General features: G+C 55.0%; 53 protein-coding genes, 1 tRNA gene and 1 riboswitch (1 of these 55 only partly in view). Of the genes, 14 read left to right on the top strand and 40 right to left on the bottom strand.

Annotated elements, in window-relative coordinates; all coding sequences use genetic code 11:
• From A3GO_RS0113160 to cobU, 4 genes are all read right to left on the bottom strand, one after another.
• Nucleotides 1-434, bottom strand: the 5' portion of a protein-coding gene (locus tag A3GO_RS0113160) for an adenosylcobinamide-GDP ribazoletransferase (protein WP_051302268.1). It extends 307 nt beyond the left edge of the window; the window shows 434 of its 741 coding nt (coding positions 1-434); the start codon lies at nucleotides 432-434; its stop codon lies beyond the left edge, outside the window.
• 65 nt (nucleotides 435-499) lie between these two features.
• Nucleotides 500-1,120: an alpha-ribazole phosphatase family protein gene (cobC, locus tag A3GO_RS0113155; protein WP_245621736.1), complete on the bottom strand. Its 621-nt coding sequence runs from the start codon at nucleotides 1,118-1,120 to the stop codon at nucleotides 500-502.
• 2 nt (nucleotides 1,121-1,122) lie between these two features.
• A complete protein-coding gene (gene cobT, locus A3GO_RS0113150; protein WP_029133784.1) occupies nucleotides 1,123-2,172 on the bottom strand; it encodes a nicotinate-nucleotide--dimethylbenzimidazole phosphoribosyltransferase in 1,050 nt (349 codons plus the stop codon).
• On the bottom strand, nucleotides 2,169-2,696 hold the full coding sequence (gene cobU / locus A3GO_RS0113145) for a bifunctional adenosylcobinamide kinase/adenosylcobinamide-phosphate guanylyltransferase (protein WP_029133783.1): 528 nt from the start codon (nucleotides 2,694-2,696) through the stop codon (nucleotides 2,169-2,171). Before cobU ends, cobT begins: the two co-directional genes overlap by 4 nt.
• Nucleotides 2,697-2,784: 88 nt before the next feature.
• A riboswitch (cobalamin riboswitch) is annotated at nucleotides 2,785-2,995 on the top strand.
• Nucleotides 2,996-3,041: 46 nt separating this feature from the next.
• Between cobU and bluB the strand changes: the two genes are divergently transcribed.
• From bluB to lexA, 4 genes are all read left to right on the top strand, one after another.
• The gene (gene bluB, locus A3GO_RS0113140) at nucleotides 3,042-3,776 is read left to right on the top strand and encodes a 5,6-dimethylbenzimidazole synthase (RefSeq protein ID WP_029133782.1); all 735 of its coding nucleotides are present in this window, start codon (nucleotides 3,042-3,044) and stop codon (nucleotides 3,774-3,776) included.
• Nucleotides 3,777-4,076: 300 nt separating this feature from the next.
• A complete protein-coding gene (locus A3GO_RS0113135) occupies nucleotides 4,077-6,083 on the top strand; it encodes a sodium-translocating pyrophosphatase (protein WP_029133781.1) in 2,007 nt (668 codons plus the stop codon).
• Between the two features lie 275 nt (nucleotides 6,084-6,358).
• Nucleotides 6,359-6,817 carry an RNA recognition motif domain-containing protein gene (locus A3GO_RS26170; RefSeq protein ID WP_157606813.1) on the top strand — a complete coding sequence of 153 codons (459 nt, stop codon included), beginning with the start codon at nucleotides 6,359-6,361 and terminating at the stop codon, nucleotides 6,815-6,817.
• 229 nt (nucleotides 6,818-7,046) lie between these two features.
• On the top strand, nucleotides 7,047-7,652 hold the full coding sequence (lexA, locus tag A3GO_RS0113125) for a transcriptional repressor LexA (protein WP_029133780.1): 606 nt from the start codon (nucleotides 7,047-7,049) through the stop codon (nucleotides 7,650-7,652).
• Between the two features lie 18 nt (nucleotides 7,653-7,670).
• Here the strand turns inward: lexA and A3GO_RS0113120 are convergent, their stop codons facing one another.
• From A3GO_RS0113120 to smc, 10 genes are all read right to left on the bottom strand, one after another.
• Nucleotides 7,671-8,027, bottom strand: coding sequence for an SET domain-containing protein (locus A3GO_RS0113120; protein ID WP_029133779.1), 357 nt, complete (start codon nucleotides 8,025-8,027; stop codon nucleotides 7,671-7,673).
• Nucleotides 8,028-8,083: 56 nt separating this feature from the next.
• The gene (locus A3GO_RS0113115) at nucleotides 8,084-8,926 is read right to left on the bottom strand and encodes a polysaccharide deacetylase family protein (protein WP_029133778.1); all 843 of its coding nucleotides are present in this window, start codon (nucleotides 8,924-8,926) and stop codon (nucleotides 8,084-8,086) included.
• A gap of 87 nt (nucleotides 8,927-9,013) precedes the next feature.
• On the bottom strand, nucleotides 9,014-11,335 hold the full coding sequence (locus A3GO_RS0113110) for a Tex family protein (protein ID WP_029133777.1): 2,322 nt from the start codon (nucleotides 11,333-11,335) through the stop codon (nucleotides 9,014-9,016).
• A 1,225-nt stretch (nucleotides 11,336-12,560) separates the two neighbouring features.
• Nucleotides 12,561-12,869: an integration host factor subunit beta gene (gene ihfB / locus A3GO_RS0113100; protein WP_029133775.1), complete on the bottom strand. Its 309-nt coding sequence runs from the start codon at nucleotides 12,867-12,869 to the stop codon at nucleotides 12,561-12,563.
• An 81-nt stretch (nucleotides 12,870-12,950) separates the two neighbouring features.
• Nucleotides 12,951-14,627 carry a 30S ribosomal protein S1 gene (gene rpsA, locus A3GO_RS0113095; RefSeq protein WP_029133774.1) on the bottom strand — a complete coding sequence of 559 codons (1,677 nt, stop codon included), beginning with the start codon at nucleotides 14,625-14,627 and terminating at the stop codon, nucleotides 12,951-12,953.
• Nucleotides 14,628-14,731: 104 nt separating this feature from the next.
• Nucleotides 14,732-15,397 (bottom strand): (d)CMP kinase, encoded by a 666-nt coding sequence (gene cmk / locus A3GO_RS0113090; protein ID WP_029133773.1) that lies wholly within the window; start codon nucleotides 15,395-15,397, stop codon nucleotides 14,732-14,734.
• A complete protein-coding gene (aroA, locus tag A3GO_RS0113085; RefSeq protein ID WP_029133772.1) occupies nucleotides 15,398-16,723 on the bottom strand; it encodes a 3-phosphoshikimate 1-carboxyvinyltransferase in 1,326 nt (441 codons plus the stop codon).
• A gap of 163 nt (nucleotides 16,724-16,886) precedes the next feature.
• Nucleotides 16,887-18,902 carry an NAD-dependent DNA ligase LigA gene (gene ligA, locus A3GO_RS0113080; RefSeq protein WP_029133771.1) on the bottom strand — a complete coding sequence of 672 codons (2,016 nt, stop codon included), beginning with the start codon at nucleotides 18,900-18,902 and terminating at the stop codon, nucleotides 16,887-16,889.
• A complete protein-coding gene (gene zipA / locus A3GO_RS0113075; RefSeq protein WP_051302265.1) occupies nucleotides 18,899-19,741 on the bottom strand; it encodes a cell division protein ZipA in 843 nt (280 codons plus the stop codon). Before zipA ends, ligA begins: the two co-directional genes overlap by 4 nt.
• Before the next feature lie 104 nt (nucleotides 19,742-19,845).
• The gene (smc, locus tag A3GO_RS0113070; protein ID WP_029133769.1) at nucleotides 19,846-23,352 is read right to left on the bottom strand and encodes a chromosome segregation protein SMC; all 3,507 of its coding nucleotides are present in this window, start codon (nucleotides 23,350-23,352) and stop codon (nucleotides 19,846-19,848) included.
• A gap of 211 nt (nucleotides 23,353-23,563) precedes the next feature.
• Here smc and queF point away from each other — a divergent pair, with 211 nt between their 5' ends.
• Complete coding sequence (gene queF / locus A3GO_RS0113065) at nucleotides 23,564-23,953, top strand: preQ(1) synthase (protein ID WP_029133768.1); 390 nt, start codon at nucleotides 23,564-23,566, stop codon at nucleotides 23,951-23,953.
• A gap of 111 nt (nucleotides 23,954-24,064) precedes the next feature.
• Here the strand turns inward: queF and rdgC are convergent, their stop codons facing one another.
• Nucleotides 24,065-24,976: a recombination-associated protein RdgC gene (rdgC, locus tag A3GO_RS0113060; RefSeq protein WP_029133767.1), complete on the bottom strand. Its 912-nt coding sequence runs from the start codon at nucleotides 24,974-24,976 to the stop codon at nucleotides 24,065-24,067.
• A 120-nt stretch (nucleotides 24,977-25,096) separates the two neighbouring features.
• Nucleotides 25,097-26,185 carry an AmmeMemoRadiSam system radical SAM enzyme gene (gene amrS / locus A3GO_RS0113055; RefSeq protein ID WP_029133766.1) on the bottom strand — a complete coding sequence of 363 codons (1,089 nt, stop codon included), beginning with the start codon at nucleotides 26,183-26,185 and terminating at the stop codon, nucleotides 25,097-25,099.
• A gap of 93 nt (nucleotides 26,186-26,278) precedes the next feature.
• Here amrS and amrB point away from each other — a divergent pair, with 93 nt between their 5' ends.
• Complete coding sequence (gene amrB, locus A3GO_RS0113050; RefSeq protein ID WP_029133765.1) at nucleotides 26,279-27,067, top strand: AmmeMemoRadiSam system protein B; 789 nt, start codon at nucleotides 26,279-26,281, stop codon at nucleotides 27,065-27,067.
• On the top strand, nucleotides 27,054-27,635 hold the full coding sequence (gene amrA / locus A3GO_RS0113045; protein WP_029133764.1) for an AmmeMemoRadiSam system protein A: 582 nt from the start codon (nucleotides 27,054-27,056) through the stop codon (nucleotides 27,633-27,635). The genes amrB and amrA overlap by 14 nt, the downstream gene beginning before the upstream one ends.
• A 15-nt stretch (nucleotides 27,636-27,650) precedes the next feature.
• Here the strand turns inward: amrA and A3GO_RS23825 are convergent, their stop codons facing one another.
• Complete coding sequence (locus tag A3GO_RS23825) at nucleotides 27,651-28,571, bottom strand: pentapeptide repeat-containing protein (protein ID WP_051302263.1); 921 nt, start codon at nucleotides 28,569-28,571, stop codon at nucleotides 27,651-27,653.
• A gap of 211 nt (nucleotides 28,572-28,782) precedes the next feature.
• Here A3GO_RS23825 and fliK point away from each other — a divergent pair, with 211 nt between their 5' ends.
• Nucleotides 28,783-30,000: a flagellar hook-length control protein FliK gene (gene fliK, locus A3GO_RS0113035; RefSeq protein WP_169720407.1), complete on the top strand. Its 1,218-nt coding sequence runs from the start codon at nucleotides 28,783-28,785 to the stop codon at nucleotides 29,998-30,000.
• The gene (locus tag A3GO_RS0113030; RefSeq protein ID WP_029133762.1) at nucleotides 29,997-30,287 is read left to right on the top strand and encodes an EscU/YscU/HrcU family type III secretion system export apparatus switch protein; all 291 of its coding nucleotides are present in this window, start codon (nucleotides 29,997-29,999) and stop codon (nucleotides 30,285-30,287) included. Before fliK ends, A3GO_RS0113030 begins: the two co-directional genes overlap by 4 nt.
• A gap of 18 nt (nucleotides 30,288-30,305) precedes the next feature.
• On the opposite strand, the gene fliJ is transcribed toward A3GO_RS0113030, so the two are convergent.
• The 10 genes from fliJ to A3GO_RS0112980 all read right to left on the bottom strand — a co-directional run bounded on the left by fliJ (nucleotide 30,306) and on the right by A3GO_RS0112980 (nucleotide 40,922).
• A complete protein-coding gene (fliJ, locus tag A3GO_RS0113025) occupies nucleotides 30,306-30,737 on the bottom strand; it encodes a flagellar export protein FliJ (RefSeq protein ID WP_029133761.1) in 432 nt (143 codons plus the stop codon).
• Nucleotides 30,738-30,806: 69 nt separating this feature from the next.
• Entirely contained in the window at nucleotides 30,807-32,153 is a 1,347-nt protein-coding gene (fliI, locus tag A3GO_RS0113020; RefSeq protein ID WP_029133760.1) for a flagellar protein export ATPase FliI, read from the bottom strand.
• Entirely contained in the window at nucleotides 32,150-32,848 is a 699-nt protein-coding gene (locus tag A3GO_RS0113015) for a flagellar assembly protein FliH (protein ID WP_157606812.1), read from the bottom strand. Before A3GO_RS0113015 ends, fliI begins: the two co-directional genes overlap by 4 nt.
• Complete coding sequence (fliG, locus tag A3GO_RS0113010) at nucleotides 32,829-33,839, bottom strand: flagellar motor switch protein FliG (RefSeq protein ID WP_029133758.1); 1,011 nt, start codon at nucleotides 33,837-33,839, stop codon at nucleotides 32,829-32,831. Before fliG ends, A3GO_RS0113015 begins: the two co-directional genes overlap by 20 nt.
• Nucleotides 33,826-35,475 carry a flagellar basal-body MS-ring/collar protein FliF gene (gene fliF, locus A3GO_RS23820; RefSeq protein ID WP_245621735.1) on the bottom strand — a complete coding sequence of 550 codons (1,650 nt, stop codon included), beginning with the start codon at nucleotides 35,473-35,475 and terminating at the stop codon, nucleotides 33,826-33,828. The genes fliG and fliF overlap by 14 nt, the downstream gene beginning before the upstream one ends.
• A gap of 73 nt (nucleotides 35,476-35,548) precedes the next feature.
• Nucleotides 35,549-35,866: a flagellar hook-basal body complex protein FliE gene (fliE, locus tag A3GO_RS0113000; protein ID WP_029133757.1), complete on the bottom strand. Its 318-nt coding sequence runs from the start codon at nucleotides 35,864-35,866 to the stop codon at nucleotides 35,549-35,551.
• A gap of 61 nt (nucleotides 35,867-35,927) precedes the next feature.
• A complete protein-coding gene (locus A3GO_RS0112995; RefSeq protein WP_029133756.1) occupies nucleotides 35,928-37,271 on the bottom strand; it encodes a sigma-54-dependent transcriptional regulator in 1,344 nt (447 codons plus the stop codon).
• The gene (locus A3GO_RS23815) at nucleotides 37,264-38,493 is read right to left on the bottom strand and encodes a sensor histidine kinase (protein WP_051302259.1); all 1,230 of its coding nucleotides are present in this window, start codon (nucleotides 38,491-38,493) and stop codon (nucleotides 37,264-37,266) included. The genes A3GO_RS0112995 and A3GO_RS23815 overlap by 8 nt, the downstream gene beginning before the upstream one ends.
• A 125-nt stretch (nucleotides 38,494-38,618) precedes the next feature.
• On the bottom strand, nucleotides 38,619-40,097 hold the full coding sequence (locus A3GO_RS0112985; RefSeq protein WP_051302257.1) for a sigma-54 interaction domain-containing protein: 1,479 nt from the start codon (nucleotides 40,095-40,097) through the stop codon (nucleotides 38,619-38,621).
• Nucleotides 40,098-40,337: 240 nt separating this feature from the next.
• Nucleotides 40,338-40,922, bottom strand: a complete 585-nt coding sequence (locus A3GO_RS0112980) for a PilZ domain-containing protein (RefSeq protein WP_169720406.1) — start codon at nucleotides 40,920-40,922, stop codon at nucleotides 40,338-40,340.
• 137 nt (nucleotides 40,923-41,059) lie between these two features.
• Between A3GO_RS0112980 and A3GO_RS0112975 the strand changes: the two genes are divergently transcribed.
• The 3 genes from A3GO_RS0112975 to A3GO_RS0112965 all read left to right on the top strand — a co-directional run bounded on the left by A3GO_RS0112975 (nucleotide 41,060) and on the right by A3GO_RS0112965 (nucleotide 43,673).
• Nucleotides 41,060-42,331 (top strand): HlyC/CorC family transporter, encoded by a 1,272-nt coding sequence (locus A3GO_RS0112975; protein WP_029133753.1) that lies wholly within the window; start codon nucleotides 41,060-41,062, stop codon nucleotides 42,329-42,331.
• Nucleotides 42,332-42,571: 240 nt separating this feature from the next.
• Nucleotides 42,572-43,258 (top strand): FHA domain-containing protein, encoded by a 687-nt coding sequence (locus A3GO_RS0112970; RefSeq protein ID WP_029133752.1) that lies wholly within the window; start codon nucleotides 42,572-42,574, stop codon nucleotides 43,256-43,258.
• Entirely contained in the window at nucleotides 43,227-43,673 is a 447-nt protein-coding gene (locus tag A3GO_RS0112965; RefSeq protein WP_084610068.1) for a PilZ domain-containing protein, read from the top strand. Before A3GO_RS0112970 ends, A3GO_RS0112965 begins: the two co-directional genes overlap by 32 nt.
• A 26-nt stretch (nucleotides 43,674-43,699) precedes the next feature.
• Here A3GO_RS0112965 and radA read toward each other — a convergent pair whose 3' ends face one another.
• The 9 genes from radA to rnr all read right to left on the bottom strand — a co-directional run bounded on the left by radA (nucleotide 43,700) and on the right by rnr (nucleotide 53,358).
• Nucleotides 43,700-45,082, bottom strand: a complete 1,383-nt coding sequence (gene radA / locus A3GO_RS0112960; protein ID WP_029133750.1) for a DNA repair protein RadA — start codon at nucleotides 45,080-45,082, stop codon at nucleotides 43,700-43,702.
• A gap of 9 nt (nucleotides 45,083-45,091) precedes the next feature.
• Complete coding sequence (gene alr, locus A3GO_RS0112955) at nucleotides 45,092-46,168, bottom strand: alanine racemase (RefSeq protein WP_029133749.1); 1,077 nt, start codon at nucleotides 46,166-46,168, stop codon at nucleotides 45,092-45,094.
• On the bottom strand, nucleotides 46,168-47,526 hold the full coding sequence (gene dnaB, locus A3GO_RS0112950) for a replicative DNA helicase (protein WP_335340044.1): 1,359 nt from the start codon (nucleotides 47,524-47,526) through the stop codon (nucleotides 46,168-46,170). Before dnaB ends, alr begins: the two co-directional genes overlap by 1 nt.
• 239 nt (nucleotides 47,527-47,765) lie before the next feature.
• Nucleotides 47,766-48,218: a 50S ribosomal protein L9 gene (rplI, locus tag A3GO_RS0112945; RefSeq protein ID WP_029133747.1), complete on the bottom strand. Its 453-nt coding sequence runs from the start codon at nucleotides 48,216-48,218 to the stop codon at nucleotides 47,766-47,768.
• A gap of 31 nt (nucleotides 48,219-48,249) precedes the next feature.
• Nucleotides 48,250-49,170, bottom strand: coding sequence for a YybS family protein (locus tag A3GO_RS0112940; protein WP_029133746.1), 921 nt, complete (start codon nucleotides 49,168-49,170; stop codon nucleotides 48,250-48,252).
• Nucleotides 49,171-49,244: 74 nt separating this feature from the next.
• Nucleotides 49,245-49,469 (bottom strand): 30S ribosomal protein S18, encoded by a 225-nt coding sequence (gene rpsR / locus A3GO_RS0112935; RefSeq protein WP_029133745.1) that lies wholly within the window; start codon nucleotides 49,467-49,469, stop codon nucleotides 49,245-49,247.
• Nucleotides 49,470-49,547: 78 nt separating this feature from the next.
• Complete coding sequence (gene rpsF / locus A3GO_RS0112930) at nucleotides 49,548-49,967, bottom strand: 30S ribosomal protein S6 (protein ID WP_029133744.1); 420 nt, start codon at nucleotides 49,965-49,967, stop codon at nucleotides 49,548-49,550.
• A gap of 142 nt (nucleotides 49,968-50,109) precedes the next feature.
• Complete coding sequence (gene rlmB, locus A3GO_RS0112925; RefSeq protein ID WP_029133743.1) at nucleotides 50,110-50,865, bottom strand: 23S rRNA (guanosine(2251)-2'-O)-methyltransferase RlmB; 756 nt, start codon at nucleotides 50,863-50,865, stop codon at nucleotides 50,110-50,112.
• 78 nt (nucleotides 50,866-50,943) lie between these two features.
• Nucleotides 50,944-53,358 (bottom strand): ribonuclease R, encoded by a 2,415-nt coding sequence (gene rnr / locus A3GO_RS23810; protein WP_037375339.1) that lies wholly within the window; start codon nucleotides 53,356-53,358, stop codon nucleotides 50,944-50,946.
• Nucleotides 53,359-53,480: 122 nt separating this feature from the next.
• Here rnr and A3GO_RS0112915 point away from each other — a divergent pair.
• A tRNA-Leu gene (locus A3GO_RS0112915) sits at nucleotides 53,481-53,567 on the top strand.
• A 146-nt stretch (nucleotides 53,568-53,713) separates the two neighbouring features.
• The gene (locus A3GO_RS26865; protein ID WP_418064559.1) at nucleotides 53,714-53,851 is read left to right on the top strand and encodes a DUF6538 domain-containing protein; all 138 of its coding nucleotides are present in this window, start codon (nucleotides 53,714-53,716) and stop codon (nucleotides 53,849-53,851) included.
• Nucleotides 53,852-53,878: 27 nt separating this feature from the next.
• On the opposite strand, the gene A3GO_RS25785 is transcribed toward A3GO_RS26865, so the two are convergent.
• The 4 genes from A3GO_RS25785 to A3GO_RS0112895 form a co-directional block, all read right to left on the bottom strand.
• Nucleotides 53,879-54,250, bottom strand: coding sequence for an IS3 family transposase (locus tag A3GO_RS25785; protein WP_084610064.1), 372 nt, complete (start codon nucleotides 54,248-54,250; stop codon nucleotides 53,879-53,881).
• A complete protein-coding gene (locus A3GO_RS26860) occupies nucleotides 54,216-54,590 on the bottom strand; it encodes an IS3 family transposase (RefSeq protein WP_084610062.1) in 375 nt (124 codons plus the stop codon). Before A3GO_RS26860 ends, A3GO_RS25785 begins: the two co-directional genes overlap by 35 nt.
• Nucleotides 54,591-54,890: 300 nt before the next feature.
• Nucleotides 54,891-56,846 (bottom strand): M48 family metallopeptidase, encoded by a 1,956-nt coding sequence (locus A3GO_RS0112900; protein WP_029133742.1) that lies wholly within the window; start codon nucleotides 56,844-56,846, stop codon nucleotides 54,891-54,893.
• A 27-nt stretch (nucleotides 56,847-56,873) separates the two neighbouring features.
• Entirely contained in the window at nucleotides 56,874-57,470 is a 597-nt protein-coding gene (locus A3GO_RS0112895) for a LemA family protein (protein ID WP_029133741.1), read from the bottom strand.
• Nucleotides 57,471-57,671 lie beyond the last annotated feature (201 nt).

Here is a 57,671-nt window from a genome sequence, read left to right as displayed (position 1 = left end):
ATCATCGGAATCAGTAGCACCACTTCCCAACGGCCCTGCAAGAGCAAGACGTTCAACGCGGCCAGCTTTGCCAGCAGCAGTAATACCACGGCCACCACCCCACTGGGGCCACATTGGGGATCCTTCATGATTTCCAGGGTTCTGTCCGCATCACCCTGCCCACCTATCCAGGCATCCGCCATGTCAGCAAGGCCGTCAATATGCAATCCACCGGTAACCACCACCCAGACAATCAACAACAAAACAGCGCGTAGCAATGGATCTGCGCTGCTCGCCATAGCGCCTGTCGCAATCAGCATCAGACCGATGAGCAGACCCACCAGTGGATAGTAGAGCAGGCTCTTCCCCTGCTCTGTTTCACTCAGCATCGGTTCCCGTGCGGGAACCGGAAGTCGCGTCAGAAACTGTAGTGCGAAGAAAAATGGTCTAATCATGAATTCAAGCTGGATCCAGAGAGCAAGATTGACGGGATTCAATGAACCACGCAGCCGCTGCGCAGTTAACTGAGTGATCCACAATGAAATACCAGTCGTGGGCAACCCTGTTCAATGCGGATGCGACTGATGCCCGCATATGGCAACTCCAGCCTAAACAGATGACTTAGCGGAATATTCAACACGGTGCTGATAATCATTCGATTGACTCCACCATGGGCAACAACCAGCAGGTGTCGTCCCGCATGTGCCAACTGGATATCCTGCCAGGCTGATTCCACCCGGGATTGGAATTGAGCCATCGCCTCACCACCGGGCGGAGGGCACGCAACAGGATTACTCCAGAAGTCGCTCACCAATTGCGGTGACTCCTGATACAGGAGCTCTGGTGAACGGCCCTCCCATTCACCAAAACCGATCTCTTTAAGACGCTCATCGATTATCATCGGGATGCCCACCCTGCTGCTCAACTCACCGGCAAACTGCGCACAGCGTATTAGCGGCGAGGCGACCACTAAATCCCAGGAGGGGTGTCCAGAAGTTGCATTCCGCATCTGCTGCCATCCCAGGATACTTAAAGGATCATCACGCCAGCCGCGAAACAGCACACCGCCTTCTGGTTCACCATGGCGAATCAGATCGATCGTGGTTACGGGATGGGAGGCCTGGGAGTCACTCAACGACACTGTCAGCCCTCTGCCACGCCGGCATCAGCAAAAGTTGCCATGCGGTTATGCAGGTCGCAGGCTGCCCGTAGCAATGGCACGGCGGTTGCCGCACCACTGCCCTCTCCCAGCCGCATGCCCAGAGCAAGCAATGGCCGGGCATCCAGTGCCTGCAGCAGGGCCTGATGGCCCGGCTCGGCCGACTGGTGGGAGAACAACAACCACTCCCTGACTGATGGCTGTAGTTGCACAGCCACCAGTGCAGCGGCAGTGGTGATATAGCCATCGATCAGCACAGGCATGCCCGACTGGGCACAACTGAGGTAAGCGCCGGCAAGGGCGGCAATCTCAAATCCACCCAGGCAACGAAGCGCCTCTAATGGCTGACTCTCAAGATCCTTGTACCGGGACAGCGCCTCTCTCAACAGTGCGGCTTTATGCGCCACACCGCGCTGATCAAGTCCGGTCCCGGGCCCCGCCAACTGCTCAGGATCTGCTCGAAGCAGCGCACAACCCAGGGCCGCTGCCGCAGTGGTGTTGCCGATCCCCATATCGCCGCCGATAAACAGATCGGCGCCCTGCTCTCTGGCCCTGAGGACAGCGGCGCGACCGGCATTTACTGCCACTGCGAGCTGCTCATGGGTCATGGCATCCTGATAGTGCAGATTGGCGGTTCCCGCTCCGGCCCTGTGGCGGATGACACCGGGCAGATTGCCGGGTTCGACCACTGTACCGACATCGACCACCTCCAGTGTGGCACCAAGCGAATCCGACAATACACTGATGGCAGCCCCACCAGCGGAAAAATTGGCCACCATCTGCACAGTCACCTCTTGGGGAAAGGCGGAAACCCCTGATGCGGCGACGCCATGATCCCCGGCAAAAACCGTTATCCACACCTTATCCACCCTGGGGAACTCCCTGCCCTGCAGGGCAGCCAGACGAATGGCCAACGCCTCCAGCTCACCCAATGAGCCGGCCGGCTTGGTAAGCTGTTTCTGCCGCTCTGTCGCAATTCCGATCAAGGTTTGGTCCGGTTGGACTACCGGATCATTCAGCCAGTCTGGAGTCAAATCGCATCCCCTTTAAGTGTCAGTGGCAGACCCGCCACGGTTAATATGACCCTGTCGCACAGCTTGGCCACCTGCTGATGCAACCAGCCGGACTCATCCTGAAAACGCCGGGATAGCTCCCCCAACGGTACAATCCCAAGGCCCACCTCGTTACTGACCAGAATCAGGTTGCCTCGCAGTTCGGGCAGAACCGATAACAGTGCCGTCGTCTGCTGGTTAAACTGCCGTCCCTCATCCACCAGCAAAATATTGGAGAGCCAGAGCGTCAGGCAATCCACAATCAGAAACCGTCCCGTTGCACAATTCTGGCGGAGGGCTTCGGCAAGATTCAACGGCTCTTCAATCAGTTGCCAGGCATCGGGTCTTCGATCACGGTGGGCCCGGATCCGCCGCTCCATCTCGATATCACTCTGTGCCAATGTGGCCGTGGCGATATAGATCACCTCCTCGGAGGACTCTGTTGCCAATCGTTCCGCCAGCGTGCTCTTGCCTGACCGGGCGCCGCCAAGGATTAACTGTTTCACGTTTTGGCCACCATTAAGATCAAAAGGCGCTCATTATGGGGTTCAAATATTCGAAGGTAAACTTCCGAACCAAAACCTGTAAGATTACAGGCTCAACACAACTTCAGGTGCCCGGCCACTGACGGCCGGGAGAATCGGGAAAGCGGTGAAATTCCGCTACGTGCCCAACGCTGTAATGGGGATTTTACCGGTAGACCTGTCTTTCGCAGACAGCCGTCAGCCACTGGCCATTGTGTCCGGGAAGGCGCCCGTAAAAGTCGATCCTAAGTCAGAAGACCGGCCTGAAGCCTCACCACGATGGATACCTGGCCAAGTATCCAGGATTTTCCGACCAAGGGGAATATTATGGAAAATCAATCAATTAGCAAACAACCAGAAATCGTTTTCAGCAATGCCGAGCGCGACGCCCTGTATAAAACCATCTACTCTCGTCGGGATGTCAGGGGACAATTCAAGTCTGACCCTGTTCCAGATGAGGTGTTGGCACGGATTCTAAAAGCGGCACACCATGCTCCATCAGTCGGTTATATGCAACCATGGAATTTTATGCTGATTCGCTCACAGGAGATCAAGCAACGGGTTCACGAGTTATTCCTGGAAGCCAACCAGGAAGCCGGGGAGATGTTTGAGACAGTGGAGAAAAGGCGTATCTACAGTACACTCAAGTTGGAAGGGATTCTGGAATCACCGATCAATCTGGTCATCACATGTGACCGGGAGCGCGCCGGCCCCGTGGTGATCGGACGGACCCATGACATGGCGATGGACATCTATAGCAGCGTCTGTGCCGTGCAGAATCTCTGGCTTGCCGCGCGAAGTGAAGGCGTGGGTGTCGGTTGGGTCAGCATTTTCGACCGGTCAAAACTGAAACAACTACTGAATCTGCCACAACAAGTGACTCCCGTCGCCTATCTGTGCGTGGGCTATGTAGAACATTTCTTTACTGAACCAGAGTTGAAGAGCGCAGGCTGGCGCGACCGGTTGCCACTTCAGGACCTGGTCTACTTTGACCACTGGGAAAACAGCCATCCGGATCAGGAACACAATCTGCTATCGGAACTGGCAAAACCCGGCTATTAACCCAGACCTTCAGAATGGGAGGAGCCTGGCTCCTCCCCCTCCCGACAGCACTGTAATTCATTGACATACAGCAAACTTTTACCCCGTCAGGGACTGTCAATGGAACTGGATTCAGATATACTTCTGATTGCTTTTATTAATCTGGCTATTCGAGTATTTTATCTTGCAACACCGAAAACTGTGTGATTCCGTTGTTCCAATTGTCTTGTATCAGGATCGTTTAATCAGGGGTTGATGTCGTTCATTGCCATTAAACCCGGACGATTGTTTTTATGTTGAATAAAAAAAACGAGGGGATAAATGAGTTTAAGTAACTTATTACCACCATTACTGGGGGTCCTGGGCCTAATCGTGGCCTTTAAGATCTACAAACTGGTCATGCAGTATGAGACCGGCAACGAAAAAGTCACCAAAATAGCAGAAGCGATACATGAAGGCGCCATGGTCTTCATGCGGCGCGAATACAAAATGCTGGGGACATTTTCAGCCATTCTGGTTGTGTTGCTGCTATTCATGCTCGGGGTTAAAACCGCCTTTGCCTTTGTCGTGGGCGCCAGCGCCTCTGCGCTGGCTGGCTATATCGGGATGTTTTCGGCCACCCAGGCGAACGTGAGAACCACCACGGCGGCTCATGAAAAAGGCGCATCCGAGGCCCTCTCCATTGCCTTCTTCGGCGGCTCTATCATGGGCCTGTCGGTCGCATCTCTGGGTCTGCTTGGACTCGGCACGCTTTATCTCTTCTTCGGCGGAGACCCGGAAACCGCTCATGCCATACACGGTTTCGGCATGGGTGCCTCTACCGTGGCCCTCTTCTCCCGTGTTGGCGGTGGTATATTTACCAAGTCAGCCGATGTGGGCGCCGACCTGGTTGGTAAGATCGAGGCGGGCATTCCCGAGGATGATCCACGTAATCCCGGTGTTATTGCCGACAATGTCGGCGACAATGTCGGCGATGTGGCCGGCATGGGATCCGATATCTTCGAATCCTATTGCGGCGCCATGATTGCGACCATCGCAATCGCATCCACCATGACGGTGGACGTCCTCGACCCACTCGGCAAGCAGGCGGACCTGATGTTCCTGCCCCTGGCTCTCGCTTCTCTGGGTCTCATCTGTTCCATTGGGGGTATTCTGCTGGTGCGCAAATACTCTGCAAAAAGTCCTGAAGTTGCCCTGCGCATCGGTACCATTGGTGCAACCATACTGTTCATCATCGCCTCGCTGGCGCTGATTAAGATGATCGGTGTTTCAGCCGCCATCTGGGGAGCTGTGCTGTCCGGTGCGGTCGGTGGGATAATCATCGGTCTGGTTACCGAATACTATACCGCCGGCAAACCTATCATACAGATTGCCAAAGCCGGTGAGACAGGCCCGGCGACCGTGATGATCGCAGGACTGGCAATCGGTATGCAGTCCGTGGTTATTCCAATCCTGACCATCTGCGCCATAATCTTCGCATCAAGCTCCCTGGTCGGTCTTTATGGTGTGGGTATCGCGGCCGTTGGCATGCTTGCCACAGTGGGCATCACCATGGCGATCGATGCCTATGGGCCAGTCGCCGATAACGCGGGCGGAATTGCCGAGATGGGTGGACTGGGGCCGGAAACCCGTGCAATTACCGACTCGCTGGATGAACTGGGTAATACCACCGCGGCAATTGGTAAAGGCTTCGCCATCGGCGCGGCCGCACTGGCCGCACTGGCCATTATTACCGCCTATGTGGAAACAGTTTCCGCCAACATCCCCGGCTTCAGCCTCAACTTGAGCAATCCTGATGTGCTTATCGGCCTGTTCATTGGTGGTATTCTGCCATTTCTGATTGCCGCTATTACCATGACGGCCGTGGGTGACGCCGCCTTCGACATGATCAAGGAGATCCGTCGCCAGTTCCGCGAAATACCGGGATTGATGGAAGGCACTGCTGATCCCGACAGCGCACGCTGCGTGGATATTGCGACAACTGCAGCTTTAAAGAAGATGATCCTTCCAGGTGTCATCGCCGTTTCGGCACCGATGGTCATCGGTTTCATTCTGGGTGCCGAAGCGCTCGGGGGCATGCTCGGTGGCGCGTTGCTTGCCTGTGTTCTGTTGGCATTAATGATGGCCAATGCCGGCGGCGCCTGGGATAACGCCAAAAAGCACATTGAAAAAGGCAATTTTGGTGGCAAAGGCTCGGATGTGCATAAGGCAGCGGTAGTCGGTGACACTGTCGGTGATCCCTTTAAGGACACCTCGGGTCCATCGATGAATATTCTGATTAACGTGATGGCCATTGTCAGCCTCGTCATTGCCCCACTTCTCAGCTAATCTGGCACACCTTCGGATCTGGTGCCTTTCAACCTGATCCCAAAGCGCCGGCGGCCGTGTCAAGAACGGTCGCCGGCACACACCTCAATTAACCTGCATATTTTTCCTAATTATTCACTTTTCTAAGAATACACTTGTCAATGGTGCTATATTTCGACTAACCATCTGAGCAAATGCGCGATATTTCCAGCAGATTTCGGAACCGGATCTATTCGAACGAAACAATGTCCAACTACTTGGATTATTCTTGAAATAGCCTGCACAGGGATTGAAACATGGAGATTTTCATTCGAAGGTTGCCGAACTCAACTACCCGGCTTGACCTCATGCAGTTCGTTTCCGAAGCATTAAGACCAAAATGGTATCTGCTGCAATTTTCACCTATAGGTACGCTTGGTCATTGTGATATCTGCCGCATTGACAATCCCAAAACCAAACAGGTTGAGTATCACGGTATCGTCCATGTTGACCCCCCTTCTGCGGCCCTTAGCCTGATAAACAGACTTAACGGTGAGATATTCAAAACCAAAAAAGTTGAAGTCAGGAAATTCTTCCGGCGGTCAACGAAACGGGACAGAAGACGAACTTCGCTCGAACAGATCTCCCGTGACATCAGTGAAAAACGCAAACAGGATCGCCGGAGATCAGGCATACAGATAGATTACCTCCATGCCGGGATTACCACTGATAAAAAACGCCCCGCCGGTCGATTAAAAGTGGCGTCCCATCATTAGCATACTATCGAACAGGTCCCCCCTGATCTCTCTTAATGTTGCCTCCCCCATCAATCGAGTGGATTCTAATTTAAAGCGCCACACAGGCTCATGATGGGGGACACAACACGGTAGTTCCACACCATTACAGATTAATTAATCAACTGACCCACTAAATTCGGGACACCTGTTTCCCATTTGTTCTCTTTTGGCTATAATAGAACAACAATAGAACAGGGAGCCTTGTATGATTGATCATCTGACACGCAGACAGCAGGAAATATATGACTACCTGCAAGCCAATCTGGATAAGTTTCCCCATCCCCCAACGCTGGACGAACTATGCAATGCGCTTGGACTCAGTTCTAAAGGTTCGTTGCATAAACAGATCCAGGCACTGATTGATGCCGGATTGATTGAACCCATGAATAATCGCCGGCGGGGTATACGACTTAGCGGCCAGAGTCAGGATGAAGCCCAGGGACTGCCCTTCCTCGGCTATATTGCTGCAGGCCACCCCATTGAAGCGGTTGAACAGCAAGAAACGATCGAGGTGCCGGACTATTTACATACCAATCGGCCCTGTTATGTCCTTCAGGTCAAGGGTGACTCCATGATTGAAGAGGGTATTCTGGATGGTGATCAGATCATCATTGAACAGCGTGATCATGCGCGTAACGGAGAAATTGTCGTTGCCCTAGTTGATGGAAGCGATGCGACTCTCAAACGTATAGAGCAAAAACCGGATCGCGTAATCCTGCACCCTGCCAATGCAAGCCTGTCACCAATGACCTATGCACCGGACCAAGTGCAGATACAAGGCATCCTGGTTGGTCAAATGAGGCGGTATCACTAAAACAGCCGCTATTTCCTGTCATCCAGATACAGGCCATTCCGCTCCATAATCAAAGGTGATCTCTTCATCAGGCCTGATTGTCACTCTGGCATATAGATCAAATCCGTCAAATTCAGCATTGCCCGGTATTTTGTGGTTAAGATAGCGCAGAAGATTTTTACCACTGCGCCCGATTGCATTCTCATCATCATCCGGCTCATAGACCCAAAGCACATAGGTACCATTTCGCCGGGCGACCGGGCCGTGATAAGTACCTATATACTCGCCCTTTGACAACTCCTGCCTGGCAAAAACACCTTTACCATGAATCTTTGATGGGGCGACATAAATCAGCCCCCTAAGCTCACTGTTTCTTAGACGTAGCGGTAATGGCACACACTTTCCCCCGTCAATTTACCAGTACAGATATTCTGGCCGATAGACCGAACATGTCACAGGGGTGTACTCTGCATTGCAACATGCTGTGTGCGCCCGTCTACGGTCCCCCAACCGACAAGGTGCCGATTCAGGGATACATCCGCAATCCTGCTGAAAAGTTCACTCATGGAGCGGATCTCCCACTGCCCCCCTTTCCACATCACCAGCAGTCGCTCAAAAACCTTGAGAAGACTCCCGCCCTCTCTCTCCGCGGACAAACTGAATACCTCGCCATTGGGCATAATTCGCTGACAAGCCGCATAAAGATACTGATGCAAGTTCTCATGGTTAACCTCTTCCTGAGTTAGCAGCTCATCCAGCGTCGGAAGGGTTGTAGGTATCTGGGGACAGCTCGAACGAACCCCTTGTGATTCAGGTAGAAAAATATGATGCCCACGCACATCGGACGCAAAATCAAACCCAAGCGCTTCCTCTTCACTCAACACATAAGGATTGATCTGCCATCCCATTGCAGCAAAACAGCGAGGCGCTCTGCCAAACAGCTTGTTAAATGCATCACAGGCGAGCAGCATTTCACTATGGGTCCAATCGGCAGTCTGAAAAGCTACATCACGCTTCCAATCGGATGCGGTAAAGGAAGAAATACCGATATCATGACCGGCATCTGCCACCGCCCGGAGATTGTCTCGACACCGCTTACCGATGTAGGAAACCGGCAACTGCTGCCTGATTATTCGGGGGATATGATCACTGAATGGATAACGCGAATAGTCAGGACCAAGGCTAAAAAAGAAAGTGGCCTTAATCTGGTGCTCATCCAGCAGGCGTAACAGTGCCGGCACCCCCTCACGCGCACCTTTCTCAGTTCCTACCTCTATTCTGAGTGCTATCCGCAACTTCTGAAAAAACCTTCGCTAAATCTTATTGGTTTTGAATACCGATAAAGTATACACAGAGTGAATGGTTAGTTGGAATAAAACACCCTAACGCCGTTTTTTTAACGCATCACCAAGCGCGGCAGCCATCGCTCCTCCAGAGGGAGGTGCATTCCGAGTTTGCTGCCTGGTCGGCCTCTGCTCGGACTTGGACGACGCTTTGCCAGCAGATTTATTAGGACTTTTGTTTCTGTTGTCGGTGTTGCTCTGGTCAGACAATCGCATGCTCAGGCCAATACGTTTTCTAACGACATCCACCTCCATTACCTTCACTTTTACCAGATCACCGGCCTTCACCACCTCTCGTGGATCCTTGATAAACTTTTCAGACATGGCAGAGATGTGTACCAATCCGTCCTGATGAACGCCAATATCGATAAACGCCCCGAAATTGGTCACATTAGTGACAACACCCTCCAGCACCATATCAGGTTTCAGATCGGCCACTTTCTCAATGCCTTCCTGAAAACTGGCTGTTTTGAACTCGCCACGCGGATCCCGTCCCGGCTTTTCCAACTCAGAGATAATATCCGTGACGGTCGGTACGCCAAATTTTTCATCTGTAAACTGCTCAGGCTTGAGTGTGCCAAGAAATGCCTTGTCACCAATAACATCCTGGATGCGACGCCCCGCCTTGAGCAATATCCGCTCAACAACCGGATAGGCTTCCGGATGAACGGCAGACGCATCCAGCGGGTTGTCGCCGGCATTGATCCGGAGAAAACCGGCAGCCTGCTCGAAGCTCTTGTCGCCTAGTCTGGGCACTTTCAACAGCAGGCGGCGGTCCTTGAATGCACCGTGTTCATCACGATATCTGACAATGTTCTCCGCCAGGGTTTTGTTCAATCCGGAAACCTGTCCGAGCAGCGCAGGAGAGGCAGTATTGATATCGACACCGACCGAGTTCACGCAATCTTCCACCACATTATCCAGTTGCCGGGCCAGGCGGGTCTGATTCACGTCATGCTGGTATTGGCCGACACCAATTGCCTTGGGTTCGATCTTTACCAGTTCCGCCAGTGGGTCCTGGAGCCGTCTGGCGATTGATACGGCCCCACGCAGGGTCACGTCAAGGTCAGGCAATTCAGCCGACGCCAGCTCGGAAGCGGAATAGACCGAGGCGCCCGCTTCGCTCACCATAACCTTCTGCAACTTCAGTTCGGGATGACGCTTGATCATATCGGCGACCAGCCGGTCGGTTTCCCGTGAGGCCGTACCATTACCGATAGCCACAAGGCGTACGCCATGGCACTTTGCCAATGTAGCCAGTGAAGCGATAGAGGCGTCCCAGCGGTTTTTGGGGGCATGCGGATAGATAGTATCCGTATCAAGCACTTTGCCAGTAGCATCCACTACTGCCACCTTGACGCCCGTTCGCAGACCAGGGTCAAGCCCTAGAATCGGCAAATTACCCGCCGGAGCCGCCAACAGCAGGTCATTTAGATTATGCCCAAATACCTTGATAGCTTCTTCTTCAGCAGCCTCCCGCAGGCGCATTTTTAGTTCCAGATCGAGATGGCTGAATATTTTCACACGCCATGCCCAGCGCACACACTCCTTCAACCAGGCATCTGCGGCACGCCCCTGATCTTCAACACCAACCTTGCGGGCTATGGTGATTTCACAAGGTGTTGTGCCTGATATCTCCTCATCAACCACCAGTTCGAGATTCAGTAAGCCCTCATTTCGTCCGCGAAATAGCGCCAACGCCCGATGGGATGGGACCTGGCGAATCGGTTCCGCATATTCAAAGTAATCCTTGAACTTGGCCGCGTCTTGTTCCTTTCCCTTAACCAGCTGTGACTTGAGAACACCCTGGTCCCACAGATAGTCACGTAACGCACCAAGCAGTTCGGCATTCTCCGCAAAGCGTTCCATGAGAATCTGCCGGGCCCCGTCAAGCACCAGTTTGTCATCGGTAAAGCCGGCCTCCTTATTCAGATAGCCGGACGCCTCGACTAGCGGATCGAGCGTCGGATCAGACAGCAGCTTTTCCGCCAGCGGCTCAATACCCGCCTCCCGTGCGATCTGCGCCTTGGTCCTTCTCTTGGGCCGGTATGGCAGATAGAGATCTTCCAGTCGGGTTTTGGTCTCTGCGGTAACAATATCCCGCTCAAGTGCCTCCGTCAGTTTGCCCTGTTCCCGGATACTGTTAAGCACGGTCTCACGTCGATCCTCAAGCTCACGCAGATATCCGAGGCGTTCTTCCAGATTCCGCAGTTGGGCATCATCCAGGCCACCGGTTTTCTCCTTTCTGTAGCGGGAGATGAATGGCACGGTTGCACCCTCGTCCAGTAGCCCTACCGCCGCCATTACCTGGGGTATCGCTACACTCAACTCTTCAGCAATCTGGCTAATAATTTTCTGCATGACAGCTCTGATTCCGGTTATGTGCCTGGTTCTAACCCATGCACAAAAAACAGAGCCGGGCTAGAAGGCTCGGCTCAATGTGGTGATCAATATTTTGGTGAATTAATTATTCAGATTTTCTGGATATATAGCCTATCACCGCTAAACTCTGCAGCTATTTCCATAAACAGACATGATTGTTTTGAGCTCCTCCAGCACTGACTGGCGTGCTTTCAGACTGAGATGAGACAGCTCCGGCAGGGTCTGACCCTGCTCTAGCAGCTGGATTTCACGCCTCACTGCCTGACATCCTTTGTTACAGATCGCCTCTATACAGGCATCAATATCAAGGTTCTGCATAGCATCACTACTTCACATAAAATTCTGCACCGATTATATAGGAGATTATTCTGTCCCTGCCAGAGATCTGTTCATTCGATCACGCATCAGGATGAAATCTGGTTTATGCGTTCAAAATCAAGGCTTTTAATTCCATATCTCTTTCTGCAAAACAAATGTTCTATTTTCGTTCTCTTTGTACTATCATAGAACCATTAGAGAACAAGGACCGTCCTGGCGTGCGGCATACCAGGGAAAGATTGTCGCAATTAACCTTAAAGATGACCCACTACGTTAGGTACGCACCATGAAATATAAAAATGGTTATATCATGCAGGATCAGGTTCGCAATCAGATTTCCAGTCTAATGGCGTGCACTCCGAACAATAAGCCTTCACGCTCAGATTCCCGATTGCATCTGGTATCGGTGGCCGTGGTTACCTCTGTCTATCTATTGGCCATGGCTGTATCCGTCTAAGAAAAAATCGCACCTCGTTTCATATACGACGTGCCGGGACTATTTACAGCCAGATCAGGGATACTGAATACAACGCAGTGTCGAAGGTGCCCATGCCGAAATGGCTAAGCCTTAACCTGATCAAGCTTGCAAAGATTTACCAGGCTAAATTGAATGGTCTTATTGAATAGGTCGGATGGCGCTTGGCCCTATCAGGACAAACAGGCGGGAAAAACAGCGCCCCCTTATTTCACCTGGCTTTATCCAAGCTCCAATACACTATAAGCAGAAACAAACCCCGGCACTCTGACTCGAGACGAGCCGTAAATACCACCGGCCACGCCGCGGGTAAAGTATTCTTGAATAGTTACTCGAAGCTCGAACATATACCAAGAAAATTTAATCCGGAGCGCTATTTCCAGATTAATAGCATCAGGGTGTATTTCGTGATTAACCGGTTATTTTGGATCCGCTGGCGGCGCTTTCATTTACCCGCTCACGCAACTCCTTACCCGGTTTAAAATGCGGAACATATTTTCCTGCCAGCGCTACTGACGCTCCAGTCTTCGGATTACGCCCCTGTCTTGGTGGACGAAAATGAAGAGAGAAGCTACCAAAACCCCGAATCTCGATACGCTCCCCGGAGGCCAGGGTTTGACTCATCTGCTCCAGCATGCATTTGACAGCCAACTCCACGTCACGGTATGCAAGGTGGCTTTGTTCTTTTGCGATGACGTCAATCAATTCAGATTTTGTCATTCTTTTTGAATCCCCTTGATTAGGCCGGAACCCAATACTGGGTTCCGGCTTACCTAGATCAACTGCGCTTACCGCAACGGATCACTTCTTGGATGCTTCATCCATTTGTGCCTTCAGCATATCGCCAAGTGTAGCGGTACCTGTTGGTGCACTTGAATAGGACTTGATTGCTGCCTGCTCTTCGGCAAAATCCTTTGCCTTGATGGATAGCGTAATAGTGCGGTTCTTGCGATCCACACCGAGGAAGCGGGCTTCGACCTCATCCCCTTCCTTTAACTCGGCACGTGCATCTTCTACGCGATCCCTGGAGATTTCGGAGCCACGAATATAGCCCTCAATACCCTCTGCCAGGGTGACGACCGCACCGCGCTTATCAACCTCTTTGATAATACCTTTGACGATATCGCCCTTGGCATTATTCGCCAGGTAAGCGGAGAAGGGATCTTTGTCGAGTTGCTTGATACCCAGGGAGATGCGCTCACGCTCCGGATCAACGGAGAGCACAACCGTTTCCAGTTCCTGGCCCTTCTTGTAATCACGCACGCCCTCTTCACCCGCTTCATCCCAAGAGATATCCGAAAGATGAACCAGACCATCAATGCCACCGTCCAGACCGATGAACACACCGAAATCAGTAATTGACTTGATCTTGCCGGTAACGTGATCACCCTTCTTGTGGGTCTCAGCAAACTCTTCCCAGGGATTGTTCTTGCACTGCTTCATGCCCAGGGAAATACGACGACGCTCCTCGTCGATATCCAGGACCATAACCTCAACCTCATCACCCAGCTGAACCAGCTTGGAAGGATGAATGTTCTTGTTGGTCCAATCCATCTCGGAAACGTGCACCAGACCTTCAACGCCCTCTTCAATCTCAACGAAGCAACCATAGTCGGCGAGGTTGGTCACCTTACCAAAGAGGCGGGTGTTTTCCGGATAGCGGCGAGCCAGATTCGTCCAGGGATCATCACCCATCTGTTTCAGGCCGAGTGAGACACGCTGTTTGTCACGGTCGAACTTCAGGACCTTGACGGAAATCTCTTCACCGATCTCAACCACCTCGGACGGATGTTTGACGCGTTTCCAGGCCATATCGGTAATGTGCAGCAGACCATCAATACCGCCAAGGTCCACGAAGGCGCCATAGTCAGTAAGATTCTTGACAATACCCTTGATCTCAATGCCTTCCTGCAGACTTTCCAGCAACGCTTCACGTTCGGCGCTGTACTCGGTCTCAACCACTGCACGACGTGATACCACGACGTTATTGCGGCGCTGATCCAGTTTAATTACCTTGAATTCGAGATCCTTGCCCTCGAGATAGGTAGTATCGCGAACAGGGCGAACATCAACCAGTGAGCCCGGGAGGAATGCACGGATCTCGCCCAGTTCAACAGTGAATCCACCCTTAACCTTGCCGTTGATACGGCCGGTTACATTTTCTTCTGCTTCAAATGCTGTCTCGAGGACCTTCCATGCGTGATGGCGTTTGGCCTTTTCACGAGAAAGACGGGTTGCACCGAATCCATCTTCAACAGCGTCGAGAGCTACCTCGACCTGATCACCAACAGCGACTTCGATCTCTCCGGCCAGGTTCAAAAACTGGCTCTTCGGGATAACCCCCTCAGATTTCAGTCCGGCATTTACAATTACGGCGTCATTGGTGATTTCCAGTACGGTACCAACGATAATGGCACCGGTGCGCAGCTGAGTTTGCGCGACGCTCTCTTCAAAAAGTTCAGCAAAGCTTTCGGTCATGGGTTAATAATCCTAATCGGCGAACCGATTATTGTATCGACCTGATTACTACCGGGTCGACGTGGGTTGAAGTTAAAAAAAACAGCCCTGTAACGGGCCACCAGTTACACCAGGTTTGGCAGTGTTTCATGAACCCGTGCCAACACCAGTTCCAGCACCTCTTCAATAGAGAGTGCTGTTGAGTCCACAATCAACGCCCCATCGGGGGCTTTCAGTGGTGCTACGCTACGGTTACGATCCCGATCATCCCGTTCACGAATCTCCGCAACCAGACTCTGTAGGTTAGCACTTAAACCCTTCTCTATCAACTGCTTATATCGACGACGAGCGCGCTCCTCCGCGCTGGCGTCGAGAAATACTTTCACCTCCGCCCGGGGGAAAACCACGCTGCCCATATCCCTGCCATCGGCCACCAGCCCCGGCTCCACGGCACAAGCCCGCTGCCAGGTCAGCAGCGCCTCTCGAACCTCGGGCAACGCCGCTACTTTGGAGGCGGCATTGCCCGCCTGCTCAGTACGAATCGCCAGACTGACATCCTCCCCGTTGAGCAGTACAAGCCCCTCCCGGAATTCAATATCCATTTTAAGCGCCAGTCGGGCCAACTGTTGCGCATTATCAAGATCGACTCCAGCCCGCTCCGCCGAGTATCCAAGCAACCGGTAAAGTGCTCCACTATCAAGGCAACGCCAGCCCAGAATGCCGGCCAGCCGGCTGGCAATGGTGCCCTTACCAGAACCGCTCGGTCCGTCAATGGTGATGATTGGGGCCATTCAATTCTCCTCTTCGCTGTCGATAGCCAGCCCCACGGAGCCGGCCAACCTGACAAATCCGGGGAATGAGGTGTTCACGTTGCTGCAGTCATCAATGAGGATCTTCCCCTCTGCTCGCAAGGCCGCCATGGCAAAGGCCATGGCGATCCGGTGATCGCCGTGGCTGCCGACCCTGCCGCCCTGAATCGAACCGCCTTGAATCACGATTCCGTCCGGCGTTGGGGTCGCATCCACACCCAGGGATGCCAGACCATCAGCCATCACCTGAATCCGGTCACTCTCCTTGACCCTAAGCTCTTCCGCGCCCGTCAGAACAGTCTCTCCCCGGGCGCAGGCTGCAGCAACGAAAAGTGCCGGAAACTCATCAATGGCCAGTGGCACCTGATCAACAGGTATCCTGATACCGTGAAGGTCTGCAGAACGCACTCGCAGATCCGCCACCGGTTCACCCCCCACATCCCGCTGATTCAGAACCTCGATATCCGCGCCCATCAGCCGCAGGATATTGATCACCCCTTCCCGTGTCGGATTGATCCCCACATGCTCCAGCAGGATATCCGAGCCGGGGGCGATACTGGCACCAACCAGGAAGAATGCGGCAGAGGAGATATCCGCCGGTATGTCGATGTCACAGGCGGTCAGTTTCCCTCCACCGTTGAGAGAAGCGGTAGCCCCGACACGTTGAACCGGGTAGCCAAAGCCGCTCAGCATGCGCTCGGTATGGTCCCGGGTGGGAGCCGGCTCGGTAACCCGGGTTGTTCCCTTGGCATAGAGCCCGGCCAACAACAGACAGGACTTGATCTGGGCACTGGCCACCGGCAATGCGTAATCGATGCCATTCAAGTGATCAACCGGGTGAATCACCAACGGCGCGGTCCCCTGTTCAGTGGTTTCCACCCGCGCGCCCATGGCTCGCAAAGGATCGGTCACCCGGCGCATGGGCCGACTGGAGAGCGAACTGTCCCCAACCAATGTCAGTTCCAGTCCCTGGCCGGCCAGCAGCCCGGCCAACAGGCGCATGGAGGTTCCTGAGTTCCCCAGGTCCAGCGGACCAGACGGGGCTTTCAGGCCATGCATGCCGACACCCTGAATAGTGACTTTGCCATCCACCGGACCGGCGATCTCCACGCCCAGCGCGCGAAACGCCTGCAGGGTGGCCAGGCTGTCCTCTCCCTCCAGGAAACCGGTAATTTGGGTCGTCCCCTCTGCGAGTGAACCGAGCATGATTGAGCGGTGTGAGATCGATTTATCTCCCGGCACGCGCAGGGTACCTGTCAGGCAGCCTCCCGGCCGGACATGAAAAATCAGATTTTTGGCTGAACTCAATGGAGTCTCCAGAATATGAACCAGGGAAGGAAAAGGCCGCACAGCTTAGCCCTAAACGGACCTTAAGTAAATACCAAACAACAATAAAAAACAAAGAGTTAGGGACAGATCCAACGATATCAGCAAGCACATTCGGATGCTAAATGACAATAACTGCGCGGTACTATTCTTCCAGCAATTCGTTTAGTCCGGATTCATCAAGAATCGCTATCCCGAGGGTTTCCGCTTTGGTCAGCTTGGAACCGGCGTCGGCACCGGCAATCAGGTAATCGGTCTTTTTTGAGACACTGCCGGTCACCTTGGCACCAAGGGCTATCAGGCGCTGCTTGATCTCGTCTCTCGGCTTACTGAGAGTGCCGGTAATGACGAACACCTTGCCTGCAAGCGGCTGGCTGGCCAGATCCGGAACAGCGATCGCCTCCCAACGCACCCCAGCTTGGATTAGCGCCTCTATCACCTCCTGGTTATGCGCCTGGCGAAAGAAGGTGAAGACGTGCTCCGCCACCACCGGACCCACATCCGGCACCTGCAGCAGCGCATCGATATCGGCCCGCATGATCGGTTCCAGATCACCAAAATGATTGGCCAGTGACTGGGCCGTGGCCTCACCCACCTCGCGGATACCCAACGCAAACAGGAAACGTCCCAAGCTGGTCCGCTTGCTCTTCTCCAGTGCGGCAAGAAGATTCTCGGCCGATTTCCGGCCCATGCGCTCCATCCCCTCCAATGCAGTCAACTGGAGATGAAACAGGTCGGCGGGCGTCTCCACCATCCCCAGGGTAACCAGCTGGTCCACCAGCTTGTCCCCCAGCCCTTCAATATCCATGGCCCGGCGGGCGGCAAAGTGCTTGATGGCCTGACGCCGCTGCGCGGGACAGAACAGCCCGCCACTGCAACGCACTACCGCTTCATCCGCATCCCGAATGACATCGGCGCCACAGACCGGACACTGTTGCGGCATCTCGAACGGCCGGGCATCGGCAGAACGTTGCTCAGGGATCGATCGCACCACCTGGGGGATAACATCACCCGCCCGGCGGATAATCACGCTGTCACCCACCCGGATATCCTTGCGCCTGATCTCTTCCTCATTGTGCAGTGTGGCATTGGTGACGGTGACACCCGCCACGGTGACCGGTTCCAGTCTGGCCACCGGGGTCAGGGCGCCGGTCCTGCCCACCTGGATATCGATCGCCAGCAGGCGCGTCATCTCCTCCTGTGCGGGAAATTTTTGCGCAATAGCCCAACGCGGCGCGCGGGAGACAAAGCCCAGTCGCTGCTGTTGTTCCAGGCTGTCCACCTTGAACACAACACCATCGATTTCGTAGTCCAGGGCGGCACGGCGCTCGCCAATCTCCCGGTAATAGTCGAGACAACCCGCGGCGCCTTCAACCGTGCGCATTTCCGGCGAAATCCTTAACCCCCAATCAGCCAGGCGTCGAATACTCTCGCTCTGGGAAGCGGCCAGCGGCCCGCCGGAAATCTCACCAAAGCCGTAGCAATACATCGCCAGCGGCCGTTGCGCGGTAATCTTCGGGTCGAGCTGCCTCAGGCTGCCGGCAGCGGCATTGCGGGGATTGGCGAAACCTTTTTCTCCATTGACCCGGGCGCGCTGATTCAGTCGCTCAAAACCGGCCAGGGGCATATAGATCTCCCCACGCACCTCCAGCACTTGCGGCCAGTCTTCACCCAGCAGACGCAGGGGAACAGAGGGGATGGTACGCGCATTATGGGTCACATCCTCACCCCGACTGCCGTCCCCCCGGGTGGCGGCCTGCACCAGCAGGCCCGATTCGTAGCGCAGGCTGATAGCCAATCCGTCCAGTTTCGGTTCAGCGGTATAAATGACTTCGCCCACCTCACCCAACCGCTCCCGTACCCGGCGGTCGAAATCAACCATCTCTGTATCGGAAAAAGCGTTTTCAAGCGACAACATCGGCATCCGATGCAACACTTCGCCAAAGCCGTCCAGTGGCTGGGCACCTACCCGCTGGGTGGGCGAGTCCGGCACAATCAGATCGGGAAACTGCTGTTCCAGCGACTGCAACTCGCGCATCAGCCGATCATATTCACTATCCGGAACCTGTGGATCATCCAGGACATAGTAGCGATAGTTATGCAGATTGAGTTGTTCGCGCAGCTCAGCCGCACGTTGTAATATCGCCAGGGGAGTACTCATCGTTTACTAAGGGCCAGCTGGACCTGTCGGCGGTGTTCCAGGATTCGCTCGCGGATATGTTCGATAGTCTGTTTGCTGAGTACGCTGTGAGTCTCGTCCTGCAACTCTCCCTCCAGCAGGGCTGCCAGACGCTCAGCGGTGAACAGCATATCGGAGAAGGCTGCCAGGCCATCCTTGGGTCCCGGTAGCTGGCCGAACAGCACCAGGCCGGGCGTGCTGAACTCGCCCATTTGGTCCAATGGAAAAATACCCGGCTCAAGCATGCTGGCCATGCTGAAAACCACCCGTGACCTGGGACCGCTGGAATCATAGCGGTGAAAAATGTTCATATCACCGTGTTCGAGTTCCACATCCCGCGCCCCCCGCAGTATCTGTTCTCCGGAAAACGATCCCTTTGATGCCACCACATGGATCTGCAGGATCATGCCGGGCAGGCCCTCCCGGAGCAGTTCATCCTGTGCATCATCCGGATCGTCGGCGGTGAATAAAAAGGACTCCTGTCGTATCGCAGGCTCTATTTCACGGTAGGCTTCATGTGCAACACTATCAAGCTGCTTCAGTTCGGCCTCCAGCTCCTCGTCATCCGAATCATCATCCGCGTCATCGAAGGAAATCCGGTCGACAACCGGTTCGGCCAAGTCCTCACGCTCGGGTGCGTCACTCCAACTGGGGTCAACGCGCTCCGTCAAGTCTTCCGGGGATTCAAAACTCTCAAGCTGAGCCTTGCGTATGGCATGCACCCGGGCATTGACCTTTTTGTGACGATCCCAGAAATAGATCCCCAGAATCAGGCCTACGCCGGCAAGAAACAAAATCAGACGAAGTATATCGGCATCCATTCGTTTACAGGTTCACTAGTGTCAGTGTCATGCGGTTGATAGTACAGCGCCCATGGCGTTTTTTGTACGCTTTTCATCAAATCGACGGCGCCCTGAACCATGTCTTACATGGCCGCCAGCTCGGCTGCCTCCGAAATATCCACCGAGACCAGACGTGATACACCCGGTTCATGCATGGTGACACCGGTGAGTTGATTGGCGATCTCCATGGTGATCTTGTTATGGCTGATAAAAATGAACTGGACCTGTTCAGACATGGATTTCACCAGTTCACAGAAGCGCCCCACATTGGCGTCATCGAGCGGTGCATCCACCTCATCCAACATACAGAACGGTGCCGGATTCAGCTCAAAAATGGCGAATACCAGGGCCACCGCGGTGAGCGCTTTTTCACCACCGGACAGCAGATGAATACTCGAATTGCGCTTGCCCGGCGGTCGCGCCATGACCGTGACACCGGTGTCCAGCAGATCCTCACCAGTCAACTGAAGATAGGCATGCCCACCGCCAAACAGCCGGGGGAACTTCTCCTGCAGACCGCTATTGACCTTGTCGAAGGTCTCCTTGAAGCGGGTGCGGGTCTCCCGATCAATCTTGCGGATGGCGTTCTCCAGGGTTTCGAGAGATTCGGTCACATCGGCATGCTGGGCATCCAGGTATTTCATCCGCTCGGACTGTTCCTGGTACTCATCGATAGCTGCCAGATTAATCGGTCCGAGGCGGCGTATGCGCCCATCCATCTGTTCTACCAGTTGCTGCCACTCATCAATAGTGGCCTCGCCCGGCAACTCAAGAAACAATTGTTCACGCTGAAAACCGGTCTCTTTCAGCTGTTCTTCCACGGTCTTGCAGCGAATCAGCACCTCCTGCCGATTCATACGGGCCTGGTCCATGGTGGTGCGCTGACGCATCACTTCCTGCTCACAGGCCGACCGCTCCTGTTCCAGCCGTCTGACCCTGACATCAATCTCTTCGAGAGTCGCGCGCGCCTTGGCCAGTTCTGCTTCGACCTCCACCCTCAGGGCAAGCTGTTGTTCCAGCGCCTCGCCCTTCTCAAGCAGCGGTATCTGCCCCTCCTCCAGGGAGTGCATCAGCTCTTCCCGGCGTGCTGTGAGATGTGCAAGCTGCCCCTGCATGCGCTCCAGACTCTGGGTCAGGGAGGCGTGTGAACTGCGCATGGATTCAATCTGCAGGGCGACGGCATGGGCCTGATTGCGCTGCCGGTTTGACTCCTCACGGATTTCGTTCAGCGTCCGACTGAGGGTTTCGCGCTGCTGTACCAGCATTTCACGTCGCTCACCCAGTGTTTCCATCTCCTCCAGGGCGGCATGCAGACGAGCCCTGGACATCTCCAGCTCATCCCGATCATTTTCGGCCTGGTCGCGTAACTCATCCATCTCGCGCTGAATAGTTTCGCCGCGGTGTTTCAGATGCTCCGCACGGGTTCGCTTGCCGGTCAACAGGGAACGCAATTCAGAGAGACCCCGGTTAACTTCATTGAGCTGTTTCTGTGCCAGCTCTTTCTCTTGTTCGGCCGCATGCAGCTGCTCACGCCCCTCGGCCAGTGCGATTGAAGCCTGCTCCGTCTGTTCGTCCAACTCGGCGATACGCTCATCCAGCTGGCGAATCTCCTGTTCACGCGCCAGTACTCCGGAGGTCTCATCTTCTCCGCGACTCAGACGCAGCCAGTTGCTGCCCAGCCAGATGCCGTCCGGGGTAATGACAGACTCGTCGGCTTTCAAGCTGCCGCGCATGGCATAGGCATGGGCCAGATCATCTGCCGTGCGGACATTACCGAGCAGACCGTTCAGCGGCCAGGGAGAGTTGATCCGGTTCAGCAGTGCATCCGCGACAGCTGGTCGCTCTTCCCCGGCGACACTGGTATCGAACAGGGAGAGCGTGCCGGCTTCAAACGTAGTCAGCATCGTTTCCAGGTTATCCAGCCCATCGCTGCAAACCGACTGCAGATGAAAGCCCAGTACGGTTTCCACAGCCCGCTGCCAACCGTCCTCAACCTCGATCTTCTGGGCCAGTCGGGATGCCTTCCCCAACCCCTGGGTCTCCAGCCACTCGGTGACCGCATGCTCCTGTTTACCCAATGCCGCCTGCTGCAGCGCTTCCAGCGAGGCGTAACGGCCGCGTGCTGTCTGCAGGGCCGCGCGCGCCTCGTCCAGCTGCTGTCCGGTGTGCAGGTTTTCCTGGCGAATAGTGGTTATTCTGTCGGCCGCCGTGGCCAGATTCTCCTGCAGCAGCGCGGACTGCTCCTCGCGCTCCTGCTCCTGCAACTCCAGCGTTTGGATACTGTCCAGCAGTTGCTGATCATTCAGCCGCTCCTGTTCCTCCATGAACCGCTCAAGTCGTTTCTGGGTCTGACTGCTTTTGTCATCAAGATGATTAATCCGGGTGCGTTCCACCTGCGCCGTCTGCGCCGGTTCCGCCGCCTGATGATTAAATCGCTCCCACTCATTCTGCCAGGACTGCATGGCCTGCTCGGCATCGGCCAGTCTGGCGGCGGATTCCAGTTCGATCTCCCGCGCCTGCTCCAGCAACGGCTCCTGCTCTTCCAGACTGGCATTCAGCTCTTCAAGCCGCGCCTCGTCCTGCTGACGGTGATCGCTGGACTCCTGCCACGCCTGTTCGGTCTGGTGCAGATCATGCTCGAACTGGGCACGACTCTCCTTGGCGTATTGAATCGACTGCTCCAGACGGGCGATTTCGCTGCCGACCGCGTAGAAACGCCCCTGCACCTCGTTGAAGCTGTCATTGGCTTCTGTATGACCACTACGATCTTTTTCGATCTCGGCTTCCAGCCGCCGTTGCTTGGCGATGGCTGCCTCCAGATCGGTCTCCTGCTCCAGGATATCCTTGTCCCGACGCTTAATATCGTCATCCATGCTGCGCCAGCGCAGCGCCAGCAGCTCGGCCTGGAGCCGGCGCTCCTGTTCCTTGTACTCCTTGTATCGCTCCGCGGTATTGGCCTGGCGCTGCAGATGCTGTAGCTGCTTGGCGATCTCATCGCGCAGATCGTTCAGCCGGTCCAGGTTCTCTTTGGTGCGGCGAATCCGGTTTTCGGTATCGCGGCGCCGCTCCTTGTACTTGGAGATGCCGGCCGCCTCCTCCAGGAAGGCACGCAGATCTTCCGGCCTGGCTTCAATCAGCCGCGAGATCATCCCCTGCTCGATAATGGAATAGCTGCGCGGACCCAGCCCGGTACCCAGAAACAGGTCGGTGATATCACGCCGCCGGCAACGCACGCCGTTCATCAAATAGTTGGACTGGCCGTCCCTGGAGACCTGGCGCTTTACAGAAATAGTGCTGTACTGGGCGTACTGTCCGCCGGCAGTACCGTCGCTGTTATCAAACACCAGTTCAATGCTGGCGGTACCGACCGGCTTACGGCTGGTCGAACCGTTAAAAATGACATCCGCCATCGACTCGCCACGCAGCATTTTGGCCGAGCTCTCGCCCATCACCCAGCGAACCGCATCAATTACATTGGATTTTCCGCAGCCATTTGGTCCGACAATTCCGACCAGATTACTCGGGATGTGCACGGTCGTTGGATCGACAAAGGATTTAAATCCGGCCAGTTTGATTTTTTCTAAGCGCATAGACTCGGTAACATACAGCTAGGCGGACCCGGACACAAGAGAACCAGGTCTGGTTATTTTACTTTAAATATTTCTTTTATCTTATTGTTTATTAACGCTAATTAATTGTTATATCTAATATTTTTCCGGCCATCTAAAGCACTCGCTTCAGGCCGGCCGGCAACTCCCGTATAATCGCCGAATTTCTTCTACAGATCGAGAACATTTGCACATGCCAAGCCAACCCAGCAAGACCTTGGAAACTTTCGACAATCCCCAGCCGGAAAGAGACTACACCATCCGCATCGAGGTACCTGAGTTTACCTGTCTCTGCCCGAAGACCGGACAGCCCGACTTCGCTGAGCTCACCATTGAGTACATTGCCGATAAACTCTGCGTCGAGCTGAAGTCCCTGAAGATGTACGCCTGGTCATTCAGGGATGAGGGAGCCTTTCATGAGGCGGTGACCAACCGGATTCTAAGTGATCTGGTAGCGGCCACCCAGCCCCGCTTCATGCGCCTGACTGCAGACTTCAATGTACGTGGCGGTATCTATACCACAGTGGTGGCCGAACATCGGGCGGAAAACTGGCAGCCACCGGTCCCGGTCACCCTGCCCTGAGCCATTTTACCGGCGTTGTCCCCGTGGACGCCCGGAGCCAACAGCTCAAGGCGTTCACGGAAAGCCCGATAAGGCGGTAATCCCATGGGCCGCGTCCGGGACACCGATAAGTCAGCTCTCCTCGGCCAACCCGCCAAAGGTCTCAACCAGCCGGGTGATAAACCCCCGGAGCTCAAGACTCATGAGGGCGAAATCGACATCGAACCGGGTAGCTGCGTCCTCTGCCTCGGCGGCAGCCGCCTCTTCCAGGATCAGATCAAGAAATTTCAGACGCTTGATCGACATGTCATCCGACAGCACAAACCCCAGTCGTTCACCCCATTCCAGGGCCAGTTTGACTACCTGTTTACCCGCCTCCAGGTGAATCCGCAATTCATCGCCCTCCAGATCCTGGCGCTTACAGCGAATAATGCCACCCTCTTCCACCGTATCGCGCAATTCGCACTCATCCTGAATCAGAAACTCCGCCGATGGCAGGGATCCGTTCAGCCAGGCGGTCATGATGGAAGCCGGCGACTGGGCCACTTCAAGCGGTTTTGCCGGTAGCGAGCCCAGGGTCTCACGCAACAGACTGACCAGCTCTTCGGCCCGCTTGCTACTGGACGCATCCACCACCAGCCAGTTAGCCTGGGTGTCGATATAGGCGTAGTGACCGGACGATTTGACAAAAGCACGGGGCAGCAGGTCATGGATCAGTTCATCCTTGATCTCCTCCCGCTCCTTGCGCCGGACCTTTCTCCCCTCCGCCTCTTCGATCGAAATAACCTTCTCTTCCAGCAACTCACGAACCACGGACGAGGGCAATAACCGCTCTTCCCGCCTGGCGCAGATCATGATGCAACCGTTTACCGCATGGGTCAGCAGTTCCGCCCCCCGGCCCAGTGGCGGCTGCCAGCCGAAGGAGGCGGGCTCCAGGCTGCCACAGCTTTTTGCCGCCCGCGCCAGCAATTGCTCATGCAGCGTCTCGGGAGTCATTTCAAACGGGGTAAGGAGTCTGAAGATCTGAAGGTTCTTGAACCACATGCCGATATAGTTTCCTGCAAAAAGCCGGCATTATCCCGGAACCGGCCCTACCTAGCCAGTCTCAATCGGACACAAACCAGTGATGTTGTGATGTGGGTAATAGTCAGGAATGTAGGTGATCTATAGATAACCGTCCATCCGCACCGGCATGCGTTTCGCACCCCAGTCACCGGGCTTCTCCTCGAATACCCCGGGACAGGCTGCCCCACAGTATTCGCAGTGTCCATCCGGCGTGAGATGCCACTCCCCCAGTTCATACCAGTCACGTTCAATCAGCAACTTGCCGCAACCGGAGCAAAAGGTGCTGCCACCGGCAGTGTCATGCACATTGCCGGTGTAGGCGTGGTGCACCCCGTTGCTCAGGGCAATCTCCCGGGCGCGGGTCAGGGTCGCCGCCGGGGTCGGTGGGTGATTGAGCATTTTCCAGTCCGGATGAAAGGCGGAAAAATGCATCGGCACATCCGGTCCGAGATTCGCCACCACCCAGCGGGTCATCTGGCTGAGCTCTTCATCACTGTCGTTCTCACCGGGTATCAGCAGCGTGGTCAACTCAAACCAGACAGACGTCTGCTCCTTCAGGTAGACAAGGGTATCCAGAACCGGCTGCAGATGGGCGCCAGTCAGCTTGTGATAGAACTTGTCGCTGAACGATTTCAAGTCGATATTGGCGGCGTCCATGTGCCTGTAAAACTCCACCCGCGGTTCCGGCATGATGTAACCGGCGGTCACCGCAACGGCACGGATTCCCTGTGCATGACAGGCAATAGCGGTATCCACCGCATACTCCATGAAAATCACCGGATCGTTATAGGTAAAGGCCACACTGCGACAGCCGAGCTGGCTGGCTTTTGCGGCAATCTCCATCGGGGAAGCGGCATCCGCCAGGGTGTCCATCTCCCGGGACTTGCTCATATCCCAATTCTGGCAGAAACGGCAGCTCAGATTGCAGCCAGCCGTGCCGAACGAGAGTACCGGGGTACCCGGCAGATAGTGGTTCAGCGGCTTCTTTTCGATTGGGTCGATACAATATCCGCTGGAGCGCCCATAGGTGGTCAACACCACCTTTCCGTCATGACAGGCCCGCACGAAACAGAGCCCCTGTTGCCCCTCCTTGAGTTTGCACTCACGCGGACAGAGATCGCACTGTACTCTGCCTTCATCCAGCCTGTGCCAATATAGGGTCGGATAGTCGGTCACCGCTGCTTGCATGTCGCCACCTCAATAAAACATCTATGCTCTACACTTGATTATAGAATCGCATGACCTGTTCAGCAGTACGATTCAGCACCAGGACACCCGAATATGAATACGATAAAGCAACCGGCTGTCGCCGGACTTTTCTACCCGGCCGAACCGGCAACCCTGCATAGACAAGTCAGGGAATTTATTGCCGCAGCGGAAAATGTCATTACTTGCACACCGAAGGCGCTGATAGCGCCGCATGCCGGCTACATCTACTCCGGACCAATTGCCGGCAGCGCCTATGCCACCCTGGGTCCTGCCGCTGCAGGCATTCATCGCGTGATACTGCTTGCACCGGCCCACCGGGTGGCCTGCCGGGGTATCGTATATAGCTCCGCCAGCCATTTTCAGACACCGCTTGGGCTGATCCCGGTGGACAGGCCGATCGTGGAGAAACTGTCTGAATTGCCGCAGCTTAATCTGAACGATATGGCATTCGAGGAAGAACACAGCATTGAGGTCCACCTGCCATTTCTGCAGGAAGTACTGGAGGATTTCAGCATCGTACCGCTGCTGGTCGGGGATGCCACGGCAGAGCAGGTGGCCGAAGTTATCGAGCAAATCTGGGATGACAGCGGGAATCTGGTTGTCATCAGCTCCGACCTCAGTCACTACCTGGATTATGAAACAGCCGCCGAAATGGACCTGAAAACTTCCCGCGCCATAGAAGCACTGCGACCGGAGGCCCTCACCTACCACAGCGCCTGTGGCAGAACACCGGTGAGCGGGCTGTTACTGGTGGCAAAAAAGCATGGCCTGAAGGCCAGGACGGTTGATCTTCGAAACTCCGGTGATACCGCCGGCTCGCATGACCGGGTTGTCGGATATGGGGCCTATGTCTTCAGTTGATCAGATAACAAAGCCGATCTGCGAGGGTGATCGGGAAGTACTTCTTGCGCTGGCTGAAGCGTCTATCCGCCACGGGCTGCAACATGGCCGGCCGCTGCCGGTCGACTCAACCGCGTACACAGCACCACTGCAACAGCAACGCGCTTCCTTTGTCACTCTGCTCAAGCAGGGCCAGTTACGTGGCTGTATCGGACACCTGGAGGCTACCCAACCCCTGGTCGCCGATGTGGCGGCCAACGCTTACTCGGCGGCTTTTCAGGACCCGCGATTTCCCTCGGTTACGGCAGCCGAGCTACCGCTGCTGGATATCCACCTCTCACTGCTGACACCGGCACAGCCACTGACTTTTGATTCGGAGGCGGATCTGATCAACTTGCTTCGCCCTGGGAAAGACGGTCTGATCCTGGAAGAGGGACACCATCGGGGCACCTTTCTTCCCTCCGTCTGGGCACAGCTTCCCGACCCCAAGGCCTTTGTTACACAGTTGAAAATCAAGGCCGGACTGTCTGCCAATCACTGGTCGGAAAACATCCGTGTTTTTCGCTACACTACGGAGTCCTTTCCTTGACCATCGTGTCATCGGTTACTGTTTAACCAGACAGTTCCCCACCGATCCGGGAAGGCATGACGCACCATTGATCCAGATGGCGTTATCGAGGCGCGCCTGCTGCAGTTTCGCTCCACCGAGATTGGCCCCGGTTAGATCGGCAAAGCTGAGATCGGCCCCGCTTAGATCCGCATAGGATAAATCGGCATGTCGCAGCGTCGCCCCTTTCATCGCTGCACGTTTTAGCTCCGCATAGCTCAGGTCCGACTCCGACAGGTCGACATATTTCATGTCACTGTCATTGAATTTACCGCCTGAAAGCTTTGCCCGACGGAACATACCGTTGTTCAACAGCGCATGATCCAGATCGGCGGCATCCAGTTGTACACCGTCCATCCTGCAATTGCGCCAGTTGACCCCGGGCGCCGGCTTGCTCTCACAATCGGGGTCCGGTATCGATTCCGGCGCCCCCAGATAAAAACCAAAACCGATAGCCAGAACCACCAGGACACCAACCACACCGATAGAAAACAGCGGCAGCGGCTTTTTCCCTCTCCGTTCCAGCAGGTCGGTCTTGGCCTCGCGATGGTGCTGCATAATCTCCAGCTCTGCCTGTCGGCGCTCCCCTTTTCTGCGCCTTTTGAATTCCGCATCATCGGCAGAAACTCGCCGCTCACGGCCATTTCGCTCATCCTCACGCATGCGCGATGCGATCAGCAGATCCGTCTCTCCTTCTGCCAACGCCTTTCGGACTTCCGGTGGAATGACATCCGGCACCTCGGAGACGGGCCGCCATTGTTTCCTGTCATTGCTTACCTGATCCTCCATAGTCACCCGGCCGAGAAGGACAAAGCGCCTGACACCACCACAGGGATATGGCCCCTTTATCTGGCCATCGCGCCGGATATACCAGAGGTTCTGTTTTGTCGTCTCAATCTCTTTATCTGTCTCTGTCATAGGATCTCTATGCTGTCGATTACCAATTTACGCCGAGGCAATCCCCGTTCAATCTATCGACCTGCCGGTCGATAAACTAAAATACCATCAGGTCTTTATACCGAACATTGATATGCAAATCACGGACCCAATTTCGAACCCACGGCTGTTTATCGAGCAAACACGTTCGGATGCCTTGCAGCAACTGCGGCCTGGGCAGGTGGTACGGGCTGTGGTTGAGGTTCCAGCCGACAAGGGGATCGCACAACTGAATATCGGCGGTATAAAGATACCGGTCAAAACCGGCATGAAGCTGGAAATCGGCCAGCAGCTTGCCCTGGATGTGGTTAAAGCGGGCAACATACCGGAATTCAAAGTAGTCAGAGAAGTCACCTCCGCCAGCACCCAGGCACTGGCGCTTAAAAGCATTCTGCCTAAACAACTGCCACTGAATCAGTTGCTCGATGCCCTGAGATCACTGACAACCATTCAACAAGCCCCGGTTACTACATCCGGCGCTGCCCCGGCCGTCATCAAGAATAGCTTGGATACCCTCTTCCAGCAGCTAATTCAGCAGACGACATCAGCCCTTCCCGGTGCATCAGCCGGATCCAGTCCGCTTGAACGCAATCTGCAACTAATCGCCAATGCCTTGCAGACGAACCAGGGACAGTCTGTTCAGGGAAATATAGAAAAAAGCCCCACAACCGAGCTGGCCAGACAAATCGGCCAGCTGATTAACCAGACACTATCAAACGGCCAGCCAATCACTGGAGCTGTCGTCCGGCAGGCATTAAACCAGTCGGGCCTGTTTATGGAACCCCATCTGCTAAATGGCCAACCGGTACAGAACGATCTCAAGGGAATTCTGCTCAAACTGCTGGCGACGTTGCAGCCGATGCTGACCACCGCCCACCTTCTGGGTGACCCCCCGGTCGGCAGGGCCGCCGATACAGCCACTGCGCTCCAACTCATCGCGGCAAGACTATTTGCGGAGTTGCACCATCAGGCCGAAGGTGCGCTGGCCAGGATTCAGTTACATCAATTGGCCTCCCTGCCACAGGATGAAAACAGCCACAAGCAGCTCTGGCAATTTGAACTGCCCATATCCCATCCCGAGGGTCATGATGAATTTCTGATCCAATTTGAAAAAGAGACCAGACCGGCTGAACAGGCAGAGGATCACTGGTCAGTGACCCTCAACTTCAACATTCCGCCCACCGGACCGGTCCGTGCGCGACTCAGCCTGATAGCGGATGAAATTTCCAGCCACTTTACCGCCGAACTTGACGAAGGGGTGAAGCGGATTGAACAATTTCTGCCGACATTGAACGAGGCATTTTCCAGGGCGGGATTAAAAGTCGGCAAGCTCTCTGCCAGCCAGGGATCGGCCGTCAAAAGGCCGGACCAGCCCATCTCTCCCTCGCCGCTGCTGGATGAACGGGCATGAGCGAAACCTACGAGCAAACGCCTGATGTCGCGATCGCCCTGCTGTATGACGGGGAAAATACGCCACGCATTACGGCAAAGGGCCAGGGGAAACTGGCGGAACAGATATTTCTGCTGGCCCGGGAACATGGCATACCGCTGGAAAATGATCCGCAGCTCGCCGCCATTCTTTCGCAGATTCCACTGGGAGATGAGATCCCCGAATCACTCTACCGGGCAATCGCCGAAGTTATTGCCTTCGCCTATCTGGTATCCGGCAAGAGGCCGCCGGGATTCCGGGACGAATAACGGGAAACAGCTATTGGCTTAACGCGGTCCCCGCTGGTTGCGCTCGTCAATCTCTGCCTGTTCGCGCTTGTCATCAGCCTTTTGTTCGGCTGAACGAAAGCGGTCCATTACCTTGCCCAGCGCCTGGGTACGTACATGCTTCTGCTGCCACTGCTCTTTGCGGGTAACGCATTCACTCTTGCTGGCGAGGACCACCTGTTCCTGCTCTTTGATGGCCCGGTCCAGTTTTTCCAGAAACACCCGGTATTCCTGCATCTGTTTGGCGGACATGCCCTGGCGTGCGGTGGTCTCAAAACGCTCCAGATACTCCTGGTGATAACGCTTCAGATCCCCCAGTTTAGCCTCCTGGTCACGCATGCGGCGCTGGGAATCGCCCAATTCACGTGCCGCATCATTCTCCCGGGACTGGGCTGCACGCTGAACCGGTTGTAATCTTTTCGACGGGACCATTATTTTTCTCCACCAAGCCGCCCGGACTAACCGGACCCATTATTAAGGTCGCATTATTTGGAATGTTTCTCAAGAAAAGAGTGCCATCAGCTCCGACAGACTCTTTTCACGGGAAAACGGGGTGTTCATATCCTGCCGTAAAAAACGTTCCAACTCCGGTATTGCATCTATGGCAGTATCGATCCGCTCATCGCTGCCCCGTTCATAGGCGCCCACGTTGATCAAATCCTGGTTCTGTCGATACAGTGAATAGAGTTGCTTGAACGCCCGGGCCGCATCCTGATGCTCCTTGTCGGTAATATCATTCATGGCGCGACTGATCGAGGCCTCGATATCTATCGCCGGATAGTGTCCGCTCTCGGCGAGTCTTCTGGACAGCACGATGTGCCCATCCAGGATGGCACGGGCGGCATCAGCAATCGGATCGTTCTGGTCGTCCCCTTCAGCCAATACGGTATAGAAGGCGGTGATGGACCCCCCCCCCTTGTCTCCGTTGCCGGCACGCTCCACCAGCTGTGGCAACTTGGCAAACACCGAGGGCGGATAACCCTTGGTTGCCGGCGGTTCATTAATCGCCAGGGCAATTTCCCGTTGCGCCTGGGCAAATCGGGTAAGGGAGTCCATCAACAACAGCACATGCTTGCCCTGATCACGAAAATGTTCCGCGATACTGGTGGCCAGCATGGCGCCATGCATACGCCGCAGCGGAGTATTGTCCGCCGGAACCGCCACTACCACGGCACGGGCCATACCCTCTTCGCCCAGGATATTCTCAACGAATTCCTTCACCTCCCGGCCGCGCTCACCGATCAAGCCGACCACGGTGATATCGGCATCGGTATACTTGGTCATCATGCCCAGCAACACACTCTTGCCCACACCGGAACCGGCAAACAGGCCCAGCCGTTGCCCCCGACCGACGCTCAGCAAGGCATTGATAGCCCGTACCCCGACATCTAGCGGCTTGCGAATGGGCGTTCTGGACAAGGGGTTGAACACCTTACCGGTCAGCGGCCGCCGTTCCACCCCATGCAAACGACCCTTGCCATCCAGCGGCCTACCCGCGCCATCCAGCACCCGGCCCAGCAGATGATCACCCACCACGGCCTCGCAGACCCTGCCGGTGGGCACCACCCGTGCATCCTGCTCCAGCCCCCGGATATCACCGGTGGGCATCAGATAGAGGCTCTCGCCGGCAAAGCCCACCACTTCCGATTCAATGCGTTCGCCACTGCTGCTGATTACATCACACTGACCGCCGATGGCAGCCCGACAGCCTACCGCCTCCAGGGTCAACCCGATCATCCGGGTAATCTTGCCCTCAACCACCAGCCCCCGGTCTTCACCCACCCGCTGGTGGCAGTGGTGCAGACGCTCTTTCCAGATCCGGTTACGGTTGGATTCCGGCAGACTCATCGCTCTCTTCCACCCGCCCGCGACTCATCATCATCACGCTCTCCCCCCATGATGCGGGCGATCATGGCGGCAATACGTGACTCCAGCGTGGCATCAATCTGTGAGGTTTCGGTAACAATCCGGCAGCCGCCCCGGGCCAGCACCGGATCCTCAACAATCTTCCAGCTCTGCTCCCGGTCGCTCATATCATAGATTTCCCGCACCAGCCGGGCATCTTCCGGGTGTAACTGCACCCGGATATTGCGTGATGAAACCGGCAGTATGGAGAGGGATTCCCGGACAATACCGATGATATGACTCGGCTCAAGCTTGATTTCACGGCGTACCAGTTGGCGAACCATGGAGATCACCAGGTCCACCAGCTCACGCTCCACCTGTTCATCGAGCTCCTGCAGGGGATTTTCCAGCGTCTGCATCAAGGCATCGACCTGCTGTATCAGCTGGCCAATCCTCTGCTGCCCCTTCTCCAGCGCCTCCTTATGGCCGAAAGCAAAGCCCTCTTTTTTTCCAAGCTCAAATCCCTCCTGGTAGGCCTCCTTCTGTAGCTGCTCCAGCTGTTCGGCTGTCAGCATGGAACCGGACGAGCGCATCTTGACCACACTCTTCTCTTCTTTCTGCCCCATACTGGGCGGTAACCACTGCTGTGCATCCCCCGCATCACTACCGGAAAGCACTTTAGATGAATTCTTCTCCACCGCCACCTCCAAGCATGATCTCTCCGGCGTCCGCCAACCGGCGCGCAACCGTCAGGATCTCTTTCTGGGCCGCTTCCACATCGCTCAGGCGCACTGGAGGCGCGGCCTCGAGATCATCCCGCAGCATCTCGGCAGCACGCTTCGACATGTTCTTGAATATCTTCTCCTTGAGCCCCTCGTCCGCCCCACGCATTGCCAACAGCAGCTGATCGGAGGCGACTTCGCGCATCAGGGTCTGGATACCGCGATCATCCACATCGATCAGGTTATCAAACACAAACATGTTGTCCTGAATCTCCTGGGCGATTTCCGGATCGGCACCGGCCACGTGTTCCATGATACTGCTTTCGATACTGCCCTCGATCAGGTTGAGAATATTGGCCGCGGTTTTAATGCCACCCAGGCTGGAGGACTTGACATTGGAGGCGCCGGAAAACTGTTTCTCCAGTATTTCATCCAGTTCCTGCAACGCGGCCGGCTGGATGCCATCCAGCGTTGCTATGCGCATAACGATATCGGGCCTGACACGTTCAGGGAATTCAGACAGAACCTCGGCGGCCTGGTCGGAATCGAGAAACGACAGCACGATAGCGATGATCTGAGGATGTTCAAGACGGATTAATTCCGCCACCGAACGTGGGTCCATCCATTTCAGCTGCTCCAGGCCCTTGCTGTTCCTACCCAGCAGGATGCGATCAATCACGCCGCCCGCCTTATCCTTGCCCAGGGCATTGGTCAGTACATTACGGATGTACTCATCGGAATCCATGCCCAGTGATGTCTGGCTGCGCAGGGTATCGACAAACGAGTGCATTACCGATTCCATCTTACTGGTGCTGACATTGCTCATGTTGGCCATGGCCAACCCCAGCTCCTGAACCTCTTTTGGTCCCATGTGGGAGAGTATTGAGGCCGCATCCTTCTCGCCAAGTGCGAGCATCAGGATAGCCGCACGCTCTACCCCCGATGTCTTATTTTCATCTGCCGGCATCTTCCGCCACCCAACTCCTGACTACCTGCGCAACGCGCTTGGGATCATCCTGGACCATTTGACGTGCTGCATCCAGGGTATTCTCATATTTCTCCGGACCCGGCAGCCGCATGGCGCCATCCGGCGAATCCAGTGAACCGGTCGAACCGACCCCGCCTTGTGCATCATCACCGGCGCCTTCGGCCGAGGATATCTGCTGAATAACCGGAGGGGCCGTCAATTTCTTCATGGTGGGCCGCAACACGAAAAAGATCAGAATAAGTACCAGTATGACACCTCCCGCCTGTTTCGCCGCATCCCAGACCCAGGGTTCTTCCCAAATCGCCAGCTCCGGAAGCGGTTCGATAGGTGCGGGCAGCATAAAGGCTGAATTGATCACCTCGACACTATCACCCCGCTGGGTATTAAAACCGATCGCCTCCTTTACCAGCCTGGTAATGCGGCTGATCTCTTCAGGCGTACGCTCTACCCGGGTAACCACGCCGTCGTCGGCCACGTTCACCAGATCATCCACCACTACGGCCACCGAGAGACGACGCAGATTATTGCTGGCAAGCCGGGTGTGGCTGATGGTCTTGTCCAGTTCGTAGTTCCGGGTTGCCCGCTTGCTGGTATTCAGCGGTGAAGCGGCCGTCTCACCTTCAGCGCTTGCCGTTGCTACTTCAGGAGCGGTCCCGGCCGCCGGCGGCTGATTGCTCAATGCACCCGGTACACCCTGTACCGATGAAAGCTGACTGGACTGCTCATTGACCTGTTCACTGCGCAGCGCCGGCAGGTCGGGATTGAATCGTTCCGACGTCTGCTCGGTTACCGTAAAATCAACATCCGCACTCACCTGCGCGCGCACTCTGTCGGCTCCCAGAATCGGCGCCAGTATATCTTCCACCCGCTGCCGGTAGTGTTTCTCCAGCTCCCTGGTGTACTCGAACTGGCTGGATGTGAGCATCATCTGGCGTGAGTCCATCTCTCCGCTAAGCAGATTCCCCTTATGATCGACCACGGTTATCCGCCCCGCATCGAGCTCCGGCACACTTGATGCCACAAGATGTACGATGGCTGCCACCTGGCCCTTGTCCAGAACCCGGCCGGAGTAGAGTTTCAATACAACCGAGGCGCTCGGATCGTTCTTTTTACGCACGAAAACAGACTGCTTCGGCGTGGCCAGGTGTACCCGCGCCGACTCAATGTTCGACAGCGTGGCGATGGTGCGAGCCAGCTCGCCCTCCAGCGCCCGATGAAAGCGCGCTGCCTCCAACGCACGACTGGTGCCAAATCCGGTCTCCTGTTGGAGGATTTCATAGCCCATGCTGTTACTGTGCGGCAAACCCTGTCCGGCAAGTTTCATCCGCGCCTCTTGCAGCTTGCCGCTGGCAACCATCACGGCGCCGGTAGAGTCATTGATCTTGTACGGAATGCCATTCTGATCGAGTGCAGCTATTACCTCGGTGGCATCCTTGGGCGCCATGTTGGCGTAGAGAACGCTATAGCTCGGCGTCTGGGACCAGAGAACCACCGCTATTCCCAGGGCCACACTGGCTGCAATACCGATCATCACCCCCAATTGGCGCACGATTGGGTTTTGCCCCAAACCGGCCGTCGGGAATGTTTGGGTCAAGGCATTTTCATCATTGGCCACGATTTATCACCCACTTGCAATTATTCATTAATTACTTTAATAAAAGTATATTATTCGCTGTTTATAAACAAATTTATATTGGCATATTCATGACTTCTTTGTAGGCGTCCACCAGCTTGTTCCGGACCTGAAGCATGGCTTCAAAAGAGAGACTGGACTTCTGGACAGCTACCATGACCTCAGCCAGATTGACATCTTCCGCACCGAGCTCAAATGCTCGCTTCATCTCGCCGGCATGCTGTTGGGTTTCGTTTACCTGATTGATCGACTGGGTCAATAGATCCCCGAAGCTGGCCCCGGCAGGATCATCAGCCACTTTGGGCGTGGCCGCAGCCTGGGCGGACATGGTGCGTATCTGGGCCAGTACTTGATCTATATTTGTCGTCGTCATTATCTCTATTCCGTCAAAACCGTGTCACTGAATTCAAGTGCATGCAGAAAATGCACCAATATCACCGGGGAATGGCAACACCCGCCTCCCGTAATCGCGCAATCTTGTAACGCAGTGTGCGTTGACTGATACCGAGACGCTCGGCAACCTCTTTTCTACTCCCACGATCCTCACGCAACGCATCAAGGATCATGCGCTCCTCCATGGACCGCAGGTCATCGCTCAGACAGCCTTTGGCCTCCGACTCATTGGATTCACGGACGGGTTGCGGCATGACCAGATCCATTTCAAAGCAGAGTGCATCGGGAGATATTTCAGTGCCATCACAGAGAATCAGTGCGCGCTGCATCACATTATCCAACTCTCTGACGTTACCCGGCCAGCTATGCCCCAACAGTCGTTGTTCCGCTTCCTGTGAGAGTCTCGGTTCAACTATCTTTTGCGAATGGCAAATCCGTCGAAGCAGAAAACGCGCCAGCGGCAGGATATCCCGCGGCCTGTCCCGCAGCGGCGACAGATGCAGGGGAAACACATTCAGACGATAGAACAGATCCTCACGGAAACGGCCGGCAGCCACCTCTTCCCGCAGATTTCGATTGGTGGTCGCCAATATTCTGACGTTAAGGGGGATCACCTTGCGGCCACCCAGCCGTTCAACCTCCCTTTCCTGTAACACCCGTAACAGTTTTGCCTGTAGAGGCAAACTCATTTCAGAGACTTCATCCAACAGCAGCGTACCATCCTGTGCCTGCTCAAATTTTCCAGGGGCCGAATTATAAGCCCCTGTATAAGCCCCTTTTTCATAACCGAACAGCATCGCCTCAAGCATATTGTCCGGTATGGCAGCGCAGTTGATCGCCACAAAAGGCCCTTCACTGCATTGGGACTGGCGATGAATATACCGGGCAAACACCTCCTTACCGGTTCCACTTTCGCCACCGATCGAGACTGTCGCGCTGCTCCTGGCCACGCGCCCCGCGAGACCCAACAGTTCACGGGTACGGATATCTTCAGCGATCACCTGTTCGTCTACCGGCTGAATATGCTTAATACAAGCCTTCACCTTTTCGATCAGAAGTGCCGGCTCAAACGGTTTGGCCAGGTAATCCGTGGCACCATTTCGCATCGCTGCAACCGCTTTTTCTATATTGCCGAACGCGGTCATCATCAGCACCGGCATGGCCGGAAAACGGGATTTGATCCTGGCAAGCAACTGATGCCCATCCATGGGAAGCATCTGTACATCGCTGATGACCAGACCAACAGATTGTGAACCCAGCACCTTAAGCGCACTTTCCCCGTCAATTGCGGAAACCACGCCATAGCCTGATAACTCCAGGGTGTCGCACAACGCTTCACGCAGAGTTGCATCATCCTCAACAATTAAAACAGTTGCATCACTCATGCAGGACTCCTACTGCGGTTTTGCAGCCACTCTCTTCATGACATTCGGGAGCAGTGATCGGCTCTCCGCAATGATCCATTGACAGCGGCAAAAGAATATAAAAACAGCTACCTTCACCAGGCGTGCTCTCTACTGTGAGCTTGCCCTGGTGGCTCAGAACGACCGATTGGACAACGGCAAGACCAAGTCCGGTGCCATCAGGTCGAGTGGTAAAAAAAGGATCAAAAATACGCTGCTGGTTTTCAACACTAATCCCGGCCCCGTCATCGCTAATGCTGATCCGCACATTCCCGGCCTGCCTTTCAGCATAAATCTTCAGATGTATCCGACCGTTCTGCTGTAGCGCATTCAGTGCGACATTCAACAGGGCACCCGACAGTGCTGCGGAGTTTCCGTTGATTCTGATATCCGCATCGAGTTGAATTCGATATTCAAGAACCGCTTCGTGCTCCTGACAGAGCAACTCCAGATTCCGAACCAGTTCCATTAACAGCTCATTGGCAGAGAGTGGGGTCAGCTCAAACTGCCCTCCCCGCGCAAAGCTGAGCATGTCGTTCACCTGACTCTCCATGTGGTGCAGACGTTCAATACAGCGTGTAGAAAATTTTTCGCGCTGCTGACGAGAGAGGTCATCGCGTGACAGGTGTGATGTATAGAGCAACGCCGAACTAAGTGGGGTCCTGATCTGATGCGCCAGTTGGGCCGCCATTTCACCCATGACACTCAGCCGTTGTTTACGGGAAATCCGCTCCTGCATCTGACGCGCTTCCGTGACATCCAGAAGCAACAGGATACTTCCTGACTCCGGGGCGAGGGAGCGCTGGGTCAGCGAAACCAGTCGGCCGGATATGAGCAACTGCTCACCCTCCGCCTGACCGGGTTTAAAATGACGCTGTTGTATCTGGTGCCACTCACAATTGACTTCGATGCCAGGGAATATCTCTCGCGCTGCAGAGTTGATCTGTTTGACCAGACCGTCGCCATCCAACACGACAACGGCGGCAGGCAGGGTTTCCAACAGGTGGACCAGGCGGTTGGCCAATGACTCCTTTTCCGCCAGCTGCAACAGGCGTTCGCTGCGGGCTTCGGAAAGTTCACTGGTAAGGCGGACAACTTGTTGCTGCAACTGATGATAAGAATCAACCAGCTGTCCCGACACCTGATTAAAAATCTGGAAGGCATCTTCGAGTTGTTCACGTCGCACACTATTTTGCATTGCCATTGGCATGTACCGTTATTTGACGCTTGCGGAGTAAAAGCCCACGCTTAATCATCAGATAACAAATAACATGCCAATTTTTTTATTTATTATTTTTCAATGCCTTAGCTTTATTGTAAACGAGCTAGTCAAATATTTGTCGTTTCATGGGTGCGCTGAAGACCGAATTTGCGCAACTTCTCGACCAGAGTTGTTCTGCGCATATTGAGGCGCTTGGCGGCATGGGCAACTACACCATCAGACTCATCCAACGCCTGACGGATCAGATTCAGCTCCAGGTTACTGAGATGGGTTTTAAGGTCAATCCCCTCATTAGGGAGTCGTGGAACACTCTCAACCACACCAGACTCTTCTCCCAACACAGTCACCTCGGGAAGGTCACCGGTGGATTCGCTGATTGTCATACCGACCCGGAACTTCTCCGGAAGATCCTTGACATCAACAATTCCGTAGGGATAAAGGATGGCCAGCCGCTCAATAAGATTCGCCAGTTCCCGGACATTTCCCGGCCACTTAAATTGGGTCAGCGCCATGACCGCGGCCGGAGTCAACCGCACTGATCCACGCTTCTCTTTTTCAATTCGCGCAATCAGATCATTGACCAGTACCGGGATATCATCGCGCCGCTCCCGTAAAGGCGGCATTTCTATTGGAAATACATTCAGCCTGTAATAGAGGTCCTCGCGGAAGCGATTTTCCTTGATCGCCTCTTCAAGATTCCGGTGGGTAGCTGCAATGATCCTGACGTTGCACTGTATGGTTTTGTTGCTGCCGACACGTTCAAAAGAACGCTCCTGCAGAACCCGCAACAGCTTGACCTGCATCGGCATACTCATATCGCCGATTTCATCCAGAAACAGGGTGCCACCATCGGCCATTTCAAACCGACCCTGCCTGGCACTGATGGCGCCGGTAAAGGCACCCTTTTCATGTCCAAACAGCTCACTCTCCAGCAGGTCGGCCGGTATAGCACCGCAATTCACCGGCACGAAGGGCTTTCCACGCCGCGATGAGTTGTAGTGGAGCTTTCGCGCGACCACCTCTTTGCCGGTCCCCGATTCACCCAATATCAGTACCGTGGCCTCGGTATCGGCCACTTGTTCGATCATTTTGTTGATCTGCTTGGTCGCCCGACTGTTGCCGGACAGGCTTCGGAAAAGCTCCAACGGCCGTTGTCCGCTGCTTTTGTTTTGGCAATTCTCCTGGAACAGTTGTGCCTTGTACAACAGGCCGATCAGCTCCTCATACTGGCTGGGGATGGAAACAGCACCTATGCAGGGGGACTCCACGTGCACGTTGGCGGTTGTTTGATCTTTTCTCAAAAGCTGGAGTAGTGCAATATCGGTCGTTTCTTCCCTGATCACACCGATCAACTGCTTCCTTTCATCCGAAGAAAAATCAGGGCCAATCAACACAGAAGTGCACTTATCCTTGTCCCGCTCGGTAAGCCGCTGCTTCAGCGAGGCCCAATCACTTACAGTCTCCAGCTCATAGTCGATAAAATGGAATATGGTACGAAGATAATCTATTCGTTCCTGATCACAATCCACTAGCAACAAGCAACCGTTATGCAACATTTCAAAGGCCTCTAACAGTTTACCTTTCATTGCCCATATCCCTGGCCCTCGATAAAACTGCTCTGTTCTGATAAAAACCACATGAGGCAAGGAGTTAACCAGCTTACGAGTGAATTGTCAAAATATTGTCGCTTATCAATCTGCTGACACTGCATGAAAATACCTGATAAATATTGATGCTAGCACAGATAGCTAGCATTACATTTTAATTTTTATTTAAGATAATTGCTATTACTTGTTGTATTTACTGAATATATTAATAATATTCCTTCAGTCCGGTCCGGATCTTTTTTCTGCCTTTTGCTGAGCGATCATGCGACGATGCTGGCGAAAAATCAGCTTCCCCAGAAGGTCTTCGACCGGCTCATCAAGTGATTCAAACGCGACAGTGATCTGTGACGTCCCACCATGGCTTGTGATATCCGTTACCAGAACCGGTAGCCTGAGTGGCTGAGCCAGGCGCGAATCAATGTATAGAGCCAGCCAGAGCCGCTCGCCCACCGAGGGCAAATGATCGTCCGAGCTGACCCATGAAGCTCCGGTCAGCCAGAGAACCACCGTCGTTTGTATCGCGTCCTGTTGTTCACTCCGCAACAATTGTGAAACCATATCAAGCAACAGATCGAGCTTGGCCTCAACCCGGGCAAGATCGGCCACTCCCCGATCTCCGGATTCGTCACCATATTCATACTGCAGATCCTGTGAGACCAGCATGGCCTTCAGCAGGCGTGCGTTTTTCTCATCTGTCTCCAGTCGGCTTAATGGCCCGTCCAGCGTTCGCTCTTCCCATTGAACCGGCATAGTTCCGCTGAATGATACTCCCCTGGAATTCTGATCATCCTGCTGATTTGGCATATCCCCTCCACCAAGCATATCCATAGCGACAGCTGATACGATGTCCGATCACACAACACTCAGAGCAACCTGGCTTGACATCACAAAACAGGCAGCTTAGAAATGACACTCACTTTATACTACAGAAGGCGCGTCCTTTGAGCGACATCTCAACCGGTATGCTGTTCGGCATACTCATTTTTCTGATTCTGTTATCGGCGTTCTTTTCCGGATCAGAAACAGCCCTCATGACACTTAACCGATACCGCCTGCGCCATCTCTCCAAGATCGGGCATCACGGCGCCGTCCGGGCAAGCAAACTACTGGAGCGCCCCGACAGGCTGATCGGATTGATTCTGCTTGGGAACAACTTCGTCAATATCATGGCCTCGTCACTGGCAACGGTAATCGCCCTGCGTCTGGGCGGCGAGGCAGCGATAGCCGTGGCGGCCTTTTTGCTAACCCTGGTGATTCTCATTTTTGCCGAAGTGGCACCAAAAACCCTCGCCGCGCTGAAACCGGAGCAACTGGCGTTTCCGGCGGCATTTGTTTATACCCCGCTGCTACGGCTGCTCTACCCGCTGGTCTGGGTGGTCAACAGCATCGCCAATATGATCCTTCGATTACTTAATGTTTCACCGGATGATATGGATGATCAGTTTCTCAGCAAGGAGGAGCTGAGGACGGTAGTCATCGAAGCCGGCGCCATGATACCAAAGCGCCATCAAAAAATGCTGCTCAGTATTCTTGACCTGGAGAAGCTGGCGGTGGAAGACATCATGATTCCCCGGAACGAGGTGGACGGTATCGATCTGGAAGAGCCAATAGAGGAGATCATCAAACAGTTACAAAACAGCGCCTATACCCGCCTGCCCGTATTTGACGGCGGCATCGATGATATCGTGGGCACCATTCATGTCAGAAAGGCGATGCATGCGCTTACCCACGGCGAGCTGACCCATGCAGTCATTCGGGAAATCTGCGACCCACCCTACTTCATACCGGAGGGCACCCCGCTCAATCGGCAGCTAATCAACTTTCAACGAAAAAAGCAGCGCATTGGTATGATCGTGGATGAGTACGGTGACCTGCTGGGCCTGGTCACTCTGGTTGATCTGCTGGAAGAGATCGTTGGTGAATTCAGTACCGACCCGGCAGATAGCGTGCAGGAGGTTCAACCGCAGGAGGATGGCAGCTTTCTGGTTTCCGGTAGCGCCAATATTAAAGAACTGGTGCGTACCTATCATTGGGAGCTACCGGTTGACGGCCCCCGGACCATCAGCGGCTTGATTATCGAATATATGGAGACAATTCCTGAACCCGGTACCAGCCTGTTGCTGGCAGGCTATCCGGTAGAGATTCTGCAGATCAAGGACAATATGGTCCGAATGGTTCGAATCCAGCCGCAAAAATACCCGGCGGAAACATAACGAAGAACTGGCACCCGCTGATTCGCCGCACTAGTGGATTGCAACAGATTACTGGCCCGCTTTGGTTAACGGCCGTCCGGCAACAAGACCGAATGCCCCGGTATCCTTTGCGCCCACAATGCTATTATCGTGACTTAATTCACATTAGTAACTTCAGTCCGCTTCGCACCGGCCGCTAAACATAGCACCAATGTGATGTTTTTTCTCTGAAAACTGACAATCAAAGCAATAATCACTGCCATGCCCAAGTTAACCTTATGCTTTAAAGGGCGTTTCATCGGACTGCACAATCTGAGTGAAACAACCGCCACCATCGGCCGAGCCGCGGATGCCGGGATTCATATTGAAAGCCTGGCGGTCGCCGAGCGGCATGCACTAATCACGCTGAACAACGAACAGTGCCATATCTCCCCAATTGACGACCACAAGGTCTGGGTCAATCATCATCCAATCACCACAGCAACCCAGCTTTCTCATGGGGATATTATCCAGATTGGCAAACATGAGCTTTTCTTTTCAGAAAACGCCATTGGCCTGAATCCGACCTTCCTCAAAGACAATGTGCATTCAATCAATCAGCCAGGGCGGCAACCAGGCGTGTCAAAAAACGCCTTTGATCAACTACTTCACTGCATTAACACACTACCTACCGGAACCATTCAGATTCTGAGCGGCAGACACCTGGGAAAAATCATTCCATTGCAACGGGGACTCACCCGACTCGGATTGACCGGTGATGAGTGCGCAGTGATTGCGCACCGGAATGACGGTTACTACATCTCGCATCTGGAAGGCGATGTCCCGCCCAAGGTGAACAACCAATCCATCGGCAACAGCTGTGTTCGCCTGCGGGAAGGCAACGAAATCCAAATGGGTAATATCAGAATGCGGTTTCATGAGGAGATTGAACAATCTGCCGCTATGTGATGGACTCAAGGTTCATCCCCTTCAGCAATCAGCGACCGGTATTATTGCCATGACCACCGTAGATAAAGATGAGCGTCGTAATTTTCACCGGATACTGTTCGATGCCCCGGTGACCGTTTCCCACAACAACAAACATTTCCACAGTAAACTGATCGATATCTCCCTGAACGGCGCACTACTGGAAACCGCGACAGGCTTTAACGGGAAATCCGGCGACACAGTATTGCTCAACATCCGGCTCGGTGACGATATCTTTATAGACATGGAGGCGCAGATCGCCCACCTTGAGAACGCACAGATAGGGATGCACTGCGTGCATATCGACATGGAGAGTATTAGTCACCTGCGTCGACTGGTGGAACTGAATCTGGGTGATACCGCGTCGCTGGAGCGTGAACTGTCCGCGCTTGGCTAAACGCGTCGGGATTGGCCGACAGACGCCTAGAACAGATCCAACACGTCCGACAGCCGATCAACAGCAGACACCTCTATCCCATCAATCGCCTTTTTTGGCGCGTTGGCACGGGGCACGATAGCTCGACTGAATCCGTGCTTGGCGGCCTCCCGCAACCGCTCCAGCCCATTCGGCACAGGCCGTATTTCACCCGCCAGCCCCACTTCACCGAAAGCCACCAGTTCCCGAGGCACCACCCGGTCCCGAAAACTGGAGAGCACGGACAGTAACAGCGGCAGATCGGAGGCGGTCTCGGTAATCCTCACTCCGCCAACCACGTTGACATAAACATCCTGATCAAACATGGCAATACCGGTATGCCGGTGCAGCACCGCCAACAGCATGGATAGCCGGTTCTGCTCCAGGCCCAGGGTGACACGGCGCGGATTGGCGAGCGGACTCTCGTCCACCAGGGCCTGTACTTCCACCAGCAGTGGCCGACTGCCCTCCCGCGTCACCAGGATCACACTGCCCGGGACCGCCTCTCCATGGCGGGATAGAAAGATGGCGGAAGGGTTATTCACCTCGCGCAGCCCCCGATCCGTCATGGCAAAAACACCCAGCTCATTGACCGCACCAAAACGGTTCTTGATGGTACGGATGAGACGAAACTGGCTGCCTGACTCGCCCTCGAAATAGAGCACGGTATCCACCATATGCTCCAGCACCCGGGGACCGGCCAGTGCTCCCTCCTTTGTTACATGGCCGACCAGAAACACGGTAGTGCCGGTCTGTTTGGCAAATCGCACCAACTGGGCGGCCGACTCCCTGACCTGGGCCACGGATCCGGGGGCGGATTGCAGCTGCTCGGTATACAGAGTCTGGATCGAATCCACCACCATGACAGCCGGACTTTCTTGCCGGGCCAGAGCAATAATTCGCTCGACACCGGTCTCGGCCAGCAGCCGTAATCCGTCACTGTTCAAACTAAGCCGCATGGCTCTTAAACTGATCTGTTCCGGAGACTCTTCACCACTGATGTAGAGTGTCTTGAGCCGGGCCGACAACTGGGCCATGGTCTGGATCAGCAGAGTCGACTTCCCGATCCCCGGGTCACCCCCGATCAGGACTACCGAACCACCCACAAGTCCGCCACCGAGGACCCGATCCAGTTCAGCCAGACCGGTGGGCTCACCGCTGCGTTGCTCCGGTGAGACATCAGCGAGATTGCGGATCTGATTCTGGTTGGCGTCGCCCGCGTAGCCGGCAAAGCGCGAGCCAGCCGGGGAAGCGGCAGGAGCAATCGACTCCTGCAGGGTATTCCAGCCCTTACAATCGGCGCACTGTCCGGCCCATTTCTGAAACTGACCGCCGCAGTCAGTGCAGATATAGATGGATTTCCCAGCTTTCTTGCCGCTCACGCCCGCCATGCGTTACCCCTATCCATTGATCTCTTCAAACAGCACCCGTTGGGTCACTCCACAGAACAGCTCATAGGCGATGGTCCCGGCCTGATCGGCAACCACCTCCGCCGGCAGTCCCTCACCCCAGAGGGTCACCGGATCGCCAAGCCTGGCAGCCCGCTGGCTGCGCAGATCAATAGTCAGCATATCCATCGACACCCGCCCGATCAGCGGCACCCGACTGCCATTGAGAAGTACCGGGGTGCCGGATGGGGCATGCCGCGGATAGCCATCGCCATAGCCCGCGGCAACCACACCGACCGGCATATTTTCCGGGCAGACCCAGTTACCGCTATAACCGATGGGACTTCCCTTGGCAAAATGGTTGATCGCGATCAGCCGGCTCTGCAGCGTCATCACCGGCTTCAGACCGATCTGCTCACCGGTCTGCCCAAGCATCGGGGACGCGCCATAGAGCATGATGCCGGGTCTGACCCAGTCGGACTTTGCCGTCGGCCAGCCGATAATACCGGCCGAATTGGCGATGGAGCACGGGCTGCGAAACCTTTCTACGAAAGGCCTGAAGGTCGCAATCTGCGTCGAGGTGGCCGGGTCATTGAGATCATCGGCCGAAGAGAGATGGGTCATCAGACGCACCCCCGCGGCAACAGAGGGATCACTTTGAAGCGCCTGCCAGGCGGCCTCCACCGCAGCCGGCTGGAATCCCAGGCGGTGCATACCGCTGTCCACTTTCAGCCAGCAGACGAGCGGATGGGTCAGGCGCCGCTGGCGCAGCATATCTATCTGCTCCTGCTGATGAACCGCCACCTCAAGCTGATAATGTGCGGCCGCTTCCAGTTCAGCGGCATCGTAGAACCCCTCCAGCACCAACAGCGGGCGATCTACCCCGGCCTGGCGGAGTTTTACCGCCTCCTCGACCCGGGCGACCGCCAGGGCATCCGCGCCAACCAGATACGGCGCCACCCGCAACATTCCGTGCCCGTAGGCATTGGCCTTGATGACTGCATAGATGCGGCTTCCCGGAACAAAGTCGCGGGCTTTTTGCAGATTATGCCCGAGCGCGGCGAGATCGATGCGTGCAGTGGGGCCCATCAGTATCCGGAATCACCATAGACATCATGGGCGTAGTTCTCAAACTTGGTGTACTCGCCCAGAAAGGTCAGCCGGACACTGCCGATGGGGCCGTTTCGCTGTTTACCGATAATGATCTCCGCGATCCCTTTGTCCGGACTATCTTCATGATAGACCTCATCGCGGTAGATGAAGACGACCAGGTCCGCATCCTGCTCGATGGCGCCCGACTCGCGCAGATCCGACATAATGGGCCGCTTGTTGGTGCGCTGCTCCAGACTCCGGTTAAGCTGGGAAAGTGCGATCACCGGGACATTCAACTCCTTGGCGAGCGCCTTCAGCGAGCGGGAGATGGTGGAGATCTCATTGGTGCGGTTATCCCCCATCCCGGGCACCTGCATGAGCTGCAAATAATCCAGCATGATCAGACCCAGCTCCCCATGTTCACGCATCAGACGTCGGGCACGGGCGCGCACCTCCAGCGGGCTGAGGGCCGGCGTATCATCGATATAGAACTTCGTCTCGGCCAGCATGCTCACAGCCGAGGTGAGCCGGGGCCATTCATCATCTTCCAGCTTGCCGGTGCGCACCCGGGTCTGGTTAATGCGCCCCAGGGAGGACATCATGCGCATCGCCAACGACTCGCCCGGCATCTCCATACTGAAGACGGCTACCGGTTTTCCGCTCAGCAAGGCGACGTTCTCCGCTACATTCATGGCAAAGGTGGTCTTGCCCATGGATGGGCGACCGGCCACGATCACCAGATCCGCCGGTTGCAGTCCGGATGTCATCTTGTCAAGATCGGCAAAGCCGGTACTCAGACCGGTGATCGGCTGATCCTGGGCGAACAGGGTTTCGATCTTGTCCACCGCCTTGGTCAGCAGCGACTTGATACCCTCAAATCCCCCCTTGCCCTTGGCACCCTTTTCGGCGATCTCAAAGACCTTGCTTTCGGCGGCATCCAGCAATTCCGAACTGTCGCGCCCCTCTGGATGAAACCCACTGTCGGCGATCTCGTTACCGACATGGATCAACTGTCGCATCACCGAACGCTCACGCACAATATCGGCATAGGCGCGGATATTGGCGGCACTGGGAGTATCCTTGGCCAGGCCACCAAGGTAGGCAAGGCCACCTGCATTCTCCAAGTGGCCGTGGCGACCCAGTTCTTCTGAGAGGGTGATGACATCAAAGGGTCGCTGCTGGTCGGCCAACACTTCGATAGCACGGAAGATCAGTTGATGTTCACGACGATAGAAATCGCCTTCGGAAACCCGGTCAGCCACGTTGTCCCAGGATTGATTATCCAGCATCAGGCCGCCCAGTACGGACTGCTCCGCCTGAATCGAGTGCGGCGGAATCCGCAACTGGTCGGTCATGCCGCTCTCATCGGGCATGTCGGAAGGAAAAACGGAATTTTGCATGCGTCTCTGATGGTCTGGCTTCGATATAGAGCCAAAGGATACGGCAAAACGTGGCTGGCTGGAATTCCTCAGCAACTTTTTTAGCCGGCAACGGACAAAAGCCTGGCAACGCCACTCCCGGCCATCCCAGAACAAAAAAACGCCGGGACCGACAGCATCAGTCCCGGCGTTATTCTGTCACCCTTGACGCCTGATCAGGCGACTTCGGGCTTGATCACGATCTTGAGCGTGGCATCCACATCGGTGTGCAGGTGAACCTGCACGTCGAATTCACCAGTCGCATGGAACGGACCATCCGGAAGTCGAACTTCCCGTTTCTCCAGTTCACCGCCGGCTGCCACCGTCGCCTCCGCGATATCCGCAGTGCCGACTGAACCAAACAGGCGACCTTCATCACCCGCTTTACGTTCGATGGTGATGGTCAGAGTTTCCAGCTTCGCCTTACGTGCCTCGGCAGCGGACAGCGCTTCTGCCGCCTGCTTCTCCAGCTCCGCCCGACGCGCCTCGAACTCGGCCACGTTGCTCTTGGTTGCAGTTATGGCCTTTCCGGTAGGAATCAGGAAGTTGCGACCGTAACCGGACTTCACGTTGACCTTATCACCCAGACCACCCAGGTTATCTACTTTCTCTAACAGAATAACTTCCATCGTTATTTCCCCTGTAACAGGTATTAAATCTTCAGCTCGCCTGTCCTGGACCACGGGGTCCCAGGCGTGCCCTGAAATCAAACCATGCGTCTGCTATTCCAACCATTGCCAGTACGATAACCGTATGCGGCAAGGCAAATAACAGCAGCAGATATATGCCAATTAACCAGCCACTGCTTGAACCCAGCTTTCCGACAATCCCGTGTGCCAGCGCCAGTCCCTGGATAAACCATGCCACCACCAACAGGATGACGGCATACTCCGCCACTGTCACTTCGGTTCCGCTCCGCATCCACATCGGCAGCACCGCCAACAACAGGGCTATTGATAGCACCTTGGGCAATCTCAGCTGATGAAACTCGGCGCGAAAACCACCCGGGTTATACAGCAGCGCCTGCCACCAGCGCGCCAGAAGCAGGGACACTGTCAACTGCAGAAAAAAGCCTGCAGCGACAATACCCGGCATCCAGCTTGCCATCAGCGCGACCAGTGCCGCTTGCTGGCTGCCCTCTACCAGTTGTGCATCAGCCAGCGACTCCACAAAGGGACCCAGCAGTGCTTTCCAATCAGCCACTGGATCGGCAGACTGTATAAACTGTCCACCGAGCATCACAAAACCGAGAACCATTGCACCCACAATCGCCAGGGCCAAGGACCGGCTGGACCGGAGCAGCACGGCCAGCAACCAGACCGGCAGCCACATCAGGATCAGAAATCCGATGGCCAGATTGACCCCGCCCAATGCCAGCAGCGCGATCCCGCCACTGATGGCGGTGGCAAGCCCCAAAATAAGGGCTCCGGGTACAGTTCCCTTCCGCAGAGTGACCAGGGCCACGACGGAAGTGCTGAGTATACTTGCCGGCGGAATAAGCAGTGACAGAGCCGCCAACAGGATGGTCAACATCACCGCCTGTGGAACACCCCGCATCACAAAGGATGCTAAAACCCGCATTTACTCCAACCCGGCAATTTCAAACAGTGTCCGCGATCATTCAACAAAACAATGAACGCGGGTAAAAGACAGCCTCAGTGGCTGTCGGTGTACGGCAGCAGCGCCAGGTAACGCGCGCGCTTAATGGCTGTGGCCAACTGACGCTGATATTTGGCTTTGGTACCGGTGATGCGGCTTGGCACAATCTTGCCGGTTTCGCTGACGTAGGCCTTCAGCAGGTTGAGATCTTTGTAATCAATCTCAGTGATCCCTTCAGCGGTAAAACGGCAGTATCTTCTGCGACGGAAAAAACGTGACATATCAATCTCTCTATTCAATTCATTTAAACTGGTGATGTCTCATCGGACGACCAGATAATTCCGCGAACCATGGCCTGATCAGGCCGATGCGGCGGCCTCATTATCATCGTCATCTTCGTCGCCATCTTCATCATCAGAAGCGTCGTCGGATGAGGATCTGGAGGAGTCATCACGATCATCCTGGGATTTTACCAGCGGTGAAGCCTCTGTAATGGCAGAGTCGCACTTGATGACCATGTTACGCAGGATGGCGTCGTTGTAGCGGAACACGCTCTCAAGCTCCTCGAGAACCGCCGCGCTGCACTCAATATTCATGAGTACGTAATGGGCCTTGTGCAGCTTTTGAATTGGATAGGCGAGCTGACGGCGTCCCCAGTCTTCCAGACGGTGAATACGGCCACCATCTGTCTCGATTAGTGAGCGATAGCGCTCAATCATGCCGGAAACCTGGTCACTCTGGTCCGGATGGACCATAAACACAACTTCGTAGTGTCTCATTATTTCCCCTTTCGGATAATAGAGCCTCCCATTTATTATGGTGAGGCAAGGAGTAAAGCGCGGAGGCACCTCCACGCCAGGAAACCGCGGATTCTACATCGCCACCCCGAGACATGCAATAAGGGCGAGCACTACCGGCCACCTAACTGGTCATTTTCCTCTGCCTGACCGACTCAAACAGACAGATGCCCGCGGCCACGGCTACATTCAGGCTTTCAACAGCCCCGGCCATGGGCAGTTTCACCAACAGATCACAGGATTCCCGGGTCAGTCGGCGCATGCCTTTCTCCTCGCCACCCATCACAATACCGAGCGGTCCCTTCAGGTCGGCGTCATAGAGCGGAGTCTCGGCTTCCCCGGCCGTGCCCACCAGCCACACCCCGTGCTCGGACTGCAACCCTTTCAACGTCCGTGCCAGATTGGTTACCTGAATAAAAGGGACGGTTTCAGCGGCTCCACTGGCTACCTTGCAGGCCGTCGGGGTCAATCCCACCGAACGGTCCTTGGGAGCAATCACCGCATGTATCCCTGTTGCATCCGCACTGCGCAGACAGGCACCCAGATTGTGCGGATCCTGAACGCCATCCAGGATCAACAGAAAAGGCGGAACATCCAGCCCGGCAAGCAGTTCTTCCAGGGCTTTTTCATCCAGAGATGAGGGAACCCGGGTACGCGCCGCAACCCCCTGGTGATTTGATCCCTCAGTCATTTCGTCCAACTGCTCACGGCTCACGTAGGTTACCGGAACAGCGGATTCTCGAGCCAGGCCGATCACTTCGCGCATACGCCTGTCCTGCTTGCGCGCCCCCTCGACCCATATATCCAACAGTGATCCAGCGCCGTGCTTCAGCGCCGTTCTGACACTGTGCAACCCGGCAACCAGCTGATTCTCACTCATTTACAACCTCTACAAACACCACATAAAACCGGACAAAAGATGACTACATCTAACACGCAGCAGCCTGATATATGCCATCTATTCGGCCTTGGATTTTCCACGCTTTCCCGGGCCGCGCCGCTTCCGCCCGGTCGGCTTGTCACCCTGTTTCCGGCTGACAGGCTTTTTATCCTTCACAGCCGATGCCGCAGCACGGCTGCTGGCCGGCTTCTTGCCGTTTTTCCCGGCACTGTCCCGAGGCTTGGTTTCACCTGCCGGTTCAGAAGCAGCCTTTTTCCTGCGCCTGGACTTTGCCTTGGCACCCACCGCCTCCACCAGGGTGAAGTCGATCTTGCGGTCGTCCAGATTCACCGCCGCCACCTGTATCTTCACCTGATCACCCAGGCGGTAGACCATGCCGGATCGCTCGCCGGTCAACCGGTGGCCCACCGGGTCAAAATGATAATAGTCATTATCCAGTGCGGTGATGTGCACCAGGCCATCGACATAGATCTCGTCCAGTTCGACAAAGATGCCGAACGAGGTGACCGAGGTAATGATGCCGACGAACTCTTCACCGATCTTGTCCATCATGTACTCGCACTTGAGCCAGGAGGTGACATCCCGGGTCGCTTCATCGGCACGGCGCTCGGTGGCTGAACAGTGTTCACCCAGCCCCTGCAGCTCGGTCTGGGAGTAGTCAAAATCCTCCAGCGTCCCGCCCTTCAGCAGATGCCGAATGGCGCGATGGACAATCAGATCCGGATAGCGACGAATGGGTGAGGTAAAGTGGGTATAGGCGGCAAAAGAGAGCCCGAAATGACCCTGATTTTCCGCGCTGTAGACCGCCTGCGACAGCGAGCGCAGCAGCACAGTCTGGATCAGATGGGAATCGGGGCGGTCACGCACCTGGTCGAGCAACTCCGCATAGTCACGGGTCTGCGGCTTTTCGCCGCCGGGCAGCCTGAGACCCATCTCGCCCAGAAACTCCTTTAGATCCAGTAATTTCTCTGCTTGCGGCCCGTCATGATTACGATACAGCGCCGGCAGTTTCTTGCGCAGCAGGAAACGCGCCGCCGCCACATTGGCCGCCAGCATGCACTCCTCGATCAGCCGGTGGGCATCGTTGCGCACCACCGGTACGATCCGCTCCACCTTGTGCTCCTGATTGAACAGAATACGGGTTTCGGTGGTATCGAAATCAATGGCCCCCAGCTCACTCCGCGCCACCCGCAGAACCTGGAAAAGCGCATACAGCTGGTGCAGATGAGGGAGTAACTCGGCATGGGTGGTGCAAAGTTCAGGGTCGCCCTCGATCAGCATCTCCGCCACCTGATCATAGGTCAGGCGCGCCTGGGAGCGCATGACCGCCTCAAAGAAGCGCGACCGGGTCACCACCCCCTCCTTGTTGACATAGAGTTCACAGGTCATGCAGAGGCGATCGACCGCCGGATTGAGCGAGCAGAGCCCATTGGAGAGCACCTCGGGGAGCATCGGTATCACCCGGTCGGGAAAATAGACCGAGTTGCCCCGCAACTTCGCCTCCCGATCCAGGGCGCTACCGGGTTTTACATAGCTGGAAACATCAGCAATACAGACCAGCAGACGCCAGCCCTTGGGTTTGGCTTCGCAGTAGACCGCATCATCAAAATCCCGGGCATCCGCGCCATCGATGGTGACCAATGGCAGATGGCGCAAATCGACCCGCCCCTGCTTGGCGCCTTCATCGACTTCACGCCCCAGATGGGCGATCTCCTGCTGCACCTCATCCGGCCACTCGAGGGGCAATTGATGGGTTCGGATCGCCACGTCGGTTTCCATACCGGGGGCCATGTGTTCCCCGAGTACATCCTTGATTCTGCCGATGGGCTGGGTGCGCTTGGTCGGCTGCTGGACAATCTCGGCCACCACCATCTGACCATGGCCGGCATCATTAAAATTATCCTCGGGAATCACAATGTCCTGATGCAGTCGTTTATTATCCGGCACCACGAAACCGACGCCCTGGTCCATATAAAGACGACCGACCACCAGCTGATTCCCCCGCTCCAGCACCTCGACCACCGCCGCCTCCTTGCGGCCACGCCGGTCCAGCCCCACCACCCGGACCACAGCCCGATCATTGTGCAGCAACTGACGCATTTGGCGGGGCGATACAAACAGATCCTCACCACCCTCGTCCGGGCGCAGAAAACCAAAACCATCGGGATGCCCGATGACGCGGCCGGCGATCAGATCCTTGCTGTTGACAATGCACAGCGCGCCATTGCGATTGCGTACCACCTGGCCGTCGCGCTCCATGGCATTGAGTCGCCGGCGCAATGCTTCCAGATCATCATCATTGTGCAGCGCGAGCTGTGAGGCCAATTCCTGCTGGGCCATGGGCACACCGGCGGACGCCAGGTGCTGGAGAATAAACTCTCGACTGGGTATCGGGTTGGCGTATTTTTTCGCCTCCCGGATATGATGCGGATCCGCATTTTTTGCTGTTTTCTTACCTGAACTTCTGCTCAAAGGATATTCCCTGAATTTTGTTTAATTGAAATGCCATTGTACCGTTGACAAGGATTAAATGTCGCTGTAAAGTTCGCGGCCTCTGGAATGTGAGCGCAATCAACAGCGGCCAGACCGGAAAAGCCGAGGTGGTGAAATTGGTAGACACGCTAGCTTCAGGTGCTAGTGGGGGCAACCCCGTGGAGGTTCAAGTCCTCTCCTCGGCACCATACATAACCCTCTGATTTATCAGAGGGTTTTTTATTTATACCCTCTCAACAATAGCCGTGATACAACAAGCTGCTACAAAAAGGCAGCGGTTCCAAAACCTGGAGCCGCTATGTTCATACCATCTTATCTTCTTCGCTGACACGGCATTTTCTACTTCAGACGCGCTGTCCCCGCCACTCTTCGAGAGTGCATAGGCAAACGCGAGATTCTGCTGTCACTTCGCACACGGTACCCAAGGGAGGCGTTCCAATCTGCCCGGATAATCACTACCACGGTAAAATGATGTAGCAAGACTTTTCCGGACAAAAAATCACGCAACTTTTCGGCGCCTTTGTTCAAAATCCATAGGGCTCTGGTAGCCGATAGTTGAGTGGCGTCTCTGGCGGTTATAGAACACCTCATACTCGAATATCTCCTTCTTAGCCTCCTCTTTAGTCCGGTATCGGCAATGGTGGGTTAACTCCGTCTTCAGGGTGTGAAAGAAACTCTCTGTATCCCCGCCATTTCCTTTACGGCTCATGCTGCAGACAAATCCCTGCTGCGGGAGCGTCTTTTGATACAACGCTGACGCGTACTGGCTACCACGATCACTGTGCACGATCAATCCAGCCCCAGGCCGGCGCTTCCAGATGGCCATCATCAACGCGTCATTGGCCAACTGGGCATTGATGCGTTCCGACATCGGCTAACCGACTACAGCCCTGGAATACAGGTCGATGAGGACGGCCGCCCTCATCGGTGCGAATGTAGGCGATGTCGCCAACATATGCCTTATTTGACGCGTCCACCTGAAATTGACGTTCCAGCCGATTCGGTGCGACCGGCAGACCGTGCTTGGAATCCGTGGTTGCCTTGAATTCCCGTTTGGTCTTGACCTCCACCTTCTGCTGCTTCATCAGGCGGCGTACACGAGGGCAGCTTGGCGATTCCCCTTGCTCCGTCAACGCTTCCCTGATGCGACGTACTCCGTATGTCTTACGGCTTTCTGGTGGATCTCGGACACCTTGGCGCCCAGGCGTCAGTGTTCCTGGCTGCGCTTTCTTTCAGGCTGCACCAGCCAGTTATCGAACGCACTCCTCGACACCTCCAACATCCGGCACATTCGCTCGACAGAAAAGAATTCACGGTGCTTTTTGATGAATGCGTACTTCACAAGCTTTCCTTCGCAAAGTACGCCACCGCCTTTTTAGGATATCGCGCTCCTTCGTCAAGCGCTTGTTTTCCTTACGTAATCGCTTTAACTCATCGTACAGATGTCCTTCTTCAACTCGCCCCGCCACAGTGTTCATAAACGCCAAGCGGCACCGGCTCACTCGGCCGGGTCACGGAACTATCGGCGGCATGGGACATTCAAGGACACTCGAAAAAGCACGTAATAATTCAGCTTCAACAGGCAATATTTTTTGGTCACGCATGATACTGGCGGCACAGGCCTTCAGGAGTCGCGGCTTGGCCATGGGTTTCAACTTTTCAAGTTCTTGCAGGGCACGATCCAGAACTGAAAGCGTGATTTTATTTTTTTCCACTAATTGAAGCCCGCTTATTCCCAGCATTTTCACTGCAGCACTAAAGGCTTCTTCTATATCATATTGATCCTGCTGACCGGCGTAGGCCATTACCGAGAAAATCAGTTCAATTTCCTGTTTGAGCTGCCCAAGGTGAGAATAGTGTGGTTTCGTGTGCGTCAGCTTGAAGAACTGCCCATCCAGATGGCTAAACAGAATCTTCTGAAGCGACCACTCCAGCAGATCAACCCTGGAATCCGCTTCAATTAATGTAACAAGGTTGTTCCTGAAAGCCTTGTATTGATCAAGTGATAACTGTTTGAGCGCCGGTATGGCGATATCAATGATCGGCAACCGGTATTTAATATCCAGGCCATCCATTTCCGCCAGTAATTTCTCCGTCAACACAAAAACATCCGGATCAGCATACGTCCGCAAATGTTCCAGTTGCCTGCGCCGAACTTCACGCCCCGGATCGAGCAACAGGGAATAAATAACCGCACGGGCACCATAGGGCTCACGGGCTGTCTCTTTGATAACCGTGGGCAACTCTGCCAGCAGAGTGCGAGCGTGGTTTATAGTTTCCAGTTTCGGGTTACCGATTTGATCAATCGCATTGGCGACATCGGCCATGGCGGCACCGGTGACAACAGCGGCGACATTTTTGGCAAGCTCTTCTCGTGTTATGGTTTCTTTTTGCTCGCCCTCCCCCCCATGGCCCTGACCACCCTCCCGGGGTGAGTCGGGCTTGTCGGAGACGTCAAATTTGCCATCCCACTGGGGATCGATGCGCAGGATACGTTTCGCCAGCGGTGGATGCGTGGCGGCCAACGATTGCATCAAACCCGAAACGCCCTGGGCAAAAAAGGCGTGGCTGACTTCCGGTGCGCCGGGGTTTTCTACTTTGGATCCAGATTCAAGTCCGCCGATTCTCTTCAATGCGCCCGCAATCCCGTCCGGATTACGAGTAAACTGAACCGCCGTGGCGTCCGCCAGATATTCCCGTTGCCGACTTACCGCTGCCTTGATCAGGTTGCCAAAAAAAGTACCGGTAAAACCGATAACCATGAGTCCAATTGCCAGTGCGAGTATTCCGCCCGCGCTTTTATCGCTACTCCGCCCGTGCCTCGAATAAGAAGTGGAATACAACAAATAGTAGCCGGCAAGGCCGATGATCAGGATACCGTTCAGCACTCCGATCAAGCGGATATTCAGCCGCATATCGCCATTAAAAATATGGCTGAACTCATGGGCAATAACGCCCTGCAGCTGATCACGACTTAGATGATCAATGGTCCCCTGGGTCACGCCGATAACGGCATCGCGTGGTGAGAAACCGGCCGCAAAGGCATTAACGCACGGTTCGTCTGCAAGCAGATAAACAGGTGGTGCCGGTGTGCCAGAAGCGATGGCCATTTCTTCAACCACATTCAACAATTTGCGCTGCTTAAGATCATCAGTATTTTGCGGGATCAATTGCCCACCCAGCGATTCAGCAACAACCTTTCCACCGGCCGACAGGGCCATGATCTTGTAGAGACTGCCCACCAGCACCACGACACCGACACCGGCGCTGACTGCAGCAAAGGTCTGCCAGTCCATTTGCTGAAGTAAAGTATCACCGCCTTGAAGTTGTTCACTATTAATATAACCAAACGCCACCATGACCAGGAGATTGGTCATGATGATCAGGGTAATCACCGCCAACGTAAACAGCAAAACAAGCTGGAACGTGTTCTTGTGCACACGATCCTGTGATTCAAAGAAATTCATATCAAACGTCAGAATAAAATACAGTAACTAGAACGAGACTTTTGGTGCTGCCTGTATGGCCGCCGTGTCTTCAAATTCCAGCAAGGTCGCATCCTGTGCATGACCGAACCGTTCTGCAAAGTATACGGGTGGGAACGTCTGCTTATAGGTATTATAGGCCATCACCTGGTCGTTAAAGGCCTGCCGTGAGAAAGAGACCTTATTCTCGGTGGAGATAAGTTCTTCGCTTAACTGCATCATATTCTGATTGGCCTTGAGGTCCGGATAGGCTTCCATAACCATATTAAAGTTCATCAAGGCGCCAGCCAGTTTGCCTTCGGCACCGCTCAGGTCCTTTATCGCCTCGGCATTGCCCGGATCAGCTGCCGCTGTTGACAACATATTTTGCGCCACATTACGCGCCTCAACCACGGCCTCCAGGGTTTCACGTTCATGCTTGATATAGCCCTTGGCGGTCTCGATAAGATTGGGTATCAGGTCGTAACGTCGCTTTAACTGCACCTCGATCTGTGCAAAGGCATTCTGGTAGCGATTCTTCAGCGTAACCAGTTTATTAAATATCCCGATCACATAAAAAATGATCAGCGCAATGACAACCAGAACAACGATTACTGTGGTATCCATATTCCTCGCCTTTTTACAAGATAAGTCGGAAGCCTGTAACTCTTTAAAGTGATAATGACGGAATGCCAGTGTACCGTGTGCATGATCACTGAGGCATAAAACGATGCCTCATGGTCTGCCCGGACCCCACTTTCATTACCGTGACCCATGGAAACGCACCCCTGTGTCATTCGTATCGGGTTGACCCATGGCAGCGTCACT

This window comes from Sedimenticola selenatireducens DSM 17993 (assembly GCF_000428045.1).
GTDB classification, from domain to species: Bacteria; Pseudomonadota; Gammaproteobacteria; order Chromatiales; family Chromatiaceae; genus Sedimenticola; species Sedimenticola selenatireducens.
Note: the sequence above shows the minus strand (reverse complement) of the source record. Positions and strands in the feature narration are given on the sequence as shown.

Bases quoted from the DNA above. Each gene is read 5' to 3' on its own strand.
- bluB (WP_029133782.1), top strand. From the start codon at position 3,042: ATGGAAAATCAATCAATTAGCAAACAACCAGAAATCGTTTTCAGCAAT.
- A3GO_RS0113135 (WP_029133781.1), top strand. From the start codon at position 4,077: ATGAGTTTAAGTAACTTATTACCACCATTACTGGGGGTCCTGGGCCTA.
- A3GO_RS26170 (WP_157606813.1), top strand. From the start codon at position 6,359: ATGGAGATTTTCATTCGAAGGTTGCCGAACTCAACTACCCGGCTTGAC.
- A3GO_RS0113110 (WP_029133777.1), bottom strand. From the start codon at position 11,335: ATGCAGAAAATTATTAGCCAGATTGCTGAAGAGTTGAGTGTAGCGATA.
- ihfB (WP_029133775.1), bottom strand. From the start codon at position 12,869: ATGACAAAATCTGAATTGATTGACGTCATCGCAAAAGAACAAAGCCAC.
- rpsA (WP_029133774.1), bottom strand. From the start codon at position 14,627: ATGACCGAAAGCTTTGCTGAACTTTTTGAAGAGAGCGTCGCGCAAACT.
- cmk (WP_029133773.1), bottom strand. From the start codon at position 15,397: ATGGCCCCAATCATCACCATTGACGGACCGAGCGGTTCTGGTAAGGGC.
- ligA (WP_029133771.1), bottom strand. From the start codon at position 18,902: ATGAGTACTCCCCTGGCGATATTACAACGTGCGGCTGAGCTGCGCGAA.
- zipA (WP_051302265.1), bottom strand. From the start codon at position 19,741: ATGGATGCCGATATACTTCGTCTGATTTTGTTTCTTGCCGGCGTAGGC.
- smc (WP_029133769.1), bottom strand. From the start codon at position 23,352: ATGCGCTTAGAAAAAATCAAACTGGCCGGATTTAAATCCTTTGTCGAT.
- queF (WP_029133768.1), top strand. From the start codon at position 23,564: ATGCCAAGCCAACCCAGCAAGACCTTGGAAACTTTCGACAATCCCCAG.
- rdgC (WP_029133767.1), bottom strand. From the start codon at position 24,976: ATGTGGTTCAAGAACCTTCAGATCTTCAGACTCCTTACCCCGTTTGAA.
- amrS (WP_029133766.1), bottom strand. From the start codon at position 26,185: ATGCAAGCAGCGGTGACCGACTATCCGACCCTATATTGGCACAGGCTG.
- amrB (WP_029133765.1), top strand. From the start codon at position 26,279: ATGAATACGATAAAGCAACCGGCTGTCGCCGGACTTTTCTACCCGGCC.
- amrA (WP_029133764.1), top strand. From the start codon at position 27,054: ATGTCTTCAGTTGATCAGATAACAAAGCCGATCTGCGAGGGTGATCGG.
- A3GO_RS23825 (WP_051302263.1), bottom strand. From the start codon at position 28,571: ATGACAGAGACAGATAAAGAGATTGAGACGACAAAACAGAACCTCTGG.
- A3GO_RS0113030 (WP_029133762.1), top strand. From the start codon at position 29,997: ATGAGCGAAACCTACGAGCAAACGCCTGATGTCGCGATCGCCCTGCTG.
- fliJ (WP_029133761.1), bottom strand. From the start codon at position 30,737: ATGGTCCCGTCGAAAAGATTACAACCGGTTCAGCGTGCAGCCCAGTCC.
- fliI (WP_029133760.1), bottom strand. From the start codon at position 32,153: ATGAGTCTGCCGGAATCCAACCGTAACCGGATCTGGAAAGAGCGTCTG.
- fliG (WP_029133758.1), bottom strand. From the start codon at position 33,839: ATGCCGGCAGATGAAAATAAGACATCGGGGGTAGAGCGTGCGGCTATC.
- fliE (WP_029133757.1), bottom strand. From the start codon at position 35,866: ATGACGACGACAAATATAGATCAAGTACTGGCCCAGATACGCACCATG.
- A3GO_RS0112995 (WP_029133756.1), bottom strand. From the start codon at position 37,271: ATGAGTGATGCAACTGTTTTAATTGTTGAGGATGATGCAACTCTGCGT.
- A3GO_RS23815 (WP_051302259.1), bottom strand. From the start codon at position 38,493: ATGGCAATGCAAAATAGTGTGCGACGTGAACAACTCGAAGATGCCTTC.
- A3GO_RS0112985 (WP_051302257.1), bottom strand. From the start codon at position 40,097: ATGAAAGGTAAACTGTTAGAGGCCTTTGAAATGTTGCATAACGGTTGC.
- A3GO_RS0112980 (WP_169720406.1), bottom strand. From the start codon at position 40,922: ATGCCAAATCAGCAGGATGATCAGAATTCCAGGGGAGTATCATTCAGC.
- A3GO_RS0112970 (WP_029133752.1), top strand. From the start codon at position 42,572: ATGCCCAAGTTAACCTTATGCTTTAAAGGGCGTTTCATCGGACTGCAC.
- A3GO_RS0112965 (WP_084610068.1), top strand. From the start codon at position 43,227: ATGAGGAGATTGAACAATCTGCCGCTATGTGATGGACTCAAGGTTCAT.
- radA (WP_029133750.1), bottom strand. From the start codon at position 45,082: ATGGCGGGCGTGAGCGGCAAGAAAGCTGGGAAATCCATCTATATCTGC.
- alr (WP_029133749.1), bottom strand. From the start codon at position 46,168: ATGGGCCCCACTGCACGCATCGATCTCGCCGCGCTCGGGCATAATCTG.
- dnaB (WP_335340044.1), bottom strand. From the start codon at position 47,526: ATGACCGACCAGTTGCGGATTCCGCCGCACTCGATTCAGGCGGAGCAG.
- rplI (WP_029133747.1), bottom strand. From the start codon at position 48,218: ATGGAAGTTATTCTGTTAGAGAAAGTAGATAACCTGGGTGGTCTGGGT.
- A3GO_RS0112940 (WP_029133746.1), bottom strand. From the start codon at position 49,170: ATGCGGGTTTTAGCATCCTTTGTGATGCGGGGTGTTCCACAGGCGGTG.
- rpsR (WP_029133745.1), bottom strand. From the start codon at position 49,469: ATGTCACGTTTTTTCCGTCGCAGAAGATACTGCCGTTTTACCGCTGAA.
- rpsF (WP_029133744.1), bottom strand. From the start codon at position 49,967: ATGAGACACTACGAAGTTGTGTTTATGGTCCATCCGGACCAGAGTGAC.
- rlmB (WP_029133743.1), bottom strand. From the start codon at position 50,865: ATGAGTGAGAATCAGCTGGTTGCCGGGTTGCACAGTGTCAGAACGGCG.
- A3GO_RS25785 (WP_084610064.1), bottom strand. From the start codon at position 54,250: ATGTCGGAACGCATCAATGCCCAGTTGGCCAATGACGCGTTGATGATG.
- A3GO_RS0112900 (WP_029133742.1), bottom strand. From the start codon at position 56,846: ATGAATTTCTTTGAATCACAGGATCGTGTGCACAAGAACACGTTCCAG.
- A3GO_RS0112895 (WP_029133741.1), bottom strand. From the start codon at position 57,470: ATGGATACCACAGTAATCGTTGTTCTGGTTGTCATTGCGCTGATCATT.